This window comes from Streptomyces sp. NBC_01294 (assembly GCF_035917235.1).
Classification (GTDB): domain Bacteria; phylum Actinomycetota; class Actinomycetes; order Streptomycetales; family Streptomycetaceae; genus Streptomyces; species Streptomyces caledonius.
In genome coordinates this window covers 6,983,452-7,041,122 of the sequence record NZ_CP108423.1, presented here as the reverse complement: position 1 = coordinate 7,041,122, position 57,671 = coordinate 6,983,452, and the positions used below count along the sequence as shown (strand labels likewise).

Genomic DNA, 57,671 nt, shown 5'->3' with positions numbered 1-57,671 from the left:
CTCGTCGACCTCGTCGAGGACTGCGCCCGCCACGAGCCCACCACGGCGATCGCGGTGTACGCCGAGGACTTCGGCGACGGCAGGGCCTTCGCCCGGGCCGCCGCCGCGGCGGGCAAGCCAGTGGTCCTGCTGACCGCCGGGCGGGGCTCCGCGTCCGCCCGCAGCGCGCAGTCGCACACCGGGGCGCTCACCACCTCGGCCGACGTGGTGGCCGCCGCCTGCCGCGACGCGGGCGTCGAACTGGTGCGCACGCCGCGGGAGATGACGGTGGTACTGGCCGCCGTGAGCGCCCGGCCGGGGCCGCGTGCGCAGGGTGGCCGGACGGCGGTCTTCACCGACGGCGGCGGCCACGGCGCGATCGCGGCCGACGCCGCCGAGGACGCCGGGCTCGACGTGCCGGAACTCGGCGCGGCGACGCAGGAGCGGCTGCGGACCGTGCTGTGGCGGCAGTCCGCGGTCGGCAATCCGGTCGACCTGGCCGGGATGGGCGAGCAGCAGCCCCTGTCGTACGCCGACACGGTGGCGGAACTGCTCGCCGCCGACGAGGTCGACGCCGTCCTGATGACGGGCTACTTCGGCGGCTACGCGGCCTCCGACGGCGGCCTCGGCGGCGGACCGGCCGGCGGCTCCGTGCTCGCGGAGGGCGAGACACGGGCCGCCGAGAAGATCGTCACCCACCTGGCGGCCACCCCGAAGCCCCTGGTCGTGCAGTCGATGTATCCGCAGTCTCCGAGCTGCCGGGTGCTGGCCGAAGCGGGGGTTCCGGTGTTCGCCGCCACCGAGGACGCCGCCCGCGCGCTGTCGGCGATGACGGGCCGGGCGGCGGGCGGCACACCGGCGGTCCCGGCGCTGCCGTCCGCCGCCGCGCCCCTGCGGGACGCCGGGTACCACGGGGTGCGCGGCCTGCTCGGCGCCGCCGGCGTGCCGTTCCCGGCCGCCCGGGAGGTCACCGACGAGGCCGGACTGCTCGCCGCGGCCGCCGATTTCGACGGTCCGTACGTACTGAAGGCCCTGCACCTGCTGCACAAGTCCGACGCGGGCGGCGTCGCGCTGCGCCTGGCCGACCGGGACGCGCTGCTCGCCGCGTACCGGGACATGCACGCCCGGCTCGGCGCCCCCGCCTACTCGGTCGAGGCGATGGCCGACCTCTCGGACGGCATCGAGCTGATCGTCGGTGTGAACCGCGACCCGCGGTTCGGGCCGGTGGCCATGGTCGGGCTCGGCGGCGTCCTCACCGAGACCCTGCGCGACGTCGCCTTCGCTCTCGCGCCCGTACCGGCCCGGCGGGCCGAGGAGTTGCTGCGGGGGCTGCGGACCGCCGCACTGCTGGCGGGCGTACGCGGGCGGCCGGCGGTCGACGTGGCCGCCGCGGCCGCCGTGATCGAACGCATCACGGCCGTCGCCGCCGCGCATCCGGAGATCGCCGAACTGGAGGTCAACCCCCTGCTGGTGCGCCCGGACGGCGCCCTGGCCCTGGACGCACGGGCCGTCCTGGGCTGACCCCGGCACCGACCCCGGCCCCGGCCCGCAACCCGCCCGTACCGCCTCCGTCCGTACCGCCTCCGTCCGTTTCCCGTCCGTCCGTTTCCCGTCCGTCCGTTTCCCTTCCGTCCGCACCACTCGCGTCCAACGGAGCACACCATGGACTTCCGCTACACACCCGAGCAGGCCGACCTCAAGGCCCGCGCCGCCGCCTACACGCGGCTCCTGATGAGGTACGAGGACCAGTCCGAGGAGGCCGGCGGTCCGCTGCCCGCCGGCACGGTCCGCGACATGACCCGCGCCGCCATCGAGGCGGGCGTCTACGCGATCAACATGCCCGCCGAGTGGGGCGGGGCCGGCCTGTCCCTGCTCGACCAGGTCATCGTCGAGGAGGAGTTCGGGAAGGTCACCAACTGCCTCTGGGACATCCCCTGGCGGCCCGCGAACGTCCTGGCGTACGGCACCGAGGCGCAGCGGGAGAAGTACCTGCTCCCCGTCATCCGGGGCGAGCGGTTCGACGCGTTCGCGGTCACCGAACCCGGTGCGGGCTCCGACCCCGGCTCGTGCACCAGCACGGCGACCCGGACCGACGGCGGCTGGCTCGTGAGCGGCGAGAAGTGGTTCGTGACCTGCGGCGACATCGCCGACTTCCTGCTGGTGCAGGCCGATGCGGGCCCGGAGCGGGCCGCGACCCTGTTCTTCGTGGACAAGCAGGCGCCCGGTGTCGAGATGACGCGGGTCCCGCGGTTCATGCACTCCGCGGTGAACGGGCACCCCGAGTTCACGTTCACCGATGTCTTCGTCCCCGACGAGGACGTGCTCGGCGGTGTCGGCAACGGCTACGAGCTGACGAAGGAGTGGTTCACCGACGAGCGGCTGATGATCGCCGCCCGGACCGTCGGCGCCGCCGAACGGGCCTTGGAGCTCGCCCGCGACTGGGCGGTCCGGCGCCGTCAGTTCGGCTCCCCCATCGCCGACTTCCAGCTGATCCAGGGCATGCTCGCCGACTGCGCCGTCGACATCGCCGTCAACCGCGCCTACACCCACCAGGTCGCCTGGGAGGCCGACCAGCCGCACACCGACCGCAAGACCCTGCACGCCAAGGCGTCGACGGCGAAGCTCGCGGCGAGCGAGGCCGCCGGACGGGTCGTCGACCGGTGCGTGCAGATCTTCGGCGGCCGCGGCTACGACCGCTCGTACCCGGTCGAGCGCATGTACCGGGAACTGCGCGTCGACCGGATCTGGGAGGGCACCTCCGAGATCCAGCGCCTGATCATCGCCAACGAGCTCGTCAAGCGCGGCACCCGGGCCCTCGCCCTGCCCGGCTCCTGACGCCCGCCGCCACCACCGACCCCCGCACCACACCCCGTACCGCACCTGCGATCACAAGGACCGACAGACATGGACTTCCGTCTCACCGCCCGGCAGGAAGAGCTCAGGGACTCGGCGCGCGCGCTCACCGAGTTCATCACGAAGTACGAGCTCGACTGCGAGGAGAACAACGGTCTGCCCCCGCAGGCCCACACCGAGATCCGCGACGCCGTCCTCGACAGCGGCCTGCAGGCCGTCAACATGCCCGCGGAGTGGGGCGGCGCCGGCCTCACCATCCTGGAGCAGGTGACGGTCCAGGCGGAGCTCGGGCGGCTCACCGGCGCCCTGTGGGACATGGTGTGGCGTCCGGCGAACGCGCTGTCCTTCTGCACGCCGGAACAGCGCGAGCGCTACCTCGTCCCGGTGATCCGGGGCCGGCGCCGGGACTGCTACGCGGTGAGCGAGCCCGAGGCCGGTTCCGACCCGCAGAGCCTGCGGACCACGGCGACGCGGACCGACCGCGGCTGGGTGCTGAACGGCGAGAAGTGGTTCGTCACCGTCGGGGACCACGCCGACTTCATGATCGTGCTCGCCGCCGCCGGGGAGGAGGGGGCGCCGACCCTGTTCCTCGTCGACAAGGACACCCCGGGCATCGAGATGACCCGGGTGCCCCGCTGGATGCACACGTTCGTCTACGAGCACCCCGAGTTCACCTTCACCGACGTGCACGTCGGTGAGGACGCCGTGCTCGGGGAGGTCGGCAACGGCTACGACATCACCCGGTCCTGGTTCACCGAGGAACGGCTGATGATCGCCGCGCGGACGATCGGCGCGGCGGAGCGGGCCCTGGAGCTCGCCCGCGACTGGGCGGTCGAGCGCCGCCAGTTCGGCTCCCCCATCGCCGACTTCCAGCTGATCCAGGGCATGCTCGCCGACTGCGCCGTCGACATCGCCGTCAACCGCGCCTACACCCACCAGGTCGCCTGGGAGGTCGACGAGGGCGCGGTCGACCGCAAGACGCTGCACGCCAAGGCGGCCATCGCCAAGCTGTCGGCGAGCGAGGCGTCCGGCCGGGTCATCGACCGCTGCCTGCAGATCTTCGGCGGCCGCGGCTACGACCGCTCGTACCCCGTCGAGCGGCTCTACCGCGAACTGCGCGTCGACCGGATCTGGGAGGGCACCTCCGAGATCCAGCGCCTGATCATCGCGGGCGAACTCGTCAAGCGCGGCACGGGCGTTCTGCACATGCCGTCCTCCGTGTGACCCGTACCGTCCCGGCGGTCCGGGCCCCGGCCCCGCGGCCCGGACCGCCACCAACACCAGCACCAGCACGCCACCGTCCGTACGAGAAGCGTCCGGAGCAGTCCGGCACATGGAGGGAGAACCGATGACCGATGTCGAACGGGTCGGGATCGTGGGATGCGGTCTGATGGGATCCGGCATCGCCGAGGTCTGCGCCCTCGCCGAACGGGACGTCGTGGTGGTGGAGTCGAGCCGGGCGGCCGCGGACGCCGGCCTGGAGCGGATCACCCGCTCCCTGGCACGTGCCGCGGCCGCCGGGAAGCTGACCGCGGCCCAACGCGACACCGCGGTGGGCCGGATCGCGATGAGCACGGACCTGTCCCGGATGGCCGACCGGGACCTCGTCGTCGAAGCGGTGGCCGAGGACGAGCGGGCCAAGCTGGAGGTCTTCGCCCGGCTCGACCGGACGGTGGAGCGCCGGGACGCGGTACTGGCGACGAACACCTCCTCCATCCCGGTCATCCGGCTGGCCGCGGCGACCTCCCGGCCGCAGCAGGTGGTCGGGCTCCACTTCTTCAACCCCGTCCCGGTGCTCCCCCTGGTCGAGCTGGTGCCGTCCCTGCTCACCGGCGAGGAGACCGTCCGGCGCGCGCGGGACTTCGCCTCCGAGGTCCTGGGCAAGCGGGTCGTCCGCGCCCAGGACCGGGCGGGGTTCATCGTGAACGCGCTCCTGGTGCCGTACCTGCTGGCCGCGGTGCGGATGGCGGAGTCCGGGGCCGCGTCGGCCGAGGACATCGACCAGGGGATGACCCTGGGCTGCGCCCACCCGCTCGGTCCGCTGGCCCTGGCCGACCTCATCGGGCTGGACACCGTCCAGGCCATCGCCCGGTCGATGTACGCGGAGTACCGGGAGCCGTTGTACGCCCCGCCGCCGCTGCTGGCCCGGATGGTCGACGCGGGCCTGCTCGGCAGCAAGACGGGCCGGGGCTTCCACACGTATCCCTGACCTCCGTGGTCCGACGGCCGGAGCCCGGGAGCCGGATGCGCGAGGATGGTGGTGCGGCGGGCCCGGCCGCCGGACCCTTCCACCCACCGAACGACCACCACCCGCCCACCCGACCCAACGGGCGCCGACACGGGGAGCAGCCAGACGTGACCAAGGCCGAGCAGGCACTCGAAACGCGTGAGCGCATCCTCACCGCCGCATGCGAAGTGATCGCCGACATCGGCTTCGAGCACGTCAGCATGCGCAAGGTCGCCGAGCACGCCGGCGTCTCGAAGGCCCTGCTGCACTACCACTTCGACACCCGGGAGAAGCTCTTCGCCGAGGCGATGACGCATTCCTTCGCCAAGACCGGTACGGACACCGGCAGCGACTCCGACGCCGACCCGGCCGCGGTCGTCCTGGCCCGCATCGTGAACAGCATGCTGCCGACCGACGAGGAGCTGCGCCAGGACTGGAAGCTCTGGCAGGAGCTGTGGGTGCGCGCGCTGCGCGACGGCACGGCCCGGCACCTTGCCGTCGACCTGTACGACCAGCTGCACGCATGGGTCGGCGGAACCGTGGAACGGGGCATCGCCTCGGGCGAGTTCACCGACTGCGACGTCGCCGCGCTCGGCACCCTGGTGCTGGCCCTGTGCGACGGACTCGGCATCCGCCTGATGCTGGAGGACCCCCGGGTCGACCTGGCCACGGCCCGGTCGACGGTCTGGCGGGCGATCGCGCCCTCCCTGGGGATCGCCCCGGACTTCCCGGAGGTCTGACGGGGCGTCCCCGCTCCGGACCGACGCGTCGGACGGCGACGCCGGGGCAACCGGCGCCGCCGTCCGACGGCGACGCGCTACCGGCGGCTGCGGATGAGCAGGTAGAGGAAGTACGGCGTCCCGATCACCGCGGTCATGAGGCCGGCGCCGAGCTGGGCCGGCGCGATCACGGTCCGGCCCACCAGGTCCGCGGTGCAGACGAGGATGGCGCCGAGGAGCACCGCGACCGGGACCACCCGGGCGTGTTGGCGTCCCACGAGGGCACGGGCCGCGTGCGGTGCCACGAGTCCGACGAAGCCGATGGTGCCGGCGGCGGCCACGGCGGTGGCGCTGAGCAGGACGCTGAGGGTCAGGAAGCCGAGGCGGCCGCGTCCCAGGCTCAGGCCGAGCAGCCTCGGGGTGTCCTCGTCGAGCGACACGAGGTCGAGTTCGGTGCGCCGCATGACCGCGACGACCACGCCCGCGGCGAGGACGGCCGCGAGGGGCACCACGTCGGTCAGGTCCCTGCCGTAGGTGGAACCCGACAGCCAGGTGAGCGCCTTCGTCGCGTTGAACGGGTCGGTGAGGATGATGAGGAGGCTGACCAGGGCCGCTGACGCCGTGGCGACGCCGAACCCGACGAGGACCAGCCGGTTCTGCTGGAACCCGCCCCGTGCGGCCAGCCCGAAGACGATGACGGAGCTGAGCGCGGCGCCGGCGAACGCCGCGCCGGCCACGCTCCACGATCCGGCCAGGGGCACCGTCGTCACGAGGAGGACGGCGCCCAGCGCCGCGCCGCCGGAGACGCCCAGGATGCCCGGTTCGGCGAGGGGGTTGCGGGTCACGGACTGCACGAGCGTGCCGGCGAGGGCGAGCGCCGCACCGGCGAGGAGGGCGGCGAGGACGCGGGGCACCCGGGTGTCGAGGACGAAGGTGACGGTCCGGCCGGCCCGCCCCTGGGCCCAGTTCACCACGTCGCCCAGGAGCAGCTTGCTGTCCCCCACGAGCACGGCGGCGACGATCACACCGACGAGGACCGCCACCAGCACGGCCGTCGTGGTGAGGAAGACGGTCCTGGTCCTGATGCGCAGCCGGTCGGACTCGGTGGCTCCGGCCGTGTCCCGGACCCGGACGGCCATGACGATCAGGAAGACGGCGCCGACGAGGCTGGTGACGACGCCGGTGGGCACGGCGACCGCCACGTCGGACGGTACGAGGGCGCGCAGCAGCACGTCGGAGCCGATCACCAGCGCGGCGCCGGTGAGACCCGCGACCGGCAGGCTCCCGCGGGTCCGGGTGAAGGCCCGGAACCGGCGGGCGAGGGGCCGGACGAGGGCGGGGGCGCACAGGCCGACGAATCCGATGGGGCCGGCGAGGGTGACGGCGGCCGTGGAGAGCAGGGCGGCGAGCACGACGGCGATGACCCGGGTGGAGCGGACGGGGACGCCCAGGCCGCGGGCGGCGTCGTCACCGAGGGCCAGGGCGTCGACCCTGCGGGCGAGGAGCAGCAGTCCGACGAGGCCGACGACGCCGATCGGCGCCACCTGCAGTACGCCGTCGAACCCGTGCTGGGCGATGCTGCCCTGGTTCCACTGGAAGATGCCCTCCGTGTCCCGGGGGAACAGCAGGAGCAGCCCCTCGGTCATGGCGGTGAGGCCGAGGGTGAGGGCGCTGCCCGCGAGAACGAGCCGGACGGTGCCGGTGCCCAGGCCGGACAGCCCGAGGACGACCGCTGCCGCCACGAGGCCGCCGGCGAACGCGACGCCGGAGGAGGCCAGCAGCGGGAGCGAGAGGCCGGTGGCGGCGACGAGGCCGAGGGCGAAGTAGGAACCCGCGTTGACGGCGAGGGTGTCGGGCGAGGCGAGGACGTTGCGGCTGACCGCCTGCAGGGCGAAGCCCGCCATGCCGAGGAGGGCGCCGACGAGCAGTCCGGCGGTCATGCGCGGCAGCCGGGAGGCGATGAGGACGGACGAGTCGGCCGGATCGGACCGGCCGGTGAGCGCCTTCCAGACCTCGGGGCCGCCGACGGCGGCGGTGCCCTGCGTGATGTCCACGGCCGCGAGGCCCGCGACGAGGAGCACCAGTGCGGCCGCCACCGCGGCCGCGCCCGTCCGGGAGGTGACCGCGGACGGAGTGATGGCGGGGGTGGTTGCGGTGACGGCCATGGTGTTACTTCTTCAGGGCGGCGACGACCGCGTCGATGTACTTGTTCATCGACTCGGGACCGCCGAACATCCAGATGCCGTCGGGCAGTCGGTGGACGTTGCCCTTCTGCACGAACGGCAGCGAGGTCCACACCTTGTCCTGGGCCAGGGCGCCGGTGAACGGCGTGCTGTCCTTGTCGCCGTCGTTGGCGATGTAGGCGAACTCCACGTCACCCAGCTTGGTGAGGCCCTCGACGTCGGTGGTGCCGAGGCCGTAGGCCTCGTCGCCCTGGACGGTCCAGGCGTTCTTCAGGCCGAGCTTCTCGTTGACCCCGCCGATGAGCGAGCCGCTCGTGTAGGGGCGGATCGAGACCTGGTTGGAGACGACGTACCCGTCGGCGAAGGCGAACTGGGCACCGGAGCGGCCGGCGTCGGCGAGGGCCTTCTTGCCCTCGTCGAGCTTCGTCTGGAACTGCTGCTTGAGCGTTCCGGCCTTCTCGGTGGTGCCGGTGGCCTGGGCGATGAGGTCGAGGTTCTTCGTCATTTGCCCGATCGGGTCGGACGCGGCGGCGGCACGCACCGTCAGGACCGGGGCGACCTTGCGCAGCTGCTCGATGGCGGCCGGCGGCAGGTCGGTGGTGGCGAGGATGAGGTCCGGCTTCAGGGAAGCGACGGTGTCCATGCTCGGCTCGCCGCGCGTGCCGATGTCCTTGGGCTCGTTCTTCAGCGGAACGGCGGTGTTCCACGTCTTGTAGCCCTTGACGTCGGAGACGCCGACCGGGGCGACGCCCAGCGATATGAGGCTCTCGACGACGTTCCACTCGGTCCCGACGACGTTCTTGGCGGGCCCGTCGAGCTCCACCTTCATGCCGGTGTCATCGGTGAGGGTGATGCGCTCGGCGGTCTTCTTGGTGTCGTCCTTGGCGGGCTCGGTGGTCCCGCAGGCGGTCAGGGTGAGGACCGCGGTGGTGGCGGCCGCCGCGGTGAGGAGGAGTCGTCTCATGAGGTGGTGCTGAGCCTTTCGGTGCGTGCGTGGTGTCGGCCGATCGCGCGGGTGCGCAGCCGGCCGGTGAGCGGGTCGGTGTCGACATGGATGCGGATGCCGTACGTGTCGGTCAGCCGCTGCGGAGTGAGTACGTCCGCGGGGTCGCCGTCGGCGATGACGCGTCCCGCGTGGAGCAGGACGATTCGGTCGGCGACGGCGGCAGCCTGGTCGAGGTCGTGCAGGACGACGCCGACGGCGATGCCGTGGTCGTCCGCCAGATCCCTGATGAGGTCGAGGAGTTCGACCTGGTACCGCAGGTCGAGGTAGGTCGTCGGCTCGTCGAGCAGCAGCACGCCCGTCTCCTGCGCGAGGCAGCCGGCGAGCCAGACGCGCTGGAGCTGTCCGCCGGACAGGTGCTCGGCGCCGCGTTCGGCGAGTTCCTCGACACCCGTCAGCGCGAGCGCGCGGTCCACCGCGGCCCGGCCGCCCGGGTCGTCGCGGCCCCAGCGTCCCCGGTAGGGGTAGCGGCCGAACTCGACGAGGTCCCGTACGGTCAGTCCGCTCGGTGTGGGGCGTCCCTGCGTGAGCAGGGCGACGCGGCGCGAGAACTCACGGGGGCTCAGCGCGAGGGCGTCGGTGTCGCCGTCGATGACGAGCGTGGCGGCCTTGGGCCGCTGGAGCCGTGCGATGGTGCGCAGCAGCGTAGACTTGCCGCTGCCGTTCGGCCCCACGAGGACGGTCACTTCGCCGGGTCGGAGCGTCAAGGAGGCGTCGTGCACGACGTCGACGCCGTCGTACGCCACCGTGACACCCTCGGCGGACAGTTCATGACCGTGGGGACGCGTGGCCGCGGCGGTCTCTTCAGCTACTAGCACGACGGTGAGGTTAGCCTACCCTTACGAGTAGGCCAAGCACTTTCCGTCGGGCGACCGCAAGAGCGGAAACCGGACAGACGGCACTTCGGGCATATCCCCGCACGACTCCCGGGCTGCGCCTAGGCGTTGCCCGCACGTGGCGCTGCGCCGCAGGTGCCGGCAGTGACCGGCATGTGGTCGACCTGCGGCCGGCACATTGTTCGGGGAATGTACGGGCGGCGGCGCGCCCACCGGACGGCCGGATCCCTGCGGTTAGCATCGACGGTGTTCGCCGCACGTGAGAGGCAGTGATGACGGAGTCCAGGGGCCTCGTGCTGATCGTCGAGGACGAGCGCCACATCTCCGACGTGCAGAGGCTGTACTTGGCACGCGAGGGCTTCGGCGTCCACGTCGAGGCCGACGGGACCTCCGGGCTCGCGGCCGCACGGCGCATGCACCCGGTGGCGATCGTGCTGGACATCGGCCTGCCGGGCATGGACGGCATCGCCTTCTGCCGTGCCCTGCGGGACGCCGGCGACTGGACGCCCGTGCTGCTGGTCACCGCCCGCGGCGAGGAGGCCGACCGGATCCTCGGCCTGGAGCTGGGCGCGGACGACTACCTGACCAAGCCGTTCTCGCCGCGCGAGCTGGTCGCCCGGGTCAAGACCGTACTGCGCCGGGCGGCGGGCCCGCCGCCCGCCCGGCCGGCCGAGAGCATCGGCCGGCTCACCGTGGACCCGGTCGGCCGCACCGTGCACTGTGACGGCCGGCCGGTCGAGCTCACCGCCACCGAGTTCAACCTGCTCGCGCACCTGCTCCGGCACGTGGGACAGGTCTTCACCCGTGAACAGCTGCTCGCCCAGGTGTGGGGGTACCCGGGGTACCGCGACACCCGGATGGTCGACGTCTTCGTCTCGCAGCTGCGCGCCAAGCTCGGCGACGCGAGCCCGATCCGTACGGTCCGCGGCGTCGGGTACAGCGCGACGGCTCCCGGCACCGGCACCGGCACCGGCACGTGAACGGCCCCCGCCCCGGCCCCCGTCGGGGCTCCCTCGCACGCAACATCGTGGTGCTGACCACGGTGGTGGCGGCGCTCGCCGTGGCGCTGACCGGGCTGATCGCCTGGCAGACCGCGGCGCGGGGCGCGGAACAGCGGGAACGCGACCAGCTGACGCGCCAGGCCACGGTCCTCAGCCGCCTGCCGGCCCTGTCCGAAGCGCTGTTCACCGGCGCCCAGGTCCTGGCCGGGCCGAACGGCGTCCAGCTCGCGGTGATCACCCCGGACGGCAGGGTGAGCGGAACCGCCACCCCGGCCGTCGACCGGGCGTCGAAGGCGGCGCTGCTGGCCGGGGATCCGGTCTCCACCACCGGCATCCTCGGCGGCCGGGAGGTCCTGCTGGTGGGGCGGCCCGGTGTGCGCGGCGGCGCGGTCGTGCTGACCGAGCCGTACGCGGTGGTCACCGAGAACACGAACCAGATCCGCCGCAACGTGATCGTGCCGCTGGTTGCCGGCATGCTCGGCGCGGCCCTGGCGGGGGCGCTGCTGGCCCGCCGCATCGCCCGTCCGCTCGTGACGGCCGCGCAGATCGCCCACCGGCTCGCCGACGGCGAACGCGGCGTACCGGCCCCCGTCGACGGCCCCCGGGAGACCGCGGACATCGGACGCGCCCTCAACGTCCTGGACGAAGCGCTGGCGCACAGCGAGAACCGGCAGCGGGAGTTCCTGCTCTCCGTCTCCCACGACTTGCGCACCCCGCTCACCGCGCTGCAGGGATACGCCGAGGCGCTGGCCGACGGGTTGATCGAGCCGGAGCGGCTGTCCGAGGTCGGCGGCATCCTGGCCGACGAGACCCGCCGCCTGGACCGGTTCCTGGAGGACCTGCTGGACCTGGCGCGGCTGGAGGCCGACGACTTCCGTCTCGACATGGCCGCGTCCGACCTCGGCGCGGTCGTCGCCGAGGCCGCCGCCTTCTGGACCGGCCCCTGCGCACGGCACGGCGTCGAACTGCGTCTGGAGCGGCCCGGAGGGTCCGGTGAACCCGAAGGGGCCGGGGAGCCCGAAGTGGTCGGGGAGCCCAAAGTGGCCGAAGGGGCCGGGGAGTCCGAAGGGGCCGGGTGGGCCGCGCTGCCCGTCGTCGTCGAAACGGACCCCTTCCGGGTCCGGCAGCTGATCGACGGCCTGGTGCAGAACGCCCTGCGGGTCACGCCCGAGGGCGCGCCGCTCGTCCTCGCCGTACGCCCGACCGCGGGCGGCGGGGCCGAACTGCAGGTCCGGGACGGCGGGCCCGGCCTCACCGACGACGACGTACGCATCGCCTTCGACCACGGCGCCCTCCACGAGCGCTACCGGGACACCCGCCCGGTCGGCAGCGGCCTGGGGCTGGCCGTCGCCCACCGCCTGACCGGCCGCCTCGGCGGCGTCATCCGCGTCGAGGGGCACGGCCCGGAAGGCGGCGCCAGCTTCACCGTCACTCTCCCGTCGGCGCCCGACGCCGCGTAGGGGCCCGCGCTCCCGGCCCGGAGGGCGCGGCCGGCGCCCCCGCCCGTACATCCCCCGAACAATGCGCCAACGGCCCCCTTACACACACCGCGCACAGTGGGGCCCCATGAACACTCAATCGGCCGCAGGGCCCGGACTGCTCCACCGGAGCGGGCGCTGGTGTGCCCGGCACGCCTGGCGGGTCATCGCCGTATGGGTCCTGCTCCTCGTCGGCCTCGGGCTGGCCAACCACACGTGGGGCGGCAGCTTCGCCGACAGTTTCTCGCTGCCCGGAACCAGTACCCAGACCGGCGCCGACCTGCTCAAGGCCCACACGAGCGGGTCCGGTGGCACGGCCGCCCCCATCGTGATCACGTCCGACGGGGGTCCGGTCACCGGTCACCGCGAGGCGATCGACGCGGCCGTCGCCAACCTCGGCCGGCTGCCGGACGTCCTGTCGGTGGCGGACCCGCTCACCACCCCCGGCGCGGTCTCCGCGGACGGCGGCACCGCCCAGATGACTGTCCGGTTCAGCAGCAACCCGGCGACCTTCGACCCCTCCTACCTCACCGAGGTCGACGCCGCCGTGCAGCCGCTGCGCGCCGACCACGTCACCGTCGAGTACGGGGCCCCGCTCGGGGAGCTGGCCACACCGAAATCCGCCGACCACACCTCGGAGGCCATCGGTCTCGCGGTCGCGGTGCTCGTCCTGCTGATCGGCTTCGGCAGCGTCGCCGCCACCGGTCTTCCGCTGCTGACGGCCGTGCTGGGCCTGGCCGTCAGCCTGGCCGGTCTCGGACTGCTCGCCGGACACTTCGGCTTCGGCCAGGCTTCCCCGACCCTCGCCGCGATGATGGGCCTCGGGGTCGGCATCGACTACGCGCTCTTCCTGGCCACCCGCTACCGGGCCCTGCTGCACGCCGGAGCGGAACCCTCCGAGGCGGTCGGGCACACGGTCGCCACCAGCGGGCGGGCCGTGCTGGTCGCCGCCGCCACGGTCGCCATGGCCCTCGGCGGGCTGTGCGTCTCGGGCGTGGGCTTCATCGCCACCCTCGGCGTCGCGGCCGGGCTCAGCGTCGTCGTGGCCGCCGCCGCGACCGTGACCCTGACTCCCGCGCTGCTCGGTCTGCTCGGCCGCCGCATCGACCGCCTCCACGTGCGCACGCCGGTCGCCGAACCCACCGGCGAGGCGGACGTCTGGCACCGCTGGGCCGTCCGGGTCAGCCGGCGGCCCTGGCTCTTCCTGGTCAGCGGCCTGCTCCTGCTCGGCGTCCTCTCCCTCCCGCTCGCCTCCCTGCAGCTCGGCCACGTCGACGCCGGGGCGCAGTCCACCAGCCGGACCGACCGCCGCGCCTACGACCTGATCACCGAGGGCTTCGGCCCCGGCGCCAACGGCCCGCTCACCGTCGTCGTCCATCTCGACAGCCGGCAGGTCGCCGATCCTGCCTTGCGCCAGGACCTCGCCACCTCGCTCCGGCGCAGTCTGGCCGCCGTGCCGGGCGTCGCCTCCGTGACGCCCCCGGCCCCCAGCCCCGACCAGGTGCTCCTCATCACCACGGTCACCCCCGATACCGGACCGCAGGACAGGGCGACCACCGACCTGATCCACACCCTGCAGGACGACACGGTGCCGCAGGCGCTGTCGGGCACCGGTGCCACCGGCTACGTCACCGGCACCGCCGCCGCCACCCAGACCTTCACGGACACCCTCTCCGCCAAACTGCCCCTGATCATCGGCGTGGTCGTCTGCGCCGCGTTCCTGCTGCTGCTCACCGTCTTCCGCAGCCCGCTGGTCGCGCTCAAGGCCGCCGTGCTCAACCTGTTCTCCATCGCCGCCGCCTACGGCGTGGTCGTCGCGGTCTTCCAATGGGGCTGGGGCGGCGCGCTGTTCGGCGTCACCGAGAAGGTGCCCGTCGAGTCGTACGTGCCGATGATGATGTTCGCGATCGTCTTCGGGCTCTCCATGGACTACGAGGTCTTCCTGCTCTCCCGGATCCGCGAGACGTGGCTGCGCAGCGGGGACAACCACCTGGCCGTCGCCACCGGCCTCGCCGCCACGGCCCGCGTCATCACCTGCGCGGCGCTGATCATGACCAGTGTCTTCCTGGCGTTCCTGCTCTCCACGAACGTCGCCGTCAAGATGCTCGCCCTGGGCCTCGGTGTCAGCGTCGTCATCGACGCCACCGTGGTCCGCCTGCTCCTGGTGCCCGCGTCCATGTACCTCTTCGGGCGCGCCAACTGGTGGCTCCCGGCCTGGCTGGACCGGCTCCTTCCGCACCTCGACCCGGAAGGGCCCGCCGCCGCACCCGCCGCCGCACCCGCCTCCTCGCCCGACCTCTCGTCGGACGCCCTGCCCGACTCCTCATCCACCTCCCCGTCCGGCTCCCGCCGCGACTCCCCGTCCGACTCCCCGTCCGCACCCGACCTTGCGCCCTCCCGAGGAGACCGGCGATGACACAGCGCCTGACGAAGACCAGGACAGCCCTGCGCCGCCACCTCGTCCTCACCGTCACGACGGCCGTGGCCCTGGTGACCGTCGTCGCCGCCGGCGCGGGCGAGTTGACGGCCCGCAACATGATCGAGAACCGGATAGCGAAAGCGGCACCCGCCCTCGGCGGCACCCTCGCGGTCGGCGTGGCCGGCGACTGGGCCCTGTGGGACCTGGCGCAGGCGAGCATCCCCCGGATCGACATCAGCAGCGACGACGCCCGCCTCGGACCGCTCCCCCACGTCCGCGTCCGTGCACGACTCGACGACGTCCGCCTCGGCGACCGGGCCACCGTCGCCGGCGCCCACGCCCGGGTGACCGCCTCCACGCAGTCCCTCGCCGCCGCGATCCGGAGCGCCGCGCCGTCCGTACCGGTGAGCGCGGTCACCACCGACCCGGCGACGGGCACCATCCTGGCCGCCGTCGGCCCGGGCGGCGCCGGACAGCTGACGCTGCGTCCCGTCCTCGCGGACGGGAAGGTCACGCTCGCCGTCGACGGCCTCACCGTGTTCGGCCGCTCCGTTCCCACCGACCGGTTCGGGACGGGCAACGGCGCCCTGGCACCGGAGGCCGGGGCCCCGAAGGACTACCCCCTCGGGCTCAAGGCCACGTCCGTGGACGTCCGGCCGGACGGCCTCCACGTCTCCCTGACGGGCGGCCCCAGCACCCTGCCCGGCACCTGACGCCTGACAGCTGACACCTGACGCCTACGGGATCAGGTCTCGGCCGGAAAGGCCCAGGGCCTCGGCGCCGGCTTCACCCGGCGCCGGGGCCCGGCGCCGTGACGTCCCCCGCGAGGCGCAGCACCGTACGGCCGCTCATGCCTGCGCCCGGGCGGCGAGCACCGTGCGGTCCTTGCGCATCAGGGCCGCGTAGAGGGACGCCGCGACGAGCAGGCCGGCCGGCAGGGAGAGGTCCACGCCGCCGAGGGCGCCGGCGATCGGGCCGGTGTAGAGGGTGTTGACGCAGAGGGAGGCCGCGGTCACACCCGTCAGGAGCGCGAGGGCGCCGGACCGGTTGACGCCGCCCGTGTACCAGAAGGGGCTCCGCGGGGTCTCGTCCGAGAGGGCGGGGCCGTCGTAGCGGCAGCGGCGCAGCACGATGTCGGTGGCGTACGCCCAGCCGCGACCTCAGCCGGCCCCCGCACGGCCCCGAGCAGGCGCTCACGGCCCTGGAGGCCCTGCAGGGCATGACCGTGAACGCCGCCCGCGCGGCGGGCGAGGAGGACGTGGCCGGCCGGATCGCCGTCGGCTACCGCGCCGACCTCACCGTCCTCGCCGACAGCCCGCTCACCACGCGCGCCGCCGACCTGCCCGACCTGCCCGTCCTGCTCACCGTCCTCGACGGCCGGACCACCCACCGGGACCGGAGTCTGTGACCCGTCCCGGGGACGGTCACCGCGAGGGGCCCGTCGTCTTCCAGGGGGCGAACGCGTTGTCCACCGACTTCATCGCCGGGCGCAGTTGCGGGAAGTGCCGCAGCAGCACGCTGGCCATGGTGTTGTCCTCGATCCAGTCGAGACCGGCCTGCGTGTAGACCTGGGGTGTGTAGTCCCGGGTCAGGAACCGGTCGCTGTTGAGCCGGCGGGACGCCATGAGGATGAAGATCCGGAAGGCCGTGTCGCTGAAGGCGAAGCCCTTCGGCCGGGGCTCGGCGAACAGGCCCACCATGAGGTCGACGCGTTCGATGTCGTCCTCGTACACGCGGCGCAGTTCCTCGGCCCAGGCCGGATCGTCCGTGAGCGAGTCGAAGTCCTTCGCCGGGGCGAGGTGCAGCCGGCGCCTGAACTCGTTGTACCGGGGTACGCCGAGCTCCCGGATCCGCAGGACGTCGACCGCGCCGAGGTCCATCAGCTTGCCGTCCGGACGCCGGAACTCCTGGAGGAACCGCGGGTAGTTGTGCAGGGTGACCAGGCCCGGGTGCGCGGTGCCGAAGGAGTAGAAGAGGTCCGCCAGGGTGTGCTTGCCGAGGATCTCGTAGGCGTGCCGGCCCGCCAGCTCCTCGAAGGTCGCCTCCTGCAGGAGGGAGTCGTCGGCGACCGAGCGGAAGCTCCAGTCGTCGGGGACCAGCGGATGCATCCGGTAGACGGCCACGAACTCCTCGGTGAGGGCGTACGGGACGCCGAAGTGGTCGGTGCGCCCGCCGGCGATGCCGCTGAGCACCTCGCTCTCGCTGAGCCGGCCGAGCAGCCGGTGCACCCGCCGGCCCAGCAGCCCGTACCAGTTGGCGCGCATGCCGGTGGCGGTCGTCGGGTGGCTGATGACGGCGGGGGTCCACTCGATGGTGTGGATCTTGGCGATGAGCGCCGCGTTGATCAGCCGCGCCCGCTGGAAGAGCTCCTCGTCCGACCATCCGGGGTACTCGGCGCGCAGCCGGTCGCAGATGGCGTTGTGCTCCAGGATGAACAGGGTGTGCATCAGGGCGAGGCCCACCCAGAACCCGGGGACGTTCGCCGGGTCCCGTTCGGGGTCGTCCGAGAACAGCGCGCCGTTGTGGGGGACCCTGAGCTTGCCGTCCTCGCCCGCGCGCAGCTCCCGCTGGGCCGCCAGGTCGTCGCCATACAGCTGGGAGGCGTCCCACCAGTGCGACTTCTCGTTGATGTACGTCGGCGGAAGGCCGTCGGCACCGTCAGCCCCGTCCGCACCGTCGGGGCGGGTCGGGTCGGGCACGGTCCGCGGTACGAGCATCGGCCGCTCCGGCCACGGGTCGTCGTCGAGCAGCTCGACCCGCCAGGAGCGGTCCGCGCTGCCCGTGCCGTGGCTGACCCAGTCCCGGATCATGAACTGGAGCCAGGCGGCCACCAGGGCGTTCACGGATTCGGCGGGGATGAACCGGGTCCTGGTGAGGAGGGCGCGGCTCACCTCGCGCGGGTTGGGGGACAGGATGTCGGGCTCGGGCTCGGGGAAGTTCCGCTCCGGTGGGACGTTGCGGCCGAAGCGCGAACCGGCCATGCCCATGCGCGGGTTCGCCAGGTCGTTGTAGGTGCCGTCGGCGGTGCGTTCGGTGAGGTGCCGCGGGTCCGGCGGTCCGAGGGGCGGCAGGTTCCGCGCCGGGTAGGCGGTGGTGTCGAACAGGTTCTCGCGGCGCAGTTGGTTGCGCAGGCCGATCAGGGCCAGCAGGCCGAGCGGGGTCGGCAGGTTCTGCCAGCCGATCCTGCGGTCGGCGGCCAGCGCCAGCTTGTCGTGCACTTGCACGAACCATGAGGTGGTGCCGGTGTCATCGGCGTCCTGCGGCGTCTTGCCGTCCGCGGAGCCGTGGGGAGCTCTACGCATGGTGGAATGCCTTCCGGCGTCTGGTTCGGGCGGGGGGCAGGTGCGTGCCGACGGGCAGCGCCCGGCCGGGTTTCGTCCGCAGCCTGGAGGGTGGAGGAGCGGCAGCTCGACGCCGGGGACCGCGGTCCGCACACCGGGCATCGCAGCGCTGCCACAGGTACGACGCTATGGCATGGGCGGCCGCACCGCGCGCCCAGCCGGCCGGGCGCGGACGGTGCACGGCCCCGATGGCGATCTTCACACGCGTATGCCGGCCTCCGGGATGCCCGGGGGCGCCCCTGCAGCGCGTCGTCCTCCGCCCTCCGCCCTCCTGCCTCCGTCTCCTCCGCCTTCACGGATCTAGCCGAAGACCTCGGCGCCCGGATAGGGCGCGTCCTCGCGTACGGGCGGAACGAGGTACGTACCGCCCGCCCGTACGGCCAGCAGGCGGCCGGCCGGTCCGTCCGGCCCGGGTTGCCCGCCGAAGTTGACGCTGCCCAGCCAGCCGCGCTGGGTGAGGATGCGCAGGACCCGGTCGGGGCTGTCCTGGAAGCTGACGAAGTTCAGCCCGACCCGGAACCCGGGTGCGGTCGCGACCGGTTCGAAGAACTCGTACCCCTGGCGGAACACCCGCAGCGAACCGCCCAGATCCGGATCGTTGGTGCCCAGATTGGCCCGGCGCACGTGCGAGGCGAGCAGCACCGGGTCGGAGACGGGACCCGGCTGGATGAAGTCCTCGTTGCCCTCCTGGGTGACTTCGGTGGTGCCGGTGACCGGGCAGCCCGGGGCCGGTACGGGCCGGCCCGCCGCATCCCTGCCGGTCAACGGGGCTCCGGTGAGCTTGTCCCGGCCGACCAGCAGTTCCTGTTCCGCCCGGGGCAGGTGGTGCCACTGGGTGAGGTCGACGGCGAGGCGCAGGAAGACCAGGTACGTGCCGCCGACGGTCCAGCTGTCCTGGCCGGCCTCGGACTCCCCGATGCTGATGACGCCTTCCCGCTCGTGGCTCGCCAGGTTGGACACGCCGTCGTGGAACCCGATCCAGCTGCGCCGGTCGTCACGCTGGAACCCGGTCTGGATGCCCGCGATCTCCAGCGTCCCCGACCCCGTGTCGCGGTCCCGTCCTCCGCTCAGCAGCTTCCACAGCTCCACCACGGCGCGGGAGACCGCGAGCTGGCTCTGCGCGGTGAACTGGACGCAGAACTCCTCCGTGGCGTCGTTGTGGACGATGTCCGCCGCGTACGGCAGGCCCCCGCCGACCAGCAGCGGCCCGCCCCCGGTGGGGCGGGGGGAACGGAACAGGAACCGCGGGCCGAGCGCGTCGGGGCACGGGTGTTTGACGTCGGGGATCGCGAAGGCCTTCGGGCCGAAGCCGAGCAGGAACTCCAGCTCGCCCGTCGGCACCGGGTGGCCGGGCAGCTCGGGCACCCTGCCGTCGGCGAGGCCGCGCAGCATCCCGGTGATCCCGCGCAGCGCGGTGTCGACGGCGGCGGCGTCGGCCCCGGGGTCGGCCCGCAGGAACACCAGCGCGAAGTGGCCGGGCGGGCGGCGGGCGGGTCCGTGGTAGATGCCCTGCTGGAGGGTGCTCACCGGCCACCACCCCGCAGACCTCCCACCGGCCCCGGCTGCCCGCTCTCGGCGTCGAAGGCTTCCTTGAGCGGCCCGACCGTGACGCTGCAGACGGACGCCTCCCGGCAGCGGATGGGCCCGGGAGAGTCGGGCAGTTCGACGAAGTCGGCCGGCGGTACGGTCGTCGGCGCGCCGATGGCGACCACCGGGCCCACCTGCACCTGGCGCACGACCTGGTAGCCACCGGTCAGCGGTTCCTCCAACGCGCCCTCCACCACGGTGATCTCGTCGAGGAAGTGCGGATCGTCGTCGGCCGGTCCGAACTCCAGCCGCTGGTGCAGCCCCTGTCGCCCGCGCCCCAGCCGGATCCACGCGTCCGGGACGGGACCGCCCTCGAAGAGGAAGACCTCGGAGGTGAACTGGTGGATGTACATGCCGAGCGGGTCGGCGAAGGACACGGTGCGCCCGTCGAAGGCGGCGCCCGCCGCGGCGAGGGCGGCCGCGGGGTCGGCGTGCCGGCAGGCCAGGGCTTCGAGGCCGGCTTCCTGCCGGAAGATCTGGTCGCGCCCCGCCTTTTCGAGGACGCCCGCCGCGGTCCGGCGGGCATAGGGCTTCGCGCCGAACATGACGATGTAGATCAGATCGTCGAGTCCGTTGATGGGATGCGCCATGAACAGGGCGTTGACCGCGTTGAGGGAGCCTGTGGGTGCGGCCGGGACGCCGGCGTTGACGAGGTCCCCGTGCGATCCGTGGCCGGCCACCTGACGGGCGAAGGCGACGCGGCGCTGCTTCGGGCTGAGCGGTTTGGGGTCCGCGACCGAGGGTCCGTACAGCTCCTGCCAGCGCGGCTCGGTTCCCAGCGTGTCGGTCACGATCTCGCGCAGGAGGTCCGGCGCCTGCTCGGCGAGCACCTGGTAGTACTCCGGCAGTTCGGTGGTCACCTGCACCCGCTTGGGGCGCAGGCGGCCCTGGCTGTCCGGCGCGGTGACGACCGCGTACTCGCAGTACTCGTTGTGCAGGGCCCGGCGCCCGCGGACGCCCCAGTCCGACAGCTGGGCGGCCGTCGCCCGGTCGAAGCAGAACTCCGGTTCGGCCGGGGCTCCGAACCAGGTCACGGCGACCCGTTCGGCGGCGGGATCGGCGGGTTCGAGCGTGAAGTAGGCGCTTCCCAGGCTTTCGAGGCGTGCGAACTCCGCGTCGATCGCTCGGTTCCAGTGGTCGAGGACGTCGTCCGGCAGATCGTCGGCCAGTCCAGGGGCAGAGAAGGACGAGGGCATGCTGACACCTCCCGGCGGGACACGAGGCCCCGCAGGTGACGTAGGGCACGAAAGGACCGTCACTGAGCGTGTTCATCGTAACGCACCGTGTGCACGCATGTCTCGTGAAAGCCTGAAATCGACCCGATCTCCACCGCCGGCCGCGCCGGCTGACCTGGCGTCACGGGATGGGTGAACCCGGAGCAGTTGACCGCCGCGCCGCGGAGCGGCGGCCCGGATCCGGGAGGGCTACGCTCGATGTGTATCGGGGCGAATCCGCTGATCCTGGAGGTCGGCATGGATGTCACGGTGGGAACGTTCAATCTGAACAATCTGTTTTCGCGGTTCAACTTCCGGGCCGAGGTGGAGGCCATCCTGCCGAACGAGCAGGACGGCCAGTTGACGTCCACCTACGTGTTCGAGGACCCCGAGAAGGTGCGCATCCGCACCTACAAGGGGAAACTGGTGAAGGGGATCAGCCACGAGGAACAGGTGACGCTCGCCCGGCGCATCGTCGGGATGGACCTCGATGTGCTCGCGGTGCAGGAGGTCGAGGACATCGACACCCTGCGGTTCTTCGTCGCCCGGCATCTCGGCGAGTCCTACAAGCACCTGTCCCTGATCGAAGGCAACGACCCCCGGTTGATCGACCTCGCCGTCCTGTCCAAGTTCCCGGTCGGGGCCGTCACCTCCTGGCAGCACGCGGTCCATCCCGAGGAACCCGGCGACCGGGTGTTCAGCCGGGACCTGCTGGAAGTCGACATCCTGGATCCGCGCGACCCGGACCGGCCCCTGCTGACGGTCTTCAACAATCACCTCAAGAGCCAGTTCGTGGAGCACACGATGGACCCCCTGGTGGGCAAGATCCTGGCCGACCGCCGCCGCACCCTGCAGGCGCAGACCGTCGCCAGGATCGTCGCGGCACGCACCCGCCCCGACGGGCGGTTCATCGTGCTGGGCGACATGAACGACACGCCGGAGTCGCCGACTCTCGCGCCGCTCGCCGCACCGTCCGCGCAACTGACGCTGAAGGAGGCACTGGCCTGCCCCGAGGAGACCCGGGAACCGAAGCCGGACGATCCGCCCCCGCCGGCGTCGGGCTCGTGGACCCACCGGTTCAAGGAGTCCGGCAAGCCCGCCCAGTACGAGCTCTTCGACCAGATCTGGCTCAGCCCGAGCCTCCAGTCGCGGTTCAAGAGCGCGCACATCGACCGGCGCACCAAGCACGCGGGCGACGGATCGGACCACGACCCCGCCTGGGTGGTCCTCGACTTCTGACCCTCCCTCGCGGTCCCGAACGGAGTGATGACCCATGCCTCTCAAGAACTACGGCGTACTGGCCTGCCGGATCGCCGCCCGGCGCCGCGAGGGCGCCCCCGACGACACCCCGCACTACCAGCTGCACCTCACGGACAACGACGGCACCCACTACCGCGGGGCGATCAACGTCCTGTCCCAGCAGGCGCCGTCCGAGCTGCTGTTCCTGGCCGACGAAGACTTCCGGCACCCGGTCACCGGGAACCTGCCGGAGGCGGGCAGCGGATGGACCGAACTGCCGCCGGGCCCCGGAGGGCCGAGCCTCGACTTCATCCGCGGCAATCTGTTCGCACCGGAGGACATGCGCCCGCTGCCGCCCGACGTGCCCGGACAGGACAATGACCTGTCCGACCGGCTGGACCACTACGTGGTCCGGGCCACCACCGACCCCACGGTGGCCGTTTACGTCTTCGGCGAGCGGTGGGGCCCGGAACGGAACAAGAACGACAAGGTGTTCGACTTCGTGCCCGGCAACGGCGTGCACGACGTGCACATGAACCAGGGCAGCGTCGGCCAGTTCAGCTCCAGCAACGGAGTCTGGCAGGACGGCGGGCTGCTCATGCACTTCCCGTCCGAATCGCGCTGGGTGGGCATCTTCCTGGCCTTCCAGTCCCAGGCCTGGCACACCGACGAGAAGACCGGCCACCGGATCGAGACCGCGGAGCCGCGGCCCGTCGAACGCAACGCCTCGGTCCGCATCATGGCCGCGCTGGTCAATCCCACGGGCCCGGCGCCCGAGCGCGAGACGATCACGCTCCTCAACGCCTCGCCCACCCCGGTCAACCTCGAGGGCTGGATGCTGGCCGACGCGGAGGACCACATGCTCGCGCTGCCCGCGGCGGCCGTCGCGGCCGGCCGGACCGTGACCGTTTCCGGCGGGAACGGCTTCGAACTCGGCAACCGCGGCGGTGCCATCACGCTGCTCGATCCCGCCGGACTCAAGGTCCACGGTGTCTCGTACACGGAGGAGCAGGCTCAGCGCGAAGGCTGGACCGTCTCCTTCTGACGGTCCGCGGCCGCACGCCCCACCTCGCTCCCACGACCGTCGAGGCGCACCGTCACAGTTCCTCGCCGAGCGGGAGCCGGTGGATGCCCGGCAGGTACGCGTCGAGCTCCCCCGGGGTGAACCGGGACATGCCCACGACGTGCCAGAACTCCCCGGCCACATCGCCCTCGTACTTGTACCCGCCGGCCGGTGTCAGGGCCGCCCAGCCGCCCGCCATGCCCATCAGCGTCGCGCGCAGCGACGGCGGCCCGCCGTCCGCGGGGAGGTCCCAGAGCCGTACGGTGCCGTCCTCGCCGCCGCTCGCCAGGGTCGTTCCGTCCGGGGCGAAGGCGAGGGACAGGACCCGGCCGGTGTGGCCGACGAGGTCGGTGACGTGCTCGCCGGTCTCGGCGTTCCACAGGCCGACGGCGCGGTCGTCTCCCCCAGTGGCCAGCAGCGGGCGGCCCGGATGGGCGGCCACCGCCCACAGCCGTCCGCCGCGCCCGCGCAGCCGCAGGCTCGCGTCCCCGTCACGCCAGACGATGGCGGTGCCGTCCCAGCTCGCGCTCGCCAGCCATGCGCTCCCCGAGCCGTACGCGACGCCGTACACCCGGTCGGCGTGTCCCGTGCTCCCTCCGAGTTCCGCCACGCGGCGGCCGCTCCTGGCCTCCCAGACCCGTACGAAGCTGTCGTCGCAGCCGGTGGCCAGGACGTCGCCGTCCGAGCGGAAGGCGATCGAGCGGACCCGGCCCCGGTGTCCGGTCAGATGGGCGACGGGCGAGCCCGTGGCACGGAACCAGACGCGCACGGAGTCGTCGTCGTTGGCGGTGGCGAGCAGGGTGCCGTCGGCGTTGAAGGCCTCCGCCCAGACGTGCTCCGTCTCGGCGTCGAGCTCCCTGAGGTAGCGGCCGCCCACCGGGTCCCAGAGGTACAGGTCGCCGTCGTTGCTGGCGGTGGCCAGGATGGCGTCGGTGGGGCTGAACGCCGCCGAGACCAGCCGGTCGCCGCGCCCGGAGAGCTCTTCGGTACGCCGCCCCGTGCGCGTCTCCCAGAGCCGTACGACACCGTCGTTGCCGGCCGTCGCGAGCTGCGCGCCGTCCGCGCTGAAGGCGACACCGCTGATCCGGCGGCCGTGGCCGCGCAGGATGCGCTTGCCCTGGCCGGTGGCGGAGTCCCAGATCTGCGCGCCGCCGTCGTTGCCGACGGTGAGCAGCTGGCTGTCGCCGGGCCGGAAGGCGCACGCCCAGGCGGTGCCGCGGTGGTCGTCCGGCTGCTGGGGGTGCAGGGCGATCGTGTAGCCGTGCGGCCGGCCGGTGACCGTCCACAGCCGGACCGCGCCGTTGCTGTCGCAGGCGGCCAGGAGCTTGCCCTCGTCGCCGAACAGCACCTGGTAGACGGCGCCCGTACCCCGTTCGAGGGTGCCGGCGGGGGTGCCCACGACGGGGTCCCAGAGCCGCACCTGGCCGTCGGTGCAGCCGCTGGCCAGGAGGTTCCCCTCGGGGTGGAAGTCGAGGACGTACACACGGCCGGTGTGTCCGGTGAACTCGTGCAGCAGCCGCGCGTCGGCCGACCGCCAGATCCGCACGGTGCCGCCCCGCCCGCCCTCGCCCCGGTCGGCGGTGGCGAAGAGCGTGCCGTCGGGACTGAACCGGGCGCGGTACACGGCTCCTTGATGGCCGTCCATCTCCCGCACGCAGTGCCCGGTGTTCAGGTCCCAGAGCCGCATCTTCGCGGTCGCGTCGCCGGTGAGCAGCAGGCCGTCCGGGCTGTAGACGGCGGTGTAGACGGGCGCGGTGTGGCCCGGCAGGCGGTGCACGGGCCGGCCGGTGGCCACGTCCCAGACGGTGACCAGGCCCTCGCGGTCGCCGGTGGCGAGCAGCGTTCCGGTCGCGTCGAAGGAGACCGGCCACACGCCGTCGGGGTGGATCCGCAGGATGTGGCGGCAGGCTCCGGTCACCGGGTCCCAGAGCCGCACCGTGCCGTCGGAGCCCCCGGTGGCGAGGACGTCCGGCCGGAACTTCACGGCGTACACGCGCCCTTCGTGCCCCTGGAGGGTGCGCACCGCCCGGCCGTCGTCGGCGCCGCAGACCAGGATGGAGCCGTCCTCGCTGCCGACGGCGAGGAGTTCGCCGTCGGTGCTGTACGCGATCGGTTCGGGGAGGCGGCTGGTGCGCATGCCGAAGCCGTACGGCACGCCGACCGCCGACGGCCGGAACCCGGCGTCCACCGGCATCCCGGGGGCGATCGCCGCGGTCCCCAGCTCGGGGGCCGACCTGACCTCGTCGTCCATCGTCACGTCGATGAGCGCGGCCCGGTGCCAGCGGCTGCCGGTCAGCAGGGCGCCCCGCAGATCGGCCCGGGTCAGTCGGGCCCGGCTCAGGTTCGCCCCGGTCAGGTCGGCCCGGCTCAGGTCGGCGCGGTCGAGGCGGGCGCCGGTGAGCCGGGTGCCGCGCAGCAGGGCGCCCGACAGGTTGGCGCCGATCAGCCGGGCGTCCGTCAGATCGGCGTCGGTGAGGTCGACGCCGGAGAAGTCGCGGTGCGAGAGGTCCTCGCCGGCCAGCCTGGCGCCCCGCAGGTCGGCGTTGGCCGGGACCCGGAGCCGGTCGCTGATCCGGACGGCGTTGGCGCGGGCCGCGTCGTTCACTCCGCGCCCGGGTGTGTCGAGGACGTCGCGCACCCACCGGGCGCACCGCTCGTGGTCGGCGAGGTCGCAGAAGAACTCGACCGCGAGCTGGCTGAGGGGGCGTGCGAAGAGCAGGGTGTGCCGGCCGCGGGCGAGCTGGCGTGCGGCTTCCCTCGCCACCAGCCATTCGATGACGGAGCCGTGGATGAACTGGAAGACGCCGTCGTCGCTGCGGACCAGCAGGCTGCCCGCGCCGACCGCCTGGGCGCGCTCGGACGGGGAGAGCGGGGACTCGGTGAGTTCACTGAGGGTGGTGGCCACGGTTTCGGTGAGCTCGTCGAGGCGCAGGGCGCTGCGGCCGCTCTCCCACAGCCGCCAGGCCAGCGCGGTCACCGCCGCCCACAGCTCGTCGATGGAGAGTCCGGGCGGGGCGCCGGGCCCGCCCTGGCCGCGCTGCTCCTCGTAGTCGAGCCAGGAGGTGAACACGTCCTCGTACAGCCGGGCCGCACTGAGCGCACGGCCGGCCCCGGCGACCGCACGCAGCTGGTCCTGGCCGAGGTCGGCGACGAAGGAGAGCAGCCGGGGGTTGCGGCAGAGCATCAGCAGGTCGGGGATGTTGCGCAGGAGCTGGTAGCGCTGGTCGGCCGCGCGCTCGTCGCCGTAGCTGCGCACCAGGTAGGAGCGGATCTGCGCCGGGGTGAAGCCTTCGACGGACAGGATCCGGCGCTGCGGCAGCAGTCCGACGCGCTCGCCGAGCGCGGTGAGGACCTGGGCGTGCGACTTGAAGTGCTGGGTGCGGCTGCTGACCACGATCTTGGCGTTGTCGACGGCGGCGTCGAGGAGGACCTGCAGGTGGTCGGCGGCCCGGTCGTAGCTGACGCGGTTGACCAGTTCGTCGAATCCGTCGAAGAGCAGGACGACGCGGCCCTGGGCGAGCATGTAGCGCAGGGCGCGCAGGTCGATGGTGTCGACGTCGTGGCCGGCCAGGTGGGCGGCGACCAGTCCTTCGAGGCTGTGCGCGCGGTCCAGGGTGTTGAGCGGGATCAGCAGCGGTGTCAGGTGCGGGAGCTGTTCGGAGATGCGGCGGGCGAGCTCGCGCAGGGCGAAGGTCTTGCCGTGTCCGAAGTCGCCGAGGAGCAGGACGAACCGGCCGTGGTCGGACTCGAGGAGTTCCAGCAGCTCCTCGACGAGACCGTCACGTTCTTGGCCGGCACGGTCCTGGCCGTCGGAGCGGTCGGCGTCGCGGTAGCGCTGGGGCAGGTAGAGGCCGGGTGCGTACTGCTCGCTGCTGCTGAGCCGGGCGGTCTGGGCGGCGACGTAGCCGCGGAGGTCGAGCAGGCCCTGGAACTCGATGAAGCTGCGCATGCCGACCCGCACGCCGTGGCCGGCGGCCCGGCGCCGCAGTCCGCCGGCGGGGGCGTCGCCCGCGTACACCAGGACGGCCTCGGAGCCGGAGTCTGTCGCGTGGACCCGGGCGATGAAGCGGTCGAGTTCCTCCTCGGTGGGGGTACCGGGGTGGACGGCGATGCGCTGCTGGCGGACGACGCCGTCCTCCTGCTCCTGCCAGGTGGCCATGATCTGGAGCATGTCGCCCGGTTCGCGGCGCGGGACGTCGCGCAGCAGTACGCCCTCCCTGCGCACCCGGCAGATCTCCTTCACCCGCTCGGCGAGCGCGGCGGCCGGATCCTCCAGGGGCTCCCTGCCCTGGGTGCGCTCGACGGTGATGACGGGCGGCAGTTCGGGGACGGGGAAGACCCGGCGGGTCTGCCTCCATGCGCCGGGGAAGCGCTCGCACGCGGACGTGATCCGGTCGTCCCAGCGGGTGACGCCGTCCGCGGTGACCCGGAGCAGCTGGAACCGGGCGGGGGCGGCGGAGCCGAAGAGCGGCAGGTCACCCGTGGCGCCGGCGAGCTGGGTGCGGCTGGGGTCCACGGCGAGGGTGCGCGGGCCGCCGGTGGGGCCGTGCAGCAGCAGGTGCAGCCGCGGGGCGGCCAGCCGCGCGAAGGTGTCGGCGTCCTTCAGTCCGCCGGGGCCGCCGACCGCGTCGCCCGGGCGGCGGCCGTCGGTGAGGGGGTGGCGCAGGGCGCCGATGCGCAGCCAGCCCTCCTCCTCGTACCTGCGCATGGCCTCGGCGAACCAGGCGGCCTGGTCGCGGCCGATGAATCCGTACTGCTCCTCGGGGCGGTGGCTGTAGGCCATGGAGGAGTTGAATCCGGCGACGACCGTGCTCAGTTCGGGCACGGGGAAGAGGGTCCAGGGCTGATCGCTGTCGAAGACGGTGTCGAGGCCCTGGTAGAGGCCGCGGAAGAGCCGGGTGTAGTGGCGCCACTTGGGCCAGTACGGAGGCTGCGGCGCGACTTCGTCGGCCTCGCAGGTGTGGAAGTACGCCAGGGACGCGGCCTGGTTCACGTCCTGCGCGCCCGGCACGACCATCACCCGCTGGGGGGACAGGTCGAGCTGGGACCGTAAGGCGGTGAGGAAGCTGAGGGCCTGGTCGCATTCGCGGGGACTGCCGGACGCGGTGAGGTCCCCGGTCACCACCATCAGGTCGGGGGCGGGCGCTCCCGCGTCCCTGAGCATGATGAGGTCGCCGCGGATCTGCCGGCTGAGGGAGTCGGGTTCGCGGCCGCGCCCGAAGTCGGGCCCCGCCAGGTGCAGGACGGTCACGGCGTCCTGGGCGCGGTCGGCGCCGGCCGCGGCGGCCTGCGGGTAGAGCGGCGCCCTGGCGGGCCGGCGGCGGCCCGCCCAGCCGGGGCCGGCGAGCGCGCTCGGCTGCGGCCGCGCCGGGTTCGGCTGCTCCGGATGCCGGACGGGGCCCGTTCCGCTCCCCGGGTAGCCGGGCCGCCGGCCGGGGCGGGCGTGCCCGTCGACGGCCTGCCCGACCCGGTTCAGCAGCAGGGAGCGGGCGGCGTCGGTGTCGGCCACGCCCACCAGGTCGACGTAGGTGATCGTGGCGAGCAGTCCCTCGATCGGGATCTCGTCCACCCGGACGGTGAGCAGCCGCCGCTCGGGGGACTCGGGCGATGCGCGGAGCGCGGCCTGCCACTCCATGCGGCCGTAGGTGGAGCGCTCGTAGTGGCGGGACAGTACGGCGATCACGGCCAGGGACTCGCTGACGCCGCGGTCCATGAAGTCTATGAAGTTGGTTCCCGGTACGAAGTCCCAGGCCTGCACCACCGTGCGGTAGCCGGCTTCCTCCAGGGTCCAGGCGATCCATGCGGCCCATCGTTCGTCTGCCGGGGAGTAGCTGATGAAGAAGTCGAACTCTCTTGCAGGAGCGCCGAATTGCCCGTCCGTCATCATGGATCCATGGTAGGAGTTCCACCTCCGCGGGTGGGCGCTTCGGCCCGGCCCCGGCGCCCGCCCGCCCTGTCCGGTTCGCTCGGCGCCTTCTGACGCCCGGCCGGGCGCGTGTGCGAGTCTGTTCGCCGTGTCTCTCTTGAAGCGTCTGCATCCACTGGACTGGCTGGCCGGCGGGCTGCTCGCACTCGGCGTGCTCTGCGTCGTCACCGGGCTGCTGCCCGCCGCGCCCGCCGGCGACGTGATGGAGCGCATCGGTCCGCTGCTGGTGTTCCTCGCCACCGTCATCGTCCTCGCCGAGCTGACCGGCAAGGCGGAGGTCTTCGACGTGCTGGCCACCTGGGTGGCGCGGGCGGGCCGCGGGAACTACCTCCTCCTCTTCTGTCTGTGCGTGCTGTTCGCGTCCGTCACCACCATCACCCTCAACCTGGACACCACGGCGGTGCTGCTGACCCCGGTGATGCTGGCGCTGGCGACCCGGGTGGGCATCGCGGCCGTGCCGCTGGCGATGACCACGGTCTGGCTGGCCAACACGGCGAGCCTGCTGCTGCCCGTGTCGAACCTGACGAACCTGCTCGCCGCGGACCGGGTGGCACTGGCCCCGTCGGAGATGGCCGCCACCATGTGGGCGCCGCAGCTGGCCGCCATAGCGGTCACGATGGCCTGCCTGTGGGGCTTCTACTGGCGCCCGGGCCGCCGCGGCGCGGTCAGCTACGCTCCTCCGTCGGCGCCGCGCCCCGGGGACCGGGTCCTGTTCCGGGTGTGCGCGCTGGCGTGCGCCGGGTTCCTGCTGGCGATCCTGCTCGCCGACGTACCGCTGTGGTCGGCGTCGGGGGCGGCCGCGCTGATCGTGGTGGTGGCCTTCGCGGTGCGCAGCCGGGAAGCGCTCAGCCTCTCCCTGATCCCCTGGCGGCTCCTGGTCCTCGTCCCAGGGATGTTCCTGGTGGTGGAGACCGTCAACGCCCACGGGCTGCACGAGATACTGGCGACGGCGATAGGGCCGGACAACGGCGTCATCGGGATGCTGCGGTCCGCCGCGGTCGGCGCGGGCTTCTCCAACGCGCTCAACAACCTCCCGGCCTACATGGCGGCCGAGGCGGCCATCCCCGAGGCCAACCACCAGCAGCTGCTCGCCCAGCTCATCGGGGTCAACGTGGGCCCGGTCGTCACGCCGTGGGCCTCGCTGGCCACCCTGCTGTGGTTCGAGCGGTGCCGCTGGCACGGCACGCGGATCCAGCTGGGCCGCTTCTTCGGTACGGGACTGGTGCTGGCGGTGGCGGGCACGCTGTCGGCGACGGTGGCACTGGCCGCCACCACGTAGGGCACGGGCCTCCACGGCGACCGATTCACCCGGGCGCGGCCGGCGACACGGCGGTGCCCACCTCCCGCAGCAGATGGGCGAGCGTCTCGCCGCGCGCCGCGACGAAGCTGCGCCCGCTGTCGTCCCCGGCGAACCCCGGCCGGAACCGCGCCCCGGACAGGGTGCGCAGGTCCACCCCCGCCTCGGCCGCGAGCAGCGCGCCGGTCGGCAGGTCCACGCCCTCGGCGCGGTAGCCGACGAAGGCGTCTATGGTGCCGCGCGCGAGCAGGCTCCAGCCGAGCAGCGGCGCCCACAGCTGCAGTACGCGCCGGCAGCGCAGCTCCAGCACGGCGCGCAGCGCCACCGCCGTCACGTCGCCGCGCTCCACGGCGTAGCCCTGGGTCCAGGCGACGACGGGCCCGGGGCGCGGCAGCCTGGGGTCGGGGCCGGACAGCGCGCCGGCCGCCCCGTACGCTCCGTGCCCCCGGACCGCGTGCCAGGTCTCCCCGGTGACCGGCTCGTGCACGACTCCCATCACCGGGGTGCTCCCCAGGCACAGCCCGATCCCCACGACGTACGCGGGCAGTCCGATCGCGACGTTGTTGCTGCCGTCCAACGGGTCGACCAGCCAGGTGCGTTCGCCCGCCGCGTCGAGGAGCCCGGCCTCCTCGGACAGGATCCGGTCGTGCGGGAAGTGGCGCTGGATCCGGCTGAGGACGAGTTCCTCGGCGGCGAGGTCGAGGTCCATCTGGACGTCCCCGGACCGGCCCTTCGTCCGCAGGCAGTGCGCCGTACCGAAGCGCCTGCGCAACAGGCCGCCCGCCTCCTCGGCCGCGGCGACGGCGACCTGCCGCTCGCGGTCGAAATCAGGCCCGCTGTTCGGCATCGATCCTCCTGAGGACGGTGTGGACGCTGCGCACGGTCTGCGCGGTGTCGCACAGCCGGCGGGTCGTACGGCGCGGGCGGCCGTCGAGCGGCCCCAGCGAGAGGTCGACCTGCCCGGGGATCGAGAGCCCGTGCACCAGGGTGGCCGCGGGTTCCACGCCGTCCAGGGCGGTGGCGTGGAACTCGCCCGCGGCCACGGTGTAGGTCTCCCCGCCGGAGCTGACGTGGGCGGGTCCGGGCTCGCTCCGCACCAGGAGGGAGGTCGGGCGGATCTCGTCCACGCCGTCGCTCCCGCTGCAGACCTCGAACACCCGGTGGGTCGCGCCCTCCTCGCCATCGTGCACCACGCTCGTGGCCACGGGCAGGTTGGCCACCCGCCCGTACAGCACGCGGCTGCGCAGCTCCCAGCTGTGGGCGTGCATGGGTGAGGCGTCCGGGTCGGCGCGGTGGGCGACGTCGAAGAGATGCACGCAGATCCCGCGCCGGCCCTCTCTCAGCAGCGGCAGACAGAGGAATCCCAGTGGGTGCCGCACGGCACGCAACTCCCGTTCCCCGGAGGCGATTTCCTCCAGGCCGGCCAGAGTCGTTTCAAGCTCGTGGTCCATGGCACGCGCCGGAGCGCCTCACCTCCTGTAGGGGTCCTCCGCGTGCAGCGCCTTCTCGATGATCTTGCCGATGTCGCTGTCGGTGAAGACGCGCGGCAGCGGGAGCCGCAGATCGTCGAAGAGCGTCCGCACCTCGTCGACGGTGGGCTCCTGGCCGAGGGGCGACGCGACGCGCAGATCGAGTGCGGTGGCCTGCTCGCGGCTCTGGTGCAACTCGGTCACGTAGTAGTCGTAGAGCGGCTGGCCCCGCTCGACCAGCAGGTTCACCCGGGACTGGTCGTCCTGGGTGATGACGAGGCAGGTCTCGGACAGGTCGAAGCGGAGGGTCGGCACGGCGGCCGAGAGGTGCACGCTGATCTCCAGCGTCGTCAGCTGCCGCTGGTACCAGCAGGCGGCGAGGACGGTCGCGTACGACTCTCTGCGGACCCGGTCGGTGGTCCACAGGTCGTCGCTCCGACGCTGCCCGCCGAACATCTGCCGGAACCGGGCGTACGCGGCGCAGGCCCGCTCGTCGGCCGGATTGACGATGTCGATCTTCACGTTGAGCTGGGACCGCTGCTCCTTCGCCGCGGCCACGCACAGCGGCAGGGTGACCGCCCGCAGGTAGGTGCCCGTACCGCCCTTGAAGTACCAGAGGTTGGTGTGCTGCCGGGCCTTCCGCAGGGCCTCGCCGACCTCGTTGCCCGACAGCGAACGCACCATGGCGAGGTCTTCCAAGGCCTGACGGGTCCCGCTCATGGCCTCCTGGATGCTCGCGGGCCGGCGCACGCGCTCCACGATCGAACCGGTCGCGAGCAGACCGAGGACGACCAGGGTGGCGCCCGAGGCCACGTCGTCGCTGACGACGTCGCCGAAGATGTCCAGGAACCCGACCGCCATCGCGACCAACAGGGCGACGACGACATCGGCATTGCGCAGCACCCAGGCCACGAAGCGCTCCAGCCGCCCGACAGCCGCTGCCATGAAAGCACCCCCCTCCCCCACCGTGGTCCGATGGTAGGAGATGCTCCGGCGGTGCCACCAGGGCGAGTTCACGTCGTGCACCCGTGCGCCCTCCCGCACGCCCACCGCCCCGGGCGTCCCGCCGGTACCGCTCGCCGCGTCCTGCGCGGAGTCCGGCCGCCTTCTAGGAGCGGGACGCACCCACCGGGGTCTGCGGGCGGGACGCCGGGAGGTCGAAGGCCTCGGCCAGCAGCTCGTACGAGCGCTGCCGGTCGGCCGGGTCGCAGGTCAGGGTGTTGATGATCAGCTCGTCCACTCCGTGGGTCCCGGCGAGCGCGGTCAGGGCGGCGTGCACCTGCTCGGGCGCCCCGCAGACGAGGGCCGTCCGGTGCACCTTGGCCCGCTCCAGCTCCGCGCCCGTCCAGCGGTGGCGGCGCGTGGTCTCGTACGACGGCAGCGGGCCGTCCTGGCCGAGGTCCTTGCGGGCGCGCCACAGCAGCAGGCTCTGGGCCAGTTCCTCCGCGCGGCCCGCGCTGTCCGCCGTCACCACGCGGACCGCGAGCGCGCCGCCGGCCCGTCCGCCGGTGGTCGTCCGGAACTCGGCGCGGTAGTCCTCGAAGGCCTCCCGGCCGCCGGCCGGGGAGAAGAAGTGCCCGAACGCGAACTCGGTTCCCAGCAGCCCGGCCAGCCGCGCCGACTCGCGCCCCGCGCCCAGCAGCCACATCTGCGGCGGGACCGGTGCGTGCGGTACGACGCCGCCCTCGCCCAGCAGCGCCCGCAGCTGCGCCAGCCGCTGCGGGAAGTCGCGCGCGGGGCCGCCGGCCCGGCCGATCCCGAGGTCGACCCGCCCCGGATGGAGGGAGGCCAGTACGCCGAAGACCTCGGCGACCTTCGCCGGGTCGTAGCGGGGCAGCAGCACCCCGCCCGTCCCGATCCGCATCCGCGAGGTGTGCGCGAGCAGCGCCCCCGCGAGGATCTCCGGCGCGCTGCTCGCGAAGCCCGGGGAGTCGTGGTGCTCGGCGGCCCAGTAGCGGGTGTAGCCGAGGTCCTCGGCGACGCGGGTGAGGTCCACGGAGGCGCGCAGCGCCTGGTCCGGGGTGTGGTCCTCGCCGACCGGGGTCTGGTCCAGCACGGACAGCCGCAGCTTCTTCGCGTTGCTCATGTTGCTCATGTTGTTCATGTTCTTCATGACGGTCGCCCTTCAGTGCTGGTGGGCGGGGACGCCGGTGGCGCCCGCCATGGTCGCGGGCACGATCCTGAAGTCGCGTTCGAAGACCAGGTTGTGGAGGTCCGCGGCGGCGATGGCACGCAGCGTGGGCAGTTCTGCGGCGGCCTGCGCGTCGTCGAAGACGTTCAGCGGCCACTCGGAGACCGTCGCCCCGCGCAGGTGCGGGTGGTGGAAGGAGGCTCCGTAGTGGGCGTACAGCGTCACGGGCGGGATGTCGGCGGCCGACTGCTCGTCCCACCACAGGGTCCAGGCGTGGAAGAGGCTTCCGTCGTCGGCGCGTTCGACGCCGGTGGCGTCCACGACGCCCTGTCCGAGGAGCAGTTCGTCGTTGAGCTCGCCGAGTGCCTGGCGGGCGTACGGGTCCAGCAGGCGCGCGGCGGTACGGAAGTGCTCCTCCTTGTCTGGGCGGGAGACGGCGCCGCCGTGAATGCCGTCGCGCAGGTCGGCGAAGTGCCGCAGCAGGGCGTCGAGGTTGGGGACGTCGGGGGTCATGTCGGCTCCGTATGAGGTGAGTGAGGACTGGAGGGGACGGGAGGGGACGGGATGGGAGATGCGACAGGGGAAAGGAGGGCGGCGCGCCTCAGGCGCCGGTCCCGTCCGGAGAGGTGAGCAGCCGCAGGGCCGCGCCCAGCCAGCCGCGCAGGGACACCGTCGTGTGTCCGCCCGGGGCGCGGCCGGGCTGCAGGAACGCACCGTGGCCCGTCTGCCGGAACTCGCGCAGGACGACCTCCACACCGGCCGCCCGCAGCAGGCGCCCGTAGCGGTGCACGTCGTCGCTGACGGGGTCGAGGTCACCGGTGGCCATGACGGCCGGTGCGAGACCGCGCAGGTCGGACGCTTCGAAGGGGGTGCTGTGGAGCCGTGTGCCGTCCGCGGCGACGGGTCGGCCCGGCTGCCGGTAGTCCTGCCAGGCCGCCGCCAGGTAGGAGGCGGTGGGGAACATGTCGGGGAAGCGGTGGTACGAGGCCGCGGTGCAGCCGGGGTCCAGCGGCGGATACGCGAGGATCTGGGCCGCCAGGGGAAGAGCCCGGTCGCGGCAGGCGAGCGTGGCGCAGGCGGCCAGGGTGGCTCCCGCACTGTCTCCGCCGACGGCGACGGGAGCGGTCCCGCCGGCCCGCTCCCGGACCCAGGCGAGCGCGGACAGGACGTCCTCGACCATGGCCGGGTGGCGTACCTCGGGGGCCAGCCGGTAGTCGACGCTCACGACGGCGAAGCCGGAGGACTGGGCGAGTTCGGCGGTCGCGCCGTGCCAGTCCTGGGCGGATCCGGCGCGCCAGCTGCCACCGTGGGCCCACACCAGCCAGCCCTGCGGCGCTGATGTCCCCGGCCGGTACACCCTGGCGGGGACCGGGCCGGACGGGGAGGCGATGCGGGCCTGCTCCCAGCGCACCGCGACACGGTTCGTTCCGGCGGCTGAGTGGGTGGGTGTTGCCATCGGGGTTCCTTCCCTCCGTGCCTGGGGCCAACGTTCGCCTCCGCGGCAGGGCTGTCACAAGGCGGAGTTGCCTTAGTTGCCGGGCTGCTTGTTGCGGAGGAAGAGGGCGGTGGTGAGGGTGCCGAGGACCACGATCGCGGTGTTCACGATGACCGCCGTGGTGATGCCCGCGTGGATGTCGCTGTTCGCCGCGGCGATCGCGGACATGATCGGCGTACCCATCGTGATACCGATCTGCTGCGTCATCGTCGCCAGACCCGTCGCCATGCCCTGCTCGTGATCCGGCAGACCGGTGGTAGCGGTGACCATGAACCCGACGATCACCAGCATGTTGCCGACACCACCCGCGAACGTCGCGACCAGCAACAGCCACATGCTTCCCGAGGTCTCACCCAGCCCGATCAGACTCAGCGTCGCCACCGCCTGCAGAAGACCACCCGCGATCAGCGTCGTGCGGGTACTGGTCGCACCGATCACCCGGGGCGCGATCGAACCACCGATCACCGTGCCGATACCCAGCACACCGAACGACAGCCCCGCCGTCAGCGGTGAGAAGTCGAGGACTTCCTGCAGGTAGAGCGTCATCAGGAACACCAGACTGGTCTCCGTCAGAAACGCGACCAGACCCGCGATGTTGCCCCACGCCACCGTCTTCTTCTTCAACACCGACACCGGCACCAACGGGCTCGCCGTCTTCGACTCCACCGCATAGAACACGACCAGCAGCACCACACCCGCCGCCAGCCAGCCCAGCGCCGAACCCGAACCCCAACCATGCTCACCCGCCTGCGTCAGACCGTAAATCAGCGCGAGGAGCCCGAGAGTCACCGCTGTGGCGCCGGGCAGGTCCAGCTTCGGACGCGTAGTAGGACGCGACTCCTTGATCACGGCAGGAGCGATCAGCAACACCGCCAGCGCCACCGGCACATTGATGAAGAACGCCCACCGCCACGACAGCAGATCCGTCAGAACACCACCCAGGATCGCGCCCGTCGTGAACCCCGCCGACATCAGAGCACCATTGAGACCCAACGCCTTCTGCCGCAACGGGCCCTCCGGAAACGACGTCGTCAGCAGAGACAGGCCCGCCGGCGTCACCGCGGCCGTCGCAAGACCCTGGAAGACACGGGCCACGATCAGCATCTCCGGACTGTTCGCCAGACCACCCGCCAACGACGACAGACCCAGCACCGCCAAACCCACCAGGAACAGCCGCCGACGCCCGAACAGGTCCGCAACCCGCCCGAACAACAACGTGAACCCCGCCGCGCACAACGCGAACGACGTCGCGATCCACTGCAGATTCGACAACGAGAAACCAAGGCCATCACCGATCACCGGCAACGCCACATTCAGAATCGAGAAGTCCACCGCCAGCATGAACTGCGCCACCAGCAGGACGACCAGCACCAGCTTCAGACGCCCGTCCAAGCGGGCCGGCACCTCCCCCGCACCCGTATCGACCCGCGCACCCTCGACAACCGACATCGCGAAACACATCCTCTCGATCACGCAACAAGGTGTTGCGCCATCGACTCTGGACCGGTCGCAGACGGTTACCCAGCCCCCTGGTTGTGCTGGCGCCGGGCAAGCTAGCACTGCCAGGGCCACCTTCACGGGCGGCGCTCGGCGCCCTCCCCCGGCAGACTGGAACGTATGGACACACCCACCGCCCTGGGCGAATTCCTTCGTGCCCGTCGGGCCCAGCTCCAGCCCGAGGACGTCGGGCTCCCCTCCCACGGCACCCGGCGGCGCGTGCCCGGGCTGCGGCGGGAGGAGCTCGCCCTGCTGGCCGGCGTGAGCATCACGTACTACACGCACCTCGAGCAGGGGCAGAGCACGAACGCCTCGGACAGCGTCCTCGACGCCCTGGCCCGCGCCCTGCGCCTCACCCCGGACGAGCACGCGCATCTGCTCAACCTCGCCAGGCCGCCGCGCGCCAAGCGGGCCCCGTCGCCCCGCCCCGAGTACGCCCGGGACACCACGCGCCGGCTGATCGGCGCGATGCCGCAGGTCCCCGCCGTCGTCCTGGACGGCCGCAACAACGTGCTCGCCTGGAATCCGCTGGGCCACGCCCTGCTCGCCGGGCACCTCGACTACGCGAGCCCCGAGGACCCGGCCGTACGCCCCAACCTCACGCGGATGCTGTTCCTCGACCCGCACACCCGGGAGCTCTACACGGACTGGAAGAGCGAGGCCCGCGTGGCCCTGGCGGCGCTGCGCCTGGTGGCCGGACGCAATCCCGAGGACCGGGCGCTCGCCGAGCTCATCGGGTCGCTCATGCTGCAGAGCCCCGACTTCGCCTCGCTCTGGTCGAAGCACCCCGTACGGGACTGCACCGTCGGCACCAAGACCCTGCACCACCCGGTCGTGGGCGCGCTGACCCTGGACTTCGAGAACCTGCACCTCACCGACGGCACCAACCACCGGATGCTGCTCTACAGCGCCCCCGAGTCCTCCCCCTCCGACGCGGCGCTGCGCATGCTGTCGAGCCTGACCGCCGGTCCCACCGCGACGGGGCACGACACCCCGAAGCCCGCGTCGGCGGATGCGGACGCGGGCGGGGGCACAGGCGGGGGCGGGGAGCGGTAGGGCGGGAGGGGGTAGGTCAGCCGGTGCGGCCGCCGGTCGTGACGGGGACCGGGGCCGGGCTCTCGTACGGTTCGGCGACCGCGTCCGGGACCTGCCGCGTACGGGGCCTGCCGCGGCCATCACCGCGACGCGCGACGGGGAGTACCTCGGCACCGCCGAGGCCGGCTTCACCAACCAGCCCGAGGCCGTCTACCAGCGTCTGCGCGGCAGGAACGCGGACCTCGACCAGGTGACCGCCCGCGTCATCCCGCTCCCGCCCCCGCTGACGCCGCGCCGCGTCGGCCGCGACCGCTTCCACGACGTGGTCCTCTCCCCCACCAGCTCCACGCGCCGCACCCAGCTCCGCGCCGACATCAACCACCCGATCCTGTTCGACCACCCCGTCGACCACGCCCCCGGCATGCTGCTCCTGGAAGCCGTGCGCCAGACCGCGTACTGCTCCGCCTTCCCCCGACGGGGCGTCCTGACCGCGATGGAGATGCGGTTCTTCCGCTACGCGGAGCTGAACTCGCCCTGCTGGATCGAGACGACCCCGGCAGCCGACGGGACGACCGCGGCGGGCCGCCACCCCGTGCGCGTCCTGGCCCGCCAGAACGGCGAGGACGTGTTCACCGCCACGGCGACGATCACCACCACGGCGCCCGCCCCCCTCCGCGTCTTCGCCACGCCCTGACCTCCCCACCGGCGAGGCTCCTTCGGTGACTGCGCACCGAGGGAGCCCCTTCCCCTCGCCCGGGAACGACGAAGGCGCCTGACGGGACCCGCCCGTCAGGCGCCTTTCCTGCGCGGTCAGACCTTCCTGACCACGCTGGACTTGAGCTGCATCTGGCCGAAGCCCTCGATCCTGCAGTCGATGTCATGGCCGTCGACACCGTCGACGAGGCGGATGTTGCGCACCTTGGTGCCCGCCTTGATGCCCGACGGGCTGCCCTTGACCTTCAGACCCTTGACGACCGTCACGGTGTCCCCGTCCGCCAGTACGTTGCCGACCGCGTCCTTGATCACCCGCTCCTCGGAGGCACCACCGGGCTCGGCGGCGGCGAGCGGCCACTCGTGCCCGCACTCGGGGCAGACCAGGAGGGCGCCCATCTCGTACGCGTACGCGCTGGAGCATTCGGGGCAGGGAGGCAGAGGGGTCTCAGTCACCGGACCAGTGTATTTCAGGCCATCGGCGCAGATCGGCTGGCGCACCCGGCCCGGGCGCCGGCCGCGCCGAGCGCGGATGACGCCGTGAACATCCGATACACCTCGGGGACCACCGACTCCCGCAAGGGCGCGCCACTCTCGCACCACAACTCCTCAGGAAGGTCCGACCGGGCTTCGAAGCACTGCTGGCCAGCCGGCCGGAAGCGGTCGTGTGCTGGCACACCGACCGGCTCGTCAGGGTGACGAAGGATCTTGAGCGGGTCATCGCACTCGGCGTGAACGTGCACGCTGCGCGTGCCGGTCACCTCGACCTGTCGACTCCCGCCGGTCGAGCCGTGGCCCGCACGGTCACTGCGTGGGCGACATACGAAGGCGAGCAGAAGGCGGAGCGCCAGGTTCTCGCGAACCTGCAAGCGGCGAAGGCAGGCAAGCCCTACACGGCCGGCATCCGCCCCTTCGGGTACGGCAAGGATCACGTGACGATCGTTCCGGCCGAGGCCGATGCGGTCCGCGAAGGCGCCTCGATGATCCTTGCCGGTGAGTCCCTGTCGGCCGTCGCCCGGAGGTGGACCGAGGCCGGTCTCCTGTCGCCTCGCTCCATCGCGGCCGGAGCGACGGCATGGACCCTGCGAGGGGTGAAGAAGGTGCTCACCTCCCCGAGATACTTCGGCCGGCGAACCTACCGGGGCGAAGTCATGGGCGAGGCCGAGCGGTCGGCCATCCTCGACGACGCGGCCCACTACGCAGTGGTGTCCATCCTGTCGAACCCCGACAGGTTCAGCGGAGGGCCGAGGACGGGCAGGACGGCGACGACGCTCCTGTCCGGTATCGCCCTCTGTGGCGTGTGCGGCGACTCCGTGAGCGGCAGGGGGTACCGGGGAACGAAGGTCTACGGGTGCCGCCAGACCCACACCCGTAGTCCTCGGGACGTCGCCGACGAGAGGGCCGAGAACGCAACACTCGCCCGCATGGTGCGGCCCGACTTCCTGCCGACCGTCCTGGCCATGCGTGCAGGTGAGGGAGAAGCCGACACGGCATACCTCCGCGCCCAGGTGAAGAGCCTGCGGGAACGGCTCGACGGCCTGGCCCTGGCCTACGCCGAGGGAGCCATCTCCCTGTCGCAGATGACGGCCGGAAGCGGATCCCTGCGGTCCAGGCTGGAGGACACCGAGTCCAAGCTGTGCGGGGTCACCGGCCTGCCTCCCCTTGACCCCGTCGCCGGCATCGCCGGGCTGATCGAAGGATGGGCCGGAACTCCCTTGCCGGTGAAGCGGTCATGGGTGCAGTTCTGCACCCTCGTGACCCTGATGCCGGCCAACGGGAAGCACGCGCGGAAGATGACCCCGGACGACCACGTGTCCGTCGGCTGGCCGTGCCTCGACGGGTCCGCAGAGGACGGCGAGGCGGTGTAAGGCCGAGGGCAGGCAGGGGGAGATGCGCGAGACCGCGGTGCGGCTGCTGGAACTGCCCTCGTAGAACGGCGCGTTGTGGCTCGTACCACTGCCGCTCCTGTCGGATGATCTTCCTTGGGCGCACGGATCGGTCGGCCGACCGATCCGCGACGCCCCGATTCCGCCCTGCCGACCGACCAGAGGAACCCCCACCGTGCCCCTGCCCATGAACCGACGTCTGGCCCTCAGCGCAGCCTTGCTCGCGGTGATGGCCGCGGTGGCTCCGGCGACCACCGCCCACGCCGCGCCCTCCCTCTCCCCCGATCTCGAGGCGCTGAGCCAGGCGCTGCGCAACACGACCGCCGCCGGCGCTCCGGGCGCCATGGCCCGCTTCAGCGGCCCCCTCGGCGTCCGCACCAGGACCGAGGGCGTACGCGACAAGACCACGGGCGCCGCCATGGACACCCAGGCCCGCTTCCGGATCGGCAGCGTCAGCAAGACGTTCTCCGCCGTCGTCCTGCTGCAGCTGGTGGCCGAGGGGCGGATCCAGCTGGACACCGCCGTCAACCACTACCTGCCCGGCCTGCTGCCCGACGACCGGATCACCGTGCGTCATCTGCTCAGCCACCGCAGCGGACTCGCGGACTACACCGATGCCATGTTCGAGAAGACCGTGCCCGGCTTCGAGGCCGTGCGCAACAAGGTGTTCAGCTACCAGGAGTTGGTGGACCTCTCCCTGCGCGAACCGCGGACGACCGTGCCCGGCGCGGCGTACAAGTACTCCAACACCAACTTCGTGGTCGTCGGCATGCTCATCGAGAAGGCCACCGGCAACCAGGTGGCCAAGGAGTACGAGCGGCGCATCTTCAAGCCGCTGAGGCTGCGCAACACCTCCTACGTGCACCCCACCACGCAGATCAGGGGACTGCACGCGCGCGGCTACCTCCACCCGGACGAGGCCGGCGCGCCCCTGGTCGACTCCACCGAGCAGACGGTGTCGTGGGCCCAGTCCGCCGGGGCGGTGATCTCCAGCCCGGCCGATCTGAACACCTTCACGTCCGCGCTGCTCGGCGGCCGGCTGCTGTCCCCCGCCATGCTGGACGCCATGGTCACGGTGACCCCTACCGACGCCACGAACACCCGGTTCTACGGGCTCGGCCTGCGCCGCTACGACCTTTCCTGCGGCACGTCGGTCTACGGCCACACGGGCACCGTGCAGGGCTTCTACACGTATGCCTTCTCCACGCGCGACGGCCGGCGCAGCCTCGCCGCCATGGCGAACACCTCGAACAGGGGCGCGGCGAACACCGCCCTCGGCGGGACCCTCGAAGCCGCGTTCTGCGGCAAGCAGCCCAAGGAGGCGACCAAGCGCGGATTCGGTTTCGCCCCGGCCGAGATGGACCTGCTGGAGAACAACGCACGCTGACGTGCGGGGCCACTGACATGTGTGGCCGCTGACATGTGTGGCCGCTGACATGCGTGGCCGCTGACATGCGTGGCCGACGTGTGGGGGGCGGCGTGCGGGGAGGGGGCTTCCTGCCCGCTCAGCCGTTGCCCACCGCGTCGTCGCAGGCGGGGCAGACCCGGCTCGCGTACTGCGGGTCGTACCACGTGGAGCCGGGCTGCCCCGCAGGCTGCCAGGAGGCCGCCTGCATCGCGAACGTGTCCCTGCCGCAGAAGGTCCGCGGACCGGGGACGGCGGTCATGCCCGGGGCGGCCGGTGCGGCGTGCACGCGCCGGACGAGCGCGTCGCCGCCCCCCGCCGAGCCTCCCGGGTCGGGCGCCGTCACCGTTTCGTCGAGCTCGTACACCACGACGGTTCCACTCATACCCCGACGGTAGGCCGCCCGGGGCGCTCACGCCGCCTCGACACCGCGAAACGCGGATCGCAATCGGGGCCGGACCCGCCCCGCCGTCCGAACGCGTCGCCTTCCGGGGAAGGGTTTGACTGACGAGTCATCAGGTCATCCGTCCCGGACTCTTGACTCCGTCGGTGCCAGTCGCGATTCTCGTCCCACTGTTTGTGCGGTCCATGTCAAGCCGTCGTCATGCCGTGTGGCTTGTCGTGCCCCCCGACCGAAGACGTGAGTGATGACCATTTCCCGACACACGCACCCCAGGCGCAGGCCCCTCGCCGTCCTGTCATTGCTCCTCGCCGTGGTGGCGATGGTGCTCGGCCCCGTACCCAGCTCCTCCGCCGACCCCGGCTGGTGGAATCCGGTCGCGCGGCCCGCGCCCGACTCCGCGATCAACGTCACGGGCGAGCCCTTCAAGGGGACCGACGCGCAGGGGCGGGTCCGGGGCTTCGTCGACGCGCACGACCACCTGATGTCCAACGAGGGCTTCGGCGGCCGGCTCATCTGCGGCAAGCCGTTCTCCGAACTGGGAGTGGCCGACGCGCTCAAGGACTGCCCCGAGCACTACCCCGACGGCTCGCTCGCGATCTTCGACTTCATCACCAAGGGCGGCGACGGCAGGCACGACCCCGACGGCTGGCCGACCTTCAAGGACTGGCCCGCCCACGACTCGCTGACCCACCAGCAGAACTACTACGCCTGGGTCGAACGCGCCTGGCGCGGCGGTCAGCGGGTCCTCGTCAACGACCTCGTCACCAACGGCGTGATCTGCTCGGTCTACTTCTTCAAGGACCGCAGCTGCGACGAGATGACCGCCATCCGCCTGGAGGCGCAGAAGACGTACGACATGCAGGCCTACATCGACAAGATGTACGGCGGCCCCGGCAAGGGCTGGTTCAGGATCGTCACCGACTCCGACCAGGCCCGCGACGTCATCAAGCAGGGCAAGCTGGCCGTCGTCCTCGGGGTGGAGACCTCCGAGCCCTTCGGCTGCAAGCAGATCCTGGACATCGCGCAGTGCGGCAAGGCTGACATCGACCGCGGCCTGGACGAGCTGCACAAGCTGGGCGTGCGCAGCATGTTCCTGTGCCACAAGTTCGACAACGCCCTGTGCGGGGTGCGCTTCGACCAGGGCGCCCTCGGCACCGCGATCAACGTGGGCCAGTTCCTGTCGACGGGCACCTTCTGGAAGACGGAGAAGTGCACCGGCCCGCAGCACGACAACCCGATCGGCATCGCGGCGGCGCCCGCGGCCCAGAAGGAACTGCCGGCGGGCGTGTCGGTCCCGTCGTACGCGGCGGACGCGCAGTGCAACACCCGCGGTCTCACCGAGCTGGGCGACTACGCCGTCCGCGGCATGATGAAACGCAAGATGATGCTGGAGATCGACCACATGAGCGTCAAGGCCGCGGGCCAGGCCTTCGACATCCTGGAGTCCGAGTCCTACCCGGGCATCATCTCCTCGCACAGCTGGATGGACCTCAACTGGACCGAGCGGCTCTACAAGCTCGGCGGCTTCATCGCCCAGTACATGGGCGGAGCCGAAGGGTTCAGCGCGGAGGCGAAGCGCACGGACGCGCTGCGCGACAAGTACAACGTCGGCTACGGCTACGGCACCGACATGAACGGCGTCGGCGGCTGGCCCGGCCCCCGAGGGGCGGACACCCCGAACCCGGTGCGCTACCCCTTCCGCAGCACCGACGGCGGCTCCGTCATCGACAAGCAGACCACCGGGCAGCGCACGTGGGACCTCAACACCGACGGTGCCTCGCACTACGGCCTGGTCCCGGACTGGATCGAGGACATCCGGATCGTCGGCGGCCAGGGCGTGGTCGACGACCTCTTCCGGGGCGCCGAGTCCTACCTCACCACCTGGGGTTCGTCGGAGAAGCACAAGGCCGGGGTGAACCTGGCCGCGGGCGCGGCCGCCTCGGCCAGCTCGTCGGAGTGGAACCCGTTCACGAGCTACGCGCCGTACCGGGCGGTCGACGGGAACACGGGCACCCGCTGGGCGAGCGACTGGAGCGACGACCAGTGGCTCCAGGTCGATCTCGGGACCCCGAGCCTGGTCAAGCGCGTCACCCTCGACTGGGAGCGCGCGCACGGGAAGGCGTACCGCGTCGAGCTGTCGACCGACGGCACGAACTGGCAGTCCGCATGGTCCACCACCACCGGTGACGGCGGCCTGGACACGGCGCTGTTCACCGGCACCACGGCCCGCTACGTCCGCATCCACGGACTGCAGCGCGGCACCCAGTGGGGGTACTCGCTCCACGAGGTCGGCGTCTTCAGCAGCTGACACCGCCGAGGCGTCGTCCAGGGGCCGGGGCCGGCCGGATCTCCACCGATCCGGCCGGCCCCGGCCGCCTTCCCCGGCCCGCCGCGGCACCGCACCGCGCAGGACCACACCGCACGGCACGGCACGGGACGGCACCGCACCGCACCGCACGCACAGCACCGCACGCACAGCACGAACCGAGAGGAACGCCCATGGCACGGATGCCGTCGGCCGAGCGGCGCCGCCAGCTGACCGAGGCCGCGATCCGCGCGATGACCCGCGACGGCGTCGCCCGCACGACGACCCGGTCGATCTCCGCCGAGGCGGGCGTGTCACTGAGCGTCTTCCACTACTGCTTCGACTCCAAGCAGGCCCTGCTGGAGTCCGTCATCACGGCGATCACCGAGCACAGCATCACCGTGGTGAAGGAGGCGATCCAGCCGAAGGCCACCCTCCGGGAGACCGTCCGGGCCGGCTTCCAAGCGTACTGGGACCATGTGTCCGCCCACCCGGGCGAACACATGCTCACGTACGAACTCACCCAGTACGCCCTGCGCCGACCGGGCTTCGAGCACCTGGCGCGACGGCAGTACGAGCTGTACTGCGACACCTACGCCGAACTGATCGAACAGCTCCGTCACCGGATGGGCTTCGCCCTCCGCGTGCCCGTACCGGTGCTGGCGCGCTATCTGGCGGCCATGACCGACGGACTGACGCTGAACCACCTCGTCCTCGGCGACGACACGATCTCGGCGGACATCCTCGACATGATCACCGACCACGTCGCCGGCCTCGTCGGTGAGGACGCCGCCGTGGCCGCGCCCTAGATCTCGCTGCGCACCTGCCGGGCCGCCTCCACCAGGTTCTCCAGGGAGGCCTTCGTCTCCGGCCAGGCACGGGTCTTCAGCCCGCAGTCGGGGTTGACCCACAGCCGTTCGGCCGGGATGGCCGCCAGTCCCTTGCGGAGCAGCGCCGACGTCTCGGCGACGGAGGGGATCCGCGGCGAGTGGATGTCCCAGACGCCGGGGCCGACCTCGCGCGGGTAGTCGGCGCCCGCCAGCTCGTCGGCGACCTGCATGTGGGAGCGGGCGGCTTCCAGGCTGATGACGTCGGCGTCGAGGTCCTCGATGGCCTCGACGATGTCGCCGAACTCGGCGTAGCACATGTGCGTGTGGATCTGGGTGTCCGGACGCACGCCCGCGGTGGTGAGCCGGAAGGACTCGGTGGCCCACGCGAGGTAGGCCGCGTGGTCGGCGGCCCGCAGCGGCAGGGTCTCGCGCAGGGCCGGCTCGTCCACCTGGATGACGGACGTGCCCGCGGCCTCCAGGTCGTTCACCTCGTCGCGCAGGGCCAGCGCGACCTGGCGGGCGGTGTCGCCGAGCGGCTGGTCGTCGCGGACGAAGGACCAGGCGAGCATGGTGACCGGGCCGGTGAGCATGCCCTTGACGGGGCGGCCGGTCTGCGACTGGGCGTACGTGGTCCAGCGCACGGTCATCGGGTCGGGGCGGGAGATGTCGCCGGCCAGGACGGGCGGGCGGACGTAGCGGGTGCCGTAGGACTGGACCCAGCCGTGCTGGGTGGCCAGGTAGCCGGTGAGCTGCTCGGCGAAGTACTGGACCATGTCGTTGCGCTCGGGCTCGCCGTGCACCAGGACGTCGATGCCGGCCTTCTCCTGGAAGGCGAGGACTTCCCGGATCTCGGCCTCGATGCGGTCCTCGTAGCCGGTCCTTTCGATGCGGCCGGCCCGCAGATCGGCGCGGGCCGTGCGCAGTTCAGTGGTCTGCGGAAACGATCCGATGGTCGTCGTGGGGAGCACGGGCAGGCCCAGGCGGGCGTGCTGGGCGCTCGCGCGCCTCTCGTACGGCTGGGAGCGGCGGCCGTCGGCGTCCGTGACGGCCGCGGTCCGGGCGCGTACGGCGGGGTCGCGGGTGAGGGCGGAGTTCGCGCGGGAGGCCAGGTCGGCCCGGTTGGCGGCGAGTTCGGCCGTGATCGTCTGCGTGCCGCGGGCGAGGCCGCGGGCGAGCGTGGAGATCTCCGCGGTCTTCTGCCGGGCGAAGGCGAGCCAGCGCCGGACCTGCGGGTCGATGTCCCGTTCGGCGCCGGCGTCCAGCGGCACGTGGAGCAGGGAGCAGGACGCGGCCACGTCGACCCGGCCGGCCAGGCCCAGGAGGGTGCCGAGGGTGGCCAGGGACTTCTCGAAGTCGTTGATCCAGATGTTGCGGCCGTTGACGACGCCCGCGACGAGGCGCTTGCCGGGCAGGCCCCCGACGGCGGCGAGGTCGGCGAGGTTCGCGGCGGCGGCGCCGGTGAAGTCCAGGGCGAGACCGTCGACGGGGGCCTTGGCCAGGACGGGCAGGGCCTCGCCGAGCCGGTCGAAGTACGAGGCCACGAGCAGCTTCGGCCGGTCGGCCGCGGCGCCGAGCTCGCGGTAGGTGCGGGCGGCGGCGTTCAGTTCGGCCGGGGTGCGGTCCTGCACCAGAGCGGGTTCGTCCAGCTGCACCCACTCGGCTCCGGCCGCGCGCAGGTCCGCGAGGACCCGCGCGTACACGGGCAGCAGGCGGTCGAGCAGCGTCAGGGGCTCGAAGTCGGCCGCGACGCCGGGGGCGGGCTTGGCCAGCAGCAGGTAGGTCACCGGGCCGACCAGCACCGGACGGGCGGTGTGGCCGAGGGCCAGGGCCTCCTCCAGCTCGGCGACCTGCTGCGCGGAGTCCGCCGTGAAGACGGTGTCGGGGCCCAGTTCCGGCACCAGGTAGTGGTAGTTGGTGTCGAACCACTTGGTCATTTCGAGCGGCGCCACCTCCTGGGTGCCGCGCGCCATGGCGAAGTAGCCGTCGAGGGCGTCGGTCCGTACGGCGGCGCGGTGGCGTGCGGGGACGGCGCCGACCATCACGCTGGTGTCCAGCACGTGGTCGTAGTACGAGAAGTCGCCGGTCGGCACTTCCGTGATGCCGGCGTCGGCCAGCTGCTGCCAGTTGGTCCGGCGCAGGTCGCGGGCGGTCTCCCGGAGGGCGTCCGCGGTGACGCGGCCCTTCCAGTAGCCCTCGACGGCCTTCTTCAGTTCCCGGTTCCGCCCCTGTCGGGGGTAGCCGTACACGGTGGCCGCGGTGGCCTGTACTGCGGCGGCGGCTGGGGTCGTGCGGGTCACGGAACTCTCCTTCGCGAGCTTTTCCTGTGGACCCGGTGAGGGCCTCAGGCGCGAAGGGATGACGAACCGGACGGACCTCGACCGTTGACCGGGCACCTGCCCGCGGCCGTCCGCCTGATGTGTCGCCGACCCGCCCACGAGGTCACCGGGATTTCCGCGCGCGATCGGTCGCACACGGGCAACGGGCAGGTCTTCGGACTCGCGGGCACGTCTCGTCGTACGGATGCCGTACGAGACTCCTACTGGCCGTCGCTTCCCAGACCCGGCCGGGCCCAGTGCGTATGACGGCGGTCGTTCCCGCTCACCGCTGCGGGGCAGTCCCGGATTCCCACCGGGTTCCCTCTTACGACGCATCCCGCCTGGCGGACGGGGCGAACCAGCTGCCCGGCCAGAGTAGATGGCGTTCCCCGGCGGCGGGCGGAGGTGTCCAGCATCCGGATGTCGGGATGAGACGTCCGGGTCTCCCGCTCCTCACCGACCGGCGAAACCCGGCCATGGCGTGAATTGCGTCACTGAGTCGCGCATTGTGTCCCCCTTGTCCGTTTGCCACTTCGAACTGCCTGGTCAGGGCGCTAGGTTGCAGCTCTCTGCATCGAGATCACCCGATACTCACCGGAAGGCCGAGGACGTATGGCCACTCGTTTGTCCGCGGCGCGGGCTGCCCTGGTGGCCGTTGTGGCGTGGGGATCGCTCACCGGCTGCGCGGCCGACGAGGAAGGACTGCAGTACGCGACCGACTACGGGAACCACGAACCGCTGGGCGTGGTCGGCCATCCCACCTCCGACTCCCTCCGGATCACCCAGAAACTGATCTGGCGGATCGCCGACGGGAAGGCCGACGAACTGGCGTCGCTCGCCGCCGACGGCGACGAGGTGAACGGCGAGAGCCGCACGACCGCGCAGAACTGGATCCAGGCCTTCCGCAAGGGGGCCGGGGGCAAGGTGACCGCGGAGTTCTACGACGAGGGGTCCGTGCGGCAGATCGTCGTCGTGTACTTCCACGACACGGCGCAGACCAAGGCGTTCCACGTCCGCATCACCGGGAGCACCGGAGAGGGCGGCTGGCGCGTGAGCATGCGCGAGCCGGATCCGAGGGAGGCCTCGGCGGTCCCCGAGTGGGTTCCGAAGGCGCCTGGGGGTCTCGGCTCGAAGACTCCGCGCTGACCTGACCGATCACATTCATCTGGAGGCATGTTGTTCCCTCGTAGAGGTCGCCGCCCTCGGGCCGCGGTCCCCGTGAGGCCGGCGGCGGCCCTGCGGGCCGCCCTCGTCTGCGCCCTGGCGCTCGGCGCGCTCACCGGCTGCTCGAGGGAGTACGACGCCGAGGACGTGCAGTACGCCGGGGACTACAGCAGCCACCCGCCGCTCGCGGTCGTCGGGTACCCGTCCACGGGCACGTTGGGGATCACCCAGCAGGTGGTGTGGCGGATAGCCGACGGGAAGGCCGACGAGCTGGCGTCCCTGGCCAACGACGCGCAGGACAAGGGCACGACCAAAAAGACCGCCGAGAACTGGATCGCCGCGTTCCGCAAGGGCGCCGGAGGGAAGGTCACCGCGGAGTTCTACGACGAGGGGTCGTACCGGCAGACCGTCGTGCTCTACCTGCACGACACCGGCCAGATCAAGGAGATCCACGTCCTGCCCGGGAGCACGGAGTACAGGGACGTCTGGCGGGTGAGCATGGGCGAGCCGGACCCCGCTGAAGCCACCGCCGTAGCGCCTTGGGTGCCGAAGAAGCCGGGCGAGCTCGGTTCGACGATGCTCCCGTGACCTGATCCGGCCCCGACCCGTCAAGGGGTGTCGCCCCCGCGGGAAACCGCGGGGGCGACGCCCCTTCCCGTTCCCGCCGAGGAGGAGGGTCAGGTGCGGTCCAGCAGGGTGGTCAGCACCTTCTGGAGCACCACTTCCGGGTCCATGACGGCTTCATCGGCCGAGCGCCACGCCACGAAGCCGTCCGGGCGGACCAGGACCGCGCCGGCCGCGGTGGTGCCGTGCACCTCGGCCCAGTCCGCGCCGTCCTCCGGGATCAGGTCGGCCTCCGGCCCGGTGCCGATCCCGTACGCGTCCAGGCGCACGTTCATCCGCTTGGCGACGGACCCCGCCGCACCGCTCCACGACGTGCCCTCGGAGCTGAGCAGGACGAACGACCGCTCGTAGAGGTCGACGGTGGACTTCCGCTCCGGCACCCCCGGTGCGCGCAGCCACATGTGCGGCGCCCGGGTTCCCGGCTCGCCGCGGAGCGCCATCCGTTCGGGCAGGACGGGCAGGTCCGGGTCGGTTCCCAGGACCGCGCCCTCGTTGTACCGGTAGCCCATGACCACGGGGAGGACGCCGGCCTGCGGGCCACCGCGCGGGGCGGGCTCGGGGGCGGGCTCGGGGAGGGTCTGGGCGTCCGGCTCGTACCCCGGGTGGCTGTGCTCCGCCGAACGGGCCGAGGCGCGTTCGGCGGTCGCCCGGGCCACCGGCAGCCGCTCGGCCTCGTACGTCTGCAGGAGCCCCGGGCCCGCCGCACCGTCCAGTACCGCGGCCAGCTTCCAGGCGAGGTTGTGGGCGTCCTGGATGCCGGTGTTCGAGCCGAACGCCCCGGTGGGGGACATCTCGTGGGCGGAGTCGCCGGCCAGGAAGACCCGGCCGGCCGCGTACCGCTGCGCGACGCGCTCGGCGGCGTGCCACGGGGCCTTTCCGGTGATCTCGACGTCCAGGTCGGGAGCGCCCACGGCCCGGCGGATGTGCTCGACGCAGCGCTCGTCCGTGAAGTCCTCGAGCGTCTCGCCCCGGTCGGGGTGCCAGGGCGCGTGGAAGACCCACCGCTCGCGGTTGTCGACCGGCAGCAGCGCCCCGTCGGCGTCGGGCTTGGTCAGGTAGCACACGATGAAGCGCCGCTCGCCGACCACCTCCGCGAGGCCGCGGGACCGGAAGGTGATGCTCACGTTGTGGAACAGGTCGCCGTGGCCGTTCTGGCCGATGCGGAGCTGTTCGCGCACGGGGCTGCGGGGCCCGTCGGCGGCGACGAGGTAGTCCGACCGCACGGTGCTGTGCTCCCCGGTCTCCCGGTTCTTCACGATCGCGGTCACCCCGCTCTCGTCCGTTTCGAAGGAGAGGAGTTCGGTGGAGAACCGCAGGTCCGCCCCGAGGGTGGGGGTCACGGACATCAGTACCGGCTCGATGTCGTTCTGGCTGCACAGGCACCATGCCGACGGGCTGAAGCGCGCGAGCGCACCCCCGGGGTCGATCTGCTCGAACAGCCACTCCTGGTCTTCGCCGGTCAGCGAGCCGCCTTGCAGGATTCCGTGGTTGTCCGACAGGACCGAGGCGGCCTCTCGGATCCGGTCCTCGACGCGGGCGACCCGGAACAGCTCCATCGTCCGTACGTTGATACCGCGTCCGCGTGGGTGCAGGGAGGTACCCGCGTGCTTCTCGACCAGCATGTGCGTGATGCCGTGTCGGCCGAGGAACAGCGAGGTGCACAGGCCCACCAGCGAGCCGCCCACGATGAGGACCGGGACGCGGTGGTCGACGTTTTCCTTCATGGCTCTTCCATGCCCTGTGCGAGGGCGGTTCCCTCGCCCGTTCACCCGCTTGGTTCTCCCCTCTCGCGCCGCAGGGATTACGGGACAACGATCGGTTCGGGTGGCGCCGCCCCGTGGCGACCGTGTGGTCTCGAAGGAGTGTGAACGATGACAACCTTGTCGGAACGGATATCCCAGTCCGCCTTCGACGGCTCGAGGCTTCGGGTCGTGCTGCTGCTGGATCTGTACGACGGTGCGCAGAACCAGTTCCTGGAGGTCTACGAGCATCTCCGCAAGCAGGTGTCCTCCGTCCCCGGACACATCAGCGACGAGTTGTGCCAGTCGATCGAGAATCCCTCCCAGTGGCTGATCACCAGCGAATGGGAGAGCGCACCGCGGTTCCTGGCCTGGGTCAACAGCGAGGACCACGTCGCGTCGGTGCAGCCGCTCCACGGCTGCGTACGCGACACCCGCTCACTGCGTTTCAGCGTGCTGCGGGAGACCAGCAAGGACCCGGTGCCCCTGGCCACCACCGTCCCCCGCTCGTCCTCCCCTTCCACGCACTTCGCGGATCGGGCCGAGGGCCTGCAGATCGCTCCGCGGCGCGGGGACGGCGTGGTCCGCCACGCCCTCACCTTCACCGTCAAGCCGGGCAGCGAGCCCGAGGTGGCGGAGCTGCTGGCCGGGTACGCCTCCCCGCAGGCCCAGGTCGACGACAGCACCCGGCTGCGCCGCACCTCCCTCTTCATGCACGGCAACCGCGTCGTACGGGCGGTCGAGGTGGAGGGCGACCTCCTCGCGGCATTGCGCCACGTGGCCATGCAGCCCGAGGTCCGGAAGCTGGAGGAGGCCATCAACCCGTACCTGGAGCAGGACCGGGACCTCAGTGACCCCGGCTCCGCCCGGATGTTCTTCACGCGTGCGGCGCTCCCGGCGGTGCACCACGTGGCGGCCGGCGGCCGCGAGCACGCGGAACTCGGGCGGCACGCGCTGTTCTACCCCGCGAAGAACGGCTGCGGCATGGAACTCGCCCGGCTGCTCGCCACCCAGGGCGAGGCGGCCGTGGACGACCCGACGAGCCCCATCGAGGGCAGCACGGTCTTCCAGCGCGACGACATCGTCGTCCGGCTCCTCGACATGCGCGGACCGCTCGACGCCCGTCCCGCCCTGTCGCTCGGCGTCGAGGGCGGCCACAAGGCGGCCGTGCTGGCCCGGCTGCTCGACAGCGCCAAGGACGGCGTCCCCACGACGGACGAGGAGATCTCACGGTTCCTCGCGCGCTCTGAGATGCGCCTGATCACCGACCGGCGCACGCCGGCACCAGCCTGAGGAGATGTCCGACATGACCGATCGACTGACCATGGAAGAACTGGCCGCCCTGATGAAGAAGGGCGCCGGCATCACCGTCGACCCCGCCGTCATGGCGAGCCGCCCCGACTCGGGCTTCGACGAGTGGGGACTCGACTCCCTCGGACTCCTCGGCATCGTCGGCGAGCTGGAGAACCGGCACAGCCGGCCCCTGCCCGCCGACGCGGACCGGTGCAAGTCGCCGCGTGAGTTCCTCGACCTCGTCAACAACGCCCTGACGACCGGAACCTGACGCGTTCGGACCGACGAAACACCGCCCGGCCTCCACGCCGACGCCCCCGAGACCGGCTCCGCGCCGGTCTCGAGGCGTTGGGTCCTATGTGGGCCGGGCTCACCCGGGAACGGTGCACTCGAAGGCGTGCAGGTAGGCGTTGACGGGACGGATCTCGCCGATCACCAGTCCCGCGTCCTCGATCCGGGTGCAGAGGCTGTGCTTGGTGTGCTTCGCGCCACCGACGTTGAGCAGCAGCATCAGGTCCATGGCCGTGGTGAACTTCATCGACGGGGAGTCGTCGACCAGGTTCTCGATCACGACGACCCTGGCCCCGGGTCGGGCCGCGGCGACGACGTTCGCCAGGGTCCTGCGGGTGCTCTCGTCGTCCCATTCCAGGATGTTCTTGATGATGTACATGTCGGCCTCGACCGGGATGGCCTGACGGCAGTCCCCGGGGACCATGGCGGCCCGTTCGGCGAGCTGACCGTCCTCGCGCAGCCGGGGGTCGGCCTTCGCCACCACACCCGGCAGGTCGAGCAGGACTCCGCGTACCGTCGGGTGCTTCTCCAGCAGGCTCGCCAGCACGTGCCCCTGGCCGCCGCCGATGTCCGCGACCACCGAGACGCCGGTGAGGTCGAGGAGGTCCGCGACGTCCAGTGCGGACTGCATGCTGGAGGTGGTCATGGCCCGGTTGAACACGTGGGCCGACTCGTGCGCGTCCTGGTGCAGGTGGTCGAAGAACCCCTTGCCGTACACGTCCTGGAACACGCTCCCGCCGGACCGCACGGCGTCGTCGAGCCGCGGCCAGACCTGCCAGGTCCAGGGTTCCGTGCACCACAGGGCGATGTAGCGCAGGCTGTGCGGATCGTCCTCGCGCAGCAGCCGCGACATCTCGGTGTGGACGAAGGTTCCGTCCTCCGTCTCCGTGAAGATCCCGTAGCAGGCCAGGGCGCGCAGCAGCCGCTGCAGGGGCTGCTGCTCGCACTGCAACGCCGCCGCGAGCTCGGCCGCGGTGGCGGGCGCCTCGCCGAGGGCGTCGGCCACTCCGAGACGGGCCGCCGCCCGTACGGCCGCGGCGCAGGCCGCCCCGAAGACGAGTTCGCGCAGCCGCATGCCCGGCTGGGGGCCGTGCGCGGCGGGGATCGGGCCGGGGAGAGTGGTGGGGGTGGTGAGGGTGGTGGAGATGCTGGTGGAACTTACCGTGGTCATACGGCCTCGATTCTCCTGATGAGGGGGAACACGGTCAGCACATCCCGGCCGGCACGGAGGTCTCGCACCGGTTGTCGCGGAACAGGTTGCCCGTTCCGGCGCCCTGGTTGGCCAGGTCGGCCGGCCGGTTGTCCCGCACGACGTTGTCCCGGATGACGTTGTCGGTGTTCGTTGCGCCCACGAAGCTCTTGAAGAGCAGGATTCCGCCCGAGAGCGGGGAGGAGCCGACGTTGCCGCGGATGGAGTTCCCCCGCACGATCGTTTCCTCCGCCCCGGTGAGGACGATGCCGACGCCCTGGATGTCGGGGAGGCGGCTGTTGCCCTTGCAGAACTTGTTGTTCTCGTGGATCCGGTTGCCGCGGATGGTCATGTCCCCGGCACCGGGCTCGCCCTCGTCGCCCACGACGAAGACGCCGCCGCAGTTGCCGGTGAGGGTGTTGGCGCTGACGGTGAGGTTCCTGACGCGCCTGACCGTGACCCCGATCCGGTTCCCGGTGAGCGTGTTGTCCCGGACCACGGCGCCGAGAGTGTCGGTGGCGCCGCCCTCCCGTTCGACGGTGTTGGCGATGAAGATGCCCGACTCGGTGTTGTCGCGGGCGAGGTTGTCGCGGAACTGCCCGCGGGTGGAGCGCTCCTGGGCGATGCCCCAGGTGCCGTTCTTCTCGGAGATCACCCGCTCGACGCTCAGCCGGTCGGTGTAGGAGGCCCAGATTCCGTTCCGCTTGAAGCCCGAGACGGCCAGCGAACGGATGTTCACTCCGTCGACGGGCCGCTCCGGCGTCCCCATGACGCAGATTCCGGTGTCGGCCTGCGAGCAGGCGGCGACCGCCCGCGCGTGCGCCGCCCGCTTGGCCGGGTCGGCCGGCGCGGCCTTCGTGGCGGGCGGCTTGATCACCGTCCGGGCTCCCCACCCGCGCAGGGTCACCCGCTTCGTGATCAGTACGTTCTCGTAGTAGGTGCCGGGCATGACGGTGATGATGTCGCCCGGTCGTGCGGCGTCCACCGCGTCCTGGATCGAGTCGCCCGGGTGCACTCTGTGTCCGGCCGCGGACGCGGGTGGCGCAAACACACCGAAGCCTGCGGCCATGACGACGGCGATGCACGTGAGGGACTTGAGTTGTCGGTTCGTCACGATGCCGAAGTTATGGGCGATGACGGCCTCTCGCCACACCGGGTAAGCGGATGGATACATCCCGTGGGCAAACGGCCGCATTTCGGCGGCCGGATGGGTGGATCGTCGCACTCGGGGTGACGCCGTACGGCGTGACGCCGGATCAGCTCCGCCCGTACGGCGTGTCGCGCGCCCGGACACGCCGCCGGAGGGTGCCCGGGCGGCGCGTCACACGGAGGTGAGGCTCGCCGCGCCGAAGGAGACGTCGAAGCGGTCGCACCAGATGCTGATGCTGGTGTAGTCGGCCACGTTCACGCCGGCGGGGACGGGGTAGTTCTGGTCCCCCTTGTTGCCCTTGAGCTTGCCGAGGCTGACGTACTTGCCATCGTCGAAGACGCGCCAGCCCGCCACGCCCTCCTTCACCGGCGCGTCGGCCAGCCATACCCGCAGGTCCGGGCCGTTTCTCGTGTCGAGGTTCACCAGGCGCAGGGTGTGAGACCCGTCGGGGAGCCGGATGAGCTCCGCCGCGCCCGTGGTGCTGTGCTCGTGGCTGATGAGGGTCCCCCGGGCGACGGTCACGGGTGCGGCCGGGGGCGCCGGTTCCTGACGATCCGGTTCCTGACGATCCGGTACCCGACGGCCCGCCGGCCACGGTCGGCAGCGCCTCGCCCTCGTCACTGCCGCTCCCTCTCCAGCCCGCCACCCGGACCGTCGCCCCCTGTGCGGGGGTTGCGGCCCGAAGGTCCGACCGTCCGTCGGACCCCCGCTGTAGCCTGGGCCGTGCCATCTCGCTGTCTGTGCGCGCATTGCCATGGGGGATGTTTTGGGGGATCCGGACCGCATGCGGAAGACCGATCACCAGCACGAATCCGACGACATCGCGACGCCCTTCCCCGCGCAGCTGAGACGTCTGCGGATGCAACGCGGCCTGTCCCTCGCGGACCTCGCGCGCCAGACGCACTACAGCAAGGGCTATCTCAGCAAGATCGAGACGGGCTCGAAGCGGGTCACCGTCGATGTCGCGCGGCGTTGCGACGACGTCCTGCGGGCCGGAGGCGAACTGCTGCGGATGGTCCGCGAAACGGAACCGCCCGCCACCGACGGCGGTGGTGGCGGTGTCGATGGCGACGGCGACGCCCCCGCCGGGGCGCAGGCGGACGGCGAGTGTCCCTACCGCGGCCTGCCGGCCTTCACCTCACAGGACGCACGGTGGTTCTTCGGCCGGGAGCGGGCGACGGCCGAGCTCGCCGAACGGGTCTTCGAGCGGATCGACAGCGGCCCGCTGATGCTGGTCGCCCCGTCGGGCGCCGGCAAGTCCTCCCTGCTGAACGCCGGCCTCGTACCGGCTCTGCGGCGCGACGGCTTCCCGATGCCGGGCGCCGCCACGTGGCCGGTGGTGCGGTTCACCCCCACCGCGCATCCGCTGGAGGAGCTGCTCGACTGCGCCGGGAAGGTCCTGGGCGGCGATCTCGGCCTCACCGCCCGGAAGTTGCGGGAGCGGCCGCACGCACTGCTCGATGCCGTCCACCGGCTGTCGGACCGTCCCCCGGCGGGCCCCCTCGACCAGCGGCCGCCGCCGCTGCGTCCGGTGCTGCTCGTCGACCAGTTCGAGGAGTTGTTCACCCTCTGCTCCGACGAGGACGAGCGGCACGCGTTCGTCCGGGTGCTGTGCGCGCTGGCCGTCTCCGGTCCCGCGCCGGCCGCTCACGATCCCGCCGTCGTGGTGCTCGGCGTACGGGCCGACTTCTCGGGGAACTGCCTGGACCTCCCGGAGCTGGCACCGGTCTTCACCGGCGGGCTGTTCGTGCTGCCCCCGATGTCCCTGGCGGAGCTCCGGGAGTCGATCACCCGGCCGGCGGAGCTCGCCGGTCTCGGCCTCGAAGCGGGGCTGGTCCCCCTGCTGCTGCGCGACGTCGGCCTGCGCGATGTCGACCTGCGCGACGATCCGCCCGACCGGATCCCCTCCGGTGCGCTGCCCCTGGTCTCCCACGCCCTGATGGCCACCTGGCGCCAGCGCGAGGGCTCCACCCTGACCGTCGCCGGGTACGAGCGGACCGGCGGCATCCAGGGGGCGATCGCCCGCACGGCCGAGGAGGTGTTCGCCCGGCTGTACCCGGCCGAGCAGAACACGCTCCGCCGCGTCCTGGTGCGGCTGGTCCACGTCGCCGACGGTACGGGGGCTACGCGGCGGCGGATGAGCCGGACCGCCCTGATGGAACAACTGGTCGACGCGGGCCCCGCCGCGGCCGCGCTCGACGCCTTCGTACGGGCCCGCCTGATCACCATGGACAGCGACACCGTCGAGATCACCCACGAGGCCCTGCTGCACGCCTGGCCGCGGCTGCGCGGCTGGATCCGCGCCGACCGGGCCGGGCTCCTGATCCACCAGCAACTGGCCCACGCGGCCGCCGAATGGGAGCGCGAGGGCCGC

The 57,671-nt window shown here is 72.2% G+C and carries 44 protein-coding genes, 2 pseudogenes and 1 riboswitch (2 of these 47 only partly in view); of the genes and pseudogenes, 24 read left to right on the top strand and 22 right to left on the bottom strand.

Annotated elements, in window-relative coordinates; genetic code table 11:
- The 5 genes from OG534_RS31870 to OG534_RS31850 form a co-directional block, all read left to right on the top strand.
- On the top strand, positions 1 to 1,500 hold the 3' portion of the coding sequence (locus tag OG534_RS31870) for an acetate--CoA ligase family protein (protein ID WP_326592644.1). 576 nt of this gene lie to the left of the window's left edge; 1,500 of the gene's 2,076 nt are visible here — the last part of the coding sequence; the start codon falls outside the window, past its left edge; the stop codon is at positions 1,498 to 1,500.
- A gap of 141 nt (positions 1,501 to 1,641) precedes the next feature.
- Positions 1,642 to 2,814 (top strand): acyl-CoA dehydrogenase family protein, encoded by a 1,173-nt coding sequence (locus OG534_RS31865; protein ID WP_326592642.1) that lies wholly within the window; start codon positions 1,642 to 1,644, stop codon positions 2,812 to 2,814.
- A 69-nt stretch (positions 2,815 to 2,883) separates the two neighbouring features.
- Complete coding sequence (locus tag OG534_RS31860; protein WP_326592641.1) at positions 2,884 to 4,056, top strand: acyl-CoA dehydrogenase family protein; 1,173 nt, start codon at positions 2,884 to 2,886, stop codon at positions 4,054 to 4,056.
- 124 nt (positions 4,057 to 4,180) lie between these two features.
- A complete protein-coding gene (locus tag OG534_RS31855) occupies positions 4,181 to 5,041 on the top strand; it encodes a 3-hydroxybutyryl-CoA dehydrogenase (protein ID WP_326592640.1) in 861 nt (286 codons plus the stop codon).
- Between the two features lie 146 nt (positions 5,042 to 5,187).
- Positions 5,188 to 5,799: a TetR/AcrR family transcriptional regulator gene (locus OG534_RS31850; protein ID WP_326592639.1), complete on the top strand. Its 612-nt coding sequence runs from the start codon at positions 5,188 to 5,190 to the stop codon at positions 5,797 to 5,799.
- A 77-nt stretch (positions 5,800 to 5,876) separates the two neighbouring features.
- On the opposite strand, the gene OG534_RS31845 is transcribed toward OG534_RS31850, so the two are convergent.
- From OG534_RS31845 to OG534_RS31835, 3 genes are read right to left on the bottom strand one after another with little or no spacing between them, the layout of a single operon-like run.
- Complete coding sequence (locus OG534_RS31845; RefSeq protein WP_326592637.1) at positions 5,877 to 7,943, bottom strand: iron ABC transporter permease; 2,067 nt, start codon at positions 7,941 to 7,943, stop codon at positions 5,877 to 5,879.
- Positions 7,944 to 7,947: 4 nt separating this feature from the next.
- Positions 7,948 to 8,925 (bottom strand): iron-siderophore ABC transporter substrate-binding protein, encoded by a 978-nt coding sequence (locus OG534_RS31840; protein ID WP_326592636.1) that lies wholly within the window; start codon positions 8,923 to 8,925, stop codon positions 7,948 to 7,950.
- Positions 8,922 to 9,782, bottom strand: coding sequence for an ABC transporter ATP-binding protein (locus OG534_RS31835; protein ID WP_326592635.1), 861 nt, complete (start codon positions 9,780 to 9,782; stop codon positions 8,922 to 8,924). The genes OG534_RS31840 and OG534_RS31835 overlap by 4 nt, the downstream gene beginning before the upstream one ends.
- A 290-nt stretch (positions 9,783 to 10,072) precedes the next feature.
- On the opposite strand from OG534_RS31835, the gene OG534_RS31830 reads away from it, so the two are divergent.
- The 4 genes from OG534_RS31830 to OG534_RS31815 all read left to right on the top strand — a co-directional run bounded on the left by OG534_RS31830 (position 10,073) and on the right by OG534_RS31815 (position 15,411).
- Positions 10,073 to 10,780, top strand: coding sequence for a response regulator transcription factor (locus tag OG534_RS31830; RefSeq protein ID WP_326592634.1), 708 nt, complete (start codon positions 10,073 to 10,075; stop codon positions 10,778 to 10,780).
- Positions 10,777 to 12,261, top strand: coding sequence for a HAMP domain-containing sensor histidine kinase (locus tag OG534_RS31825; protein WP_326592633.1), 1,485 nt, complete (start codon positions 10,777 to 10,779; stop codon positions 12,259 to 12,261). The genes OG534_RS31830 and OG534_RS31825 overlap by 4 nt, the downstream gene beginning before the upstream one ends.
- Positions 12,262 to 12,367: 106 nt before the next feature.
- A complete protein-coding gene (locus tag OG534_RS31820) occupies positions 12,368 to 14,695 on the top strand; it encodes an MMPL family transporter (RefSeq protein WP_326592631.1) in 2,328 nt (775 codons plus the stop codon).
- Positions 14,692 to 15,411, top strand: a complete 720-nt coding sequence (locus OG534_RS31815) for an LmeA family phospholipid-binding protein (RefSeq protein WP_326592629.1) — start codon at positions 14,692 to 14,694, stop codon at positions 15,409 to 15,411. Before OG534_RS31820 ends, OG534_RS31815 begins: the two co-directional genes overlap by 4 nt.
- 135 nt (positions 15,412 to 15,546) lie before the next feature.
- On the opposite strand, the pseudogene OG534_RS31810 reads toward OG534_RS31815, so the two are convergent.
- Positions 15,547 to 15,843 (bottom strand): annotated as a pseudogene (locus OG534_RS31810) (nitrate reductase); the annotation flags it as partial.
- On the opposite strand from OG534_RS31810, the pseudogene OG534_RS31805 reads away from it, so the two are divergent.
- Positions 15,825 to 16,106 (top strand): annotated as a pseudogene (locus tag OG534_RS31805) (amidohydrolase family protein); the annotation flags it as partial. The pseudogenes OG534_RS31810 and OG534_RS31805 sit on opposite strands and share 19 nt — an antisense overlap.
- A 16-nt stretch (positions 16,107 to 16,122) precedes the next feature.
- Here the strand turns inward: OG534_RS31805 and OG534_RS31800 are convergent.
- The 3 genes from OG534_RS31800 to OG534_RS31790 form a co-directional block, all read right to left on the bottom strand.
- Complete coding sequence (locus OG534_RS31800; RefSeq protein ID WP_326592625.1) at positions 16,123 to 18,000, bottom strand: peroxidase family protein; 1,878 nt, start codon at positions 17,998 to 18,000, stop codon at positions 16,123 to 16,125.
- A 339-nt stretch (positions 18,001 to 18,339) separates the two neighbouring features.
- The gene (locus tag OG534_RS31795) at positions 18,340 to 19,566 is read right to left on the bottom strand and encodes a Dyp-type peroxidase (protein ID WP_326592624.1); all 1,227 of its coding nucleotides are present in this window, start codon (positions 19,564 to 19,566) and stop codon (positions 18,340 to 18,342) included.
- The gene (locus OG534_RS31790) at positions 19,563 to 20,822 is read right to left on the bottom strand and encodes a hypothetical protein (RefSeq protein WP_326592622.1); all 1,260 of its coding nucleotides are present in this window, start codon (positions 20,820 to 20,822) and stop codon (positions 19,563 to 19,565) included. Before OG534_RS31790 ends, OG534_RS31795 begins: the two co-directional genes overlap by 4 nt.
- A 276-nt stretch (positions 20,823 to 21,098) precedes the next feature.
- Between OG534_RS31790 and OG534_RS31785 the strand changes: the two genes are divergently transcribed.
- Both OG534_RS31785 and OG534_RS31780 read left to right on the top strand, forming a co-directional pair.
- Positions 21,099 to 22,079, top strand: coding sequence for an endonuclease/exonuclease/phosphatase family protein (locus tag OG534_RS31785; protein ID WP_326592620.1), 981 nt, complete (start codon positions 21,099 to 21,101; stop codon positions 22,077 to 22,079).
- 34 nt (positions 22,080 to 22,113) lie between these two features.
- Positions 22,114 to 23,124, top strand: a complete 1,011-nt coding sequence (locus OG534_RS31780; RefSeq protein ID WP_326592618.1) for a DUF2278 family protein — start codon at positions 22,114 to 22,116, stop codon at positions 23,122 to 23,124.
- A gap of 52 nt (positions 23,125 to 23,176) precedes the next feature.
- Here the strand turns inward: OG534_RS31780 and OG534_RS31775 are convergent, their stop codons facing one another.
- The gene (locus OG534_RS31775; protein WP_442807258.1) at positions 23,177 to 29,026 is read right to left on the bottom strand and encodes a TIR domain-containing protein; all 5,850 of its coding nucleotides are present in this window, start codon (positions 29,024 to 29,026) and stop codon (positions 23,177 to 23,179) included.
- Positions 29,027 to 29,156: 130 nt separating this feature from the next.
- Here OG534_RS31775 and OG534_RS31770 point away from each other — a divergent pair, with 130 nt between their 5' ends.
- A complete protein-coding gene (locus OG534_RS31770; protein ID WP_326592615.1) occupies positions 29,157 to 30,347 on the top strand; it encodes an SLC13 family permease in 1,191 nt (396 codons plus the stop codon).
- A 25-nt stretch (positions 30,348 to 30,372) separates the two neighbouring features.
- On the opposite strand, the gene OG534_RS31765 is transcribed toward OG534_RS31770, so the two are convergent.
- The 7 genes from OG534_RS31765 to OG534_RS31735 form a co-directional block, all read right to left on the bottom strand.
- A complete protein-coding gene (locus OG534_RS31765) occupies positions 30,373 to 31,212 on the bottom strand; it encodes an inositol monophosphatase family protein (RefSeq protein WP_326592613.1) in 840 nt (279 codons plus the stop codon).
- A complete protein-coding gene (locus tag OG534_RS31760; RefSeq protein WP_326592611.1) occupies positions 31,193 to 31,816 on the bottom strand; it encodes a hypothetical protein in 624 nt (207 codons plus the stop codon). The genes OG534_RS31765 and OG534_RS31760 overlap by 20 nt, the downstream gene beginning before the upstream one ends.
- A gap of 18 nt (positions 31,817 to 31,834) precedes the next feature.
- Positions 31,835 to 32,779, bottom strand: a complete 945-nt coding sequence (locus OG534_RS31755) for a hypothetical protein (protein WP_326592610.1) — start codon at positions 32,777 to 32,779, stop codon at positions 31,835 to 31,837.
- A 163-nt stretch (positions 32,780 to 32,942) separates the two neighbouring features.
- Positions 32,943 to 33,947: an LLM class flavin-dependent oxidoreductase gene (locus OG534_RS31750; protein ID WP_326592608.1), complete on the bottom strand. Its 1,005-nt coding sequence runs from the start codon at positions 33,945 to 33,947 to the stop codon at positions 32,943 to 32,945.
- Positions 33,948 to 33,959: 12 nt separating this feature from the next.
- The gene (locus OG534_RS31745) at positions 33,960 to 34,478 is read right to left on the bottom strand and encodes a hypothetical protein (RefSeq protein ID WP_326592607.1); all 519 of its coding nucleotides are present in this window, start codon (positions 34,476 to 34,478) and stop codon (positions 33,960 to 33,962) included.
- A gap of 88 nt (positions 34,479 to 34,566) precedes the next feature.
- A complete protein-coding gene (locus tag OG534_RS31740) occupies positions 34,567 to 35,421 on the bottom strand; it encodes an alpha/beta hydrolase (RefSeq protein WP_326592606.1) in 855 nt (284 codons plus the stop codon).
- Between the two features lie 72 nt (positions 35,422 to 35,493).
- Positions 35,494 to 36,909 (bottom strand): MFS transporter, encoded by a 1,416-nt coding sequence (locus tag OG534_RS31735; RefSeq protein ID WP_326592605.1) that lies wholly within the window; start codon positions 36,907 to 36,909, stop codon positions 35,494 to 35,496.
- A gap of 168 nt (positions 36,910 to 37,077) precedes the next feature.
- On the opposite strand from OG534_RS31735, the gene OG534_RS31730 reads away from it, so the two are divergent.
- Positions 37,078 to 38,013: a helix-turn-helix domain-containing protein gene (locus OG534_RS31730; protein ID WP_326592603.1), complete on the top strand. Its 936-nt coding sequence runs from the start codon at positions 37,078 to 37,080 to the stop codon at positions 38,011 to 38,013.
- Positions 37,970 to 38,686, top strand: coding sequence for an AfsA-related hotdog domain-containing protein (locus tag OG534_RS31725; RefSeq protein WP_326592602.1), 717 nt, complete (start codon positions 37,970 to 37,972; stop codon positions 38,684 to 38,686). The genes OG534_RS31730 and OG534_RS31725 overlap by 44 nt, the downstream gene beginning before the upstream one ends.
- Before the next feature lie 116 nt (positions 38,687 to 38,802).
- Here the strand turns inward: OG534_RS31725 and OG534_RS31720 are convergent, their stop codons facing one another.
- A complete protein-coding gene (locus OG534_RS31720; protein ID WP_326592601.1) occupies positions 38,803 to 39,159 on the bottom strand; it encodes a zinc ribbon domain-containing protein YjdM in 357 nt (118 codons plus the stop codon).
- Positions 39,160 to 39,254: 95 nt separating this feature from the next.
- On the opposite strand from OG534_RS31720, the gene OG534_RS31710 reads away from it, so the two are divergent.
- Both OG534_RS31710 and OG534_RS31705 read left to right on the top strand, forming a co-directional pair.
- Positions 39,255 to 40,571, top strand: a complete 1,317-nt coding sequence (locus OG534_RS31710; RefSeq protein WP_442807257.1) for a recombinase family protein — start codon at positions 39,255 to 39,257, stop codon at positions 40,569 to 40,571.
- A 205-nt stretch (positions 40,572 to 40,776) separates the two neighbouring features.
- Positions 40,777 to 41,976: a serine hydrolase domain-containing protein gene (locus tag OG534_RS31705; RefSeq protein ID WP_326592600.1), complete on the top strand. Its 1,200-nt coding sequence runs from the start codon at positions 40,777 to 40,779 to the stop codon at positions 41,974 to 41,976.
- 118 nt (positions 41,977 to 42,094) lie between these two features.
- Here OG534_RS31705 and OG534_RS31700 read toward each other — a convergent pair whose 3' ends face one another.
- Complete coding sequence (locus OG534_RS31700; protein ID WP_326592599.1) at positions 42,095 to 42,379, bottom strand: hypothetical protein; 285 nt, start codon at positions 42,377 to 42,379, stop codon at positions 42,095 to 42,097.
- 262 nt (positions 42,380 to 42,641) lie between these two features.
- Between OG534_RS31700 and OG534_RS31695 the strand changes: the two genes are divergently transcribed.
- Together OG534_RS31695 and OG534_RS31690 are read left to right on the top strand one after the other, a co-directional pair.
- Positions 42,642 to 44,705 (top strand): galactose-binding domain-containing protein, encoded by a 2,064-nt coding sequence (locus OG534_RS31695; RefSeq protein ID WP_326592598.1) that lies wholly within the window; start codon positions 42,642 to 42,644, stop codon positions 44,703 to 44,705.
- Between the two features lie 191 nt (positions 44,706 to 44,896).
- Positions 44,897 to 45,511: a TetR/AcrR family transcriptional regulator gene (locus OG534_RS31690; RefSeq protein ID WP_326592597.1), complete on the top strand. Its 615-nt coding sequence runs from the start codon at positions 44,897 to 44,899 to the stop codon at positions 45,509 to 45,511.
- On the opposite strand, the gene metE is transcribed toward OG534_RS31690, so the two are convergent.
- On the bottom strand, positions 45,508 to 47,829 hold the full coding sequence (metE, locus tag OG534_RS31685) for a 5-methyltetrahydropteroyltriglutamate--homocysteine S-methyltransferase (RefSeq protein WP_326592596.1): 2,322 nt from the start codon (positions 47,827 to 47,829) through the stop codon (positions 45,508 to 45,510). The genes OG534_RS31690 and metE overlap by 4 nt on opposite strands.
- Positions 47,830 to 47,996: 167 nt before the next feature.
- Positions 47,997 to 48,225: riboswitch (cobalamin riboswitch) on the bottom strand.
- 234 nt (positions 48,226 to 48,459) lie between these two features.
- On the opposite strand from metE, the gene OG534_RS31680 reads away from it, so the two are divergent.
- Together OG534_RS31680 and OG534_RS31675 are read left to right on the top strand one after the other, a co-directional pair.
- Positions 48,460 to 48,993 (top strand): hypothetical protein, encoded by a 534-nt coding sequence (locus OG534_RS31680; RefSeq protein WP_326592595.1) that lies wholly within the window; start codon positions 48,460 to 48,462, stop codon positions 48,991 to 48,993.
- 72 nt (positions 48,994 to 49,065) lie between these two features.
- A complete protein-coding gene (locus OG534_RS31675) occupies positions 49,066 to 49,599 on the top strand; it encodes a hypothetical protein (protein WP_326592594.1) in 534 nt (177 codons plus the stop codon).
- An 89-nt stretch (positions 49,600 to 49,688) separates the two neighbouring features.
- Here the strand turns inward: OG534_RS31675 and OG534_RS31670 are convergent, their stop codons facing one another.
- On the bottom strand, positions 49,689 to 51,359 hold the full coding sequence (locus tag OG534_RS31670) for an FAD-dependent oxidoreductase (protein WP_326592593.1): 1,671 nt from the start codon (positions 51,357 to 51,359) through the stop codon (positions 49,689 to 49,691).
- 147 nt (positions 51,360 to 51,506) lie between these two features.
- Here OG534_RS31670 and OG534_RS31665 point away from each other — a divergent pair, with 147 nt between their 5' ends.
- Both OG534_RS31665 and OG534_RS31660 read left to right on the top strand, forming a co-directional pair.
- Positions 51,507 to 52,667 carry a SchA/CurD-like domain-containing protein gene (locus tag OG534_RS31665; protein WP_326592592.1) on the top strand — a complete coding sequence of 387 codons (1,161 nt, stop codon included), beginning with the start codon at positions 51,507 to 51,509 and terminating at the stop codon, positions 52,665 to 52,667.
- 13 nt (positions 52,668 to 52,680) lie between these two features.
- Positions 52,681 to 52,938, top strand: a complete 258-nt coding sequence (locus OG534_RS31660; RefSeq protein WP_326592591.1) for an acyl carrier protein — start codon at positions 52,681 to 52,683, stop codon at positions 52,936 to 52,938.
- Between the two features lie 99 nt (positions 52,939 to 53,037).
- On the opposite strand, the gene OG534_RS31655 is transcribed toward OG534_RS31660, so the two are convergent.
- The 3 genes from OG534_RS31655 to OG534_RS31645 form a co-directional block, all read right to left on the bottom strand.
- Entirely contained in the window at positions 53,038 to 54,129 is a 1,092-nt protein-coding gene (locus OG534_RS31655; RefSeq protein ID WP_326592590.1) for a methyltransferase, read from the bottom strand.
- 34 nt (positions 54,130 to 54,163) lie between these two features.
- Positions 54,164 to 55,261 (bottom strand): right-handed parallel beta-helix repeat-containing protein, encoded by a 1,098-nt coding sequence (locus OG534_RS31650; protein WP_326592589.1) that lies wholly within the window; start codon positions 55,259 to 55,261, stop codon positions 54,164 to 54,166.
- Positions 55,262 to 55,468: 207 nt separating this feature from the next.
- Entirely contained in the window at positions 55,469 to 55,819 is a 351-nt protein-coding gene (locus tag OG534_RS31645; protein WP_442807174.1) for a DM13 domain-containing protein, read from the bottom strand.
- Positions 55,820 to 56,081: 262 nt separating this feature from the next.
- Between OG534_RS31645 and OG534_RS31640 the strand changes: the two genes are divergently transcribed.
- Positions 56,082 to 57,671, top strand: the beginning of a protein-coding gene (locus tag OG534_RS31640) for an nSTAND1 domain-containing NTPase (protein WP_326592588.1). Its footprint extends 2,226 nt past the window's final position; the window shows 1,590 of its 3,816 coding nt (coding positions 1–1,590); the start codon lies at positions 56,082 to 56,084; its stop codon lies off the right edge, out of view.

Excerpts from the sequence above, each read along its gene's own strand:
- OG534_RS31760 (WP_326592611.1), bottom strand. The coding sequence starts at position 31,816 with ATGGACCACGAGCTTGAAACGACTCTGGCCGGCCTGGAGGAAATCGCC.
- OG534_RS31665 (WP_326592592.1), top strand. The coding sequence starts at position 51,507 with ATGACAACCTTGTCGGAACGGATATCCCAGTCCGCCTTCGACGGCTCG.
- OG534_RS31780 (WP_326592618.1), top strand. The coding sequence starts at position 22,114 with ATGCCTCTCAAGAACTACGGCGTACTGGCCTGCCGGATCGCCGCCCGG.
- OG534_RS31790 (WP_326592622.1), bottom strand. The coding sequence starts at position 20,822 with ATGCCCTCGTCCTTCTCTGCCCCTGGACTGGCCGACGATCTGCCGGAC.
- OG534_RS31755 (WP_326592610.1), bottom strand. The coding sequence starts at position 32,779 with ATGGCAGCGGCTGTCGGGCGGCTGGAGCGCTTCGTGGCCTGGGTGCTG.
- OG534_RS31765 (WP_326592613.1), bottom strand. The coding sequence starts at position 31,212 with ATGCCGAACAGCGGGCCTGATTTCGACCGCGAGCGGCAGGTCGCCGTC.
- OG534_RS31845 (WP_326592637.1), bottom strand. The coding sequence starts at position 7,943 with ATGGCCGTCACCGCAACCACCCCCGCCATCACTCCGTCCGCGGTCACC.
- OG534_RS31740 (WP_326592606.1), bottom strand. The coding sequence starts at position 35,421 with ATGGCAACACCCACCCACTCAGCCGCCGGAACGAACCGTGTCGCGGTG.
- OG534_RS31700 (WP_326592599.1), bottom strand. The coding sequence starts at position 42,379 with ATGAGTGGAACCGTCGTGGTGTACGAGCTCGACGAAACGGTGACGGCG.
- OG534_RS31865 (WP_326592642.1), top strand. The coding sequence starts at position 1,642 with ATGGACTTCCGCTACACACCCGAGCAGGCCGACCTCAAGGCCCGCGCC.
- OG534_RS31660 (WP_326592591.1), top strand. The coding sequence starts at position 52,681 with ATGACCGATCGACTGACCATGGAAGAACTGGCCGCCCTGATGAAGAAG.
- OG534_RS31745 (WP_326592607.1), bottom strand. The coding sequence starts at position 34,478 with ATGACCCCCGACGTCCCCAACCTCGACGCCCTGCTGCGGCACTTCGCC.
- OG534_RS31830 (WP_326592634.1), top strand. The coding sequence starts at position 10,073 with ATGACGGAGTCCAGGGGCCTCGTGCTGATCGTCGAGGACGAGCGCCAC.
- OG534_RS31730 (WP_326592603.1), top strand. The coding sequence starts at position 37,078 with ATGGACACACCCACCGCCCTGGGCGAATTCCTTCGTGCCCGTCGGGCC.
- OG534_RS31750 (WP_326592608.1), bottom strand. The coding sequence starts at position 33,947 with ATGAAGAACATGAACAACATGAGCAACATGAGCAACGCGAAGAAGCTG.
- OG534_RS31680 (WP_326592595.1), top strand. The coding sequence starts at position 48,460 with ATGGCCACTCGTTTGTCCGCGGCGCGGGCTGCCCTGGTGGCCGTTGTG.
- OG534_RS31705 (WP_326592600.1), top strand. The coding sequence starts at position 40,777 with ATGAACCGACGTCTGGCCCTCAGCGCAGCCTTGCTCGCGGTGATGGCC.
- OG534_RS31840 (WP_326592636.1), bottom strand. The coding sequence starts at position 8,925 with ATGAGACGACTCCTCCTCACCGCGGCGGCCGCCACCACCGCGGTCCTC.
- OG534_RS31815 (WP_326592629.1), top strand. The coding sequence starts at position 14,692 with ATGACACAGCGCCTGACGAAGACCAGGACAGCCCTGCGCCGCCACCTC.
- OG534_RS31855 (WP_326592640.1), top strand. The coding sequence starts at position 4,181 with ATGACCGATGTCGAACGGGTCGGGATCGTGGGATGCGGTCTGATGGGA.
- OG534_RS31670 (WP_326592593.1), bottom strand. The coding sequence starts at position 51,359 with ATGAAGGAAAACGTCGACCACCGCGTCCCGGTCCTCATCGTGGGCGGC.
- OG534_RS31690 (WP_326592597.1), top strand. The coding sequence starts at position 44,897 with ATGGCACGGATGCCGTCGGCCGAGCGGCGCCGCCAGCTGACCGAGGCC.
- OG534_RS31860 (WP_326592641.1), top strand. The coding sequence starts at position 2,884 with ATGGACTTCCGTCTCACCGCCCGGCAGGAAGAGCTCAGGGACTCGGCG.
- OG534_RS31695 (WP_326592598.1), top strand. The coding sequence starts at position 42,642 with ATGACCATTTCCCGACACACGCACCCCAGGCGCAGGCCCCTCGCCGTC.
- OG534_RS31820 (WP_326592631.1), top strand. The coding sequence starts at position 12,368 with ATGAACACTCAATCGGCCGCAGGGCCCGGACTGCTCCACCGGAGCGGG.
- OG534_RS31800 (WP_326592625.1), bottom strand. The coding sequence starts at position 18,000 with ATGCGTAGAGCTCCCCACGGCTCCGCGGACGGCAAGACGCCGCAGGAC.
- OG534_RS31785 (WP_326592620.1), top strand. The coding sequence starts at position 21,099 with ATGGATGTCACGGTGGGAACGTTCAATCTGAACAATCTGTTTTCGCGG.
- OG534_RS31735 (WP_326592605.1), bottom strand. The coding sequence starts at position 36,909 with ATGTCGGTTGTCGAGGGTGCGCGGGTCGATACGGGTGCGGGGGAGGTG.
- OG534_RS31725 (WP_326592602.1), top strand. The coding sequence starts at position 37,970 with ATGCGGACGCGGGCGGGGGCACAGGCGGGGGCGGGGAGCGGTAGGGCG.
- OG534_RS31775 (WP_442807258.1), bottom strand. The coding sequence starts at position 29,026 with ATGACGGACGGGCAATTCGGCGCTCCTGCAAGAGAGTTCGACTTCTTC.
- OG534_RS31655 (WP_326592590.1), bottom strand. The coding sequence starts at position 54,129 with ATGACCACGGTAAGTTCCACCAGCATCTCCACCACCCTCACCACCCCC.